Genomic DNA, 57,671 nt, shown 5'->3' on the forward strand with positions numbered 1-57,671 from the left:
CTTAAAGCCCATGATCTGCCAGCCAAAACGATTATTACTGCTGACCGCGGCTACGAAAGCTATGAGCTGCTTGCCTATATGCTTGAAAACAGCATTCACTTCGCCATTCGTATAAAGGATATATTCAGCAGCGGGATCTTATCTGCCATTGATCTGCCAGATGAAGAATTCGATCGAGATATCACTCGTATATTGACAAGAAGCCAGACGAAAGAGATCAAGCAAAACAAGCAGAAATACGTATTCCTGCCATCAAACGTAAATTTCAGTTATCTGGATTTTGATCATCCGTTCTACAATATGACTTTCCGTGTCGCCCGTTTCAAAATCACGGACGGTACTTATGAGTGCCTGGTTACGAATCTGCCCAAAGATGAATTTTCCATCACTGAGCTTAAGGAACTTTACCATATGCGCTGGGAGATTGAAGGTGCATTCCGCCACTTGAAATACGATACAAACATGGTTTACTTCAATTCAATCAAGCAGAAAAACGCAAGACAGGAAATCTATGCCGCTCTCATCATGTACAACTACACCCAGCTTCTGATCAATGCTGTGCCGGTAGAAAAGGATGGCAGAAAATGGACGTATCAGATTGCTTTTAAGCCTGCCGTTACGAATGCGCGATTATTCCTGAAGAAGCTTATTACGACAAAAGCATTCATAGACAGAATAAAAAACTTCCTGAGTCCCGTACGACCAGGAAGAAAGTTCAAGCGCAATATAAAGTCACAACCAGCAAGACTGTCACTCTATAGAGCTGCCTAAGCAACTTCATTATACGAGGTCAGCCTTTGGATTCAATGATAAAGTGACAGATTGCTCAAAAGATGTTTTCGTCATGCCTTCTTTTCGAGAACCTCTGGATTGTCCTCTAAGAGCTGAGCAAAAAAGAAGCTGAGTCCTGAAGAATAACATTATTATTCTTCATCCAGCTTCTTAACTTAACGGGTCAAAATCTCAATATCACTTTCATGAGCTTATCTTAATGACATTGAGGTCAAGCCTGTACTTTCTCTCTTACAAAATGGAAATGCGTATCATCAGATCTGACATCATCAAAGTGATAGTGCATATGGTCATACTGCTTCACCTGATCCACATCATGGATCTGCTTTTCCGCCAGCCATGCGGTCATGTCCCCTCTTGCCATCTTGGCATAGACGCCTTTGATGGCATAGCGGCCATTCTCTTTCTCTTCAAAGAAGACATTCACAAACCTGTCATTCTTTGTGAAGTATGGTTCAATGGCTTTGCTGTATTCTTTTGAGGCAAGATTCAGGATCACTCTGTCATCATCCAGGCAGTTCTGATACAGACTGTCTTTCCAGAATGCATAGAGGTCTTTTGACTGGCCGACTGCCAGCGGTGATTTCATCTCCAGCCGGTATGGCACAACGCCATCCATCGGTTTCAAAATGCCATAATACCCGGAGAGGATGCGCACATGGTCCTGTACCCAGGCAAACTGTTCATCCGTGAAGGCAGATGGTCCAAGGTACTGGTAGGCAATGCCGGCAAAACTCAGGATCGCAGGTGTTGGCTCCCGGTCTTTGGGGCCTTCCAGATATGCTCTTTGATACTTCTGGACCGCCTTGTCAGAGCACAGCCAGACTTCTGCCAGCTGGGCAGGTGTCTGTTGATGCAGCGCTGCATCAATCTCTTTCGACTTGTCAAGAAAGATGGGTGCAGACAATGGTGCCATGCCGTCATCCTTGACCATACGCATAGCTGGTGAAAGAATGACGATCAAGCAAGTGCCTCCAGCATCTGTGATGGATTCTCAGCAGGCTTGACATTGCCCATGGCTTTGATGATCATGCCGTTTTCATCAATGAGATATGTGCTGCGCACAATGCCCATATATGTACGGCCGTAGTTCTTCTTTTCCTTCCAGACATCATAGGCTTCAATGACGGTATGATCCGGATCAGAAAGCAGTGTGAACGGCAGATGATACTTCTCTGCAAAGTTCTTGTGTGATTTCACGCTGTCCTTACTGATGCCAAGCACAATGGCACCCTTTTCTGTGATCTGCGGAAAGAGATCGCCAAAACTGCAGGCTTCTTTTGTGCAGCCAGGTGTGTTGTCCTTGGGATAGAAGTACAGAATGATTTTTTTACCAGCATATTCATGCAGGGAATGCGTTTCTCCATTTTGATCCATGAGTGTGAAGTCCGGTGCTTTTGTGCCAATTGCAAGCATAGTTATTCTCCTTATGTTGCCATCATGATAGCAGAGTCAAACAGCTGCTGAAAGCCGGATGCCCGATGCTATTCCAGATACATTTCCATACGTTTGCTTGGCTGCCAGCCTTCATGCACGAAGAACGAAGCACATGCCTGGCTGATGGCAGGAACATACAGCAGGCATGGCTTATCTGCTTCCCTGGCAAGCTGCTTTACCTGGTTGACAAGCAGATGACCGACACCGTTTCTGCGCTGGTCTTTCATGACATACAGATCATGCAGCACAATGGCATCCACTGTATTCTCACAGATGGCAATGCCAATCAGACGGCCATGGTCACTGACCGCATACACGTTTTCTCCTGCAGAAAGGATATGGTAAAGATCTTCTTCGGCTGCCTGCAGATCAGAAGGCAGACGCAGTACTTCATGACGGTAATCATCATAGACAACCAGTGCATTCTGCAGGTTCTTTTCCTGCAGGGCTACAACATGAAACGGGACAGAAGGCACCGGCTCTTCTTCCTCTTCTTCCACAGGCTGCAAAAAATCCTCCTGCAGGAAATCAGAGACATCATCAGCTTCTTCATCTTCATCACTGTCACGATCCAGACGGTACACAATGCCATGGACTTCACACCAGTCAATGGCAAGATCTCTGTGGCAGGCATCCTGAAAATCATACCAGTCATTCAGGATATGAAACTTTGTGCAGGCTGCCTTGAAGCGTCGGAATGCCCCCTGGCCGGTAATAGCGTTGTACAGCCAGTCTTTCTCGTCCTCATCATCCAGTCCGGCAATAAACCGTTTCATATTGAGATAGTCATTGCGGTCATATTTGTCCGGCAGACGGATGAAGCGTTCCATTTCCCGCTCATCCGGACTATCCCACATAATCTGTCCATTGGCAGGATCATACCAGGCAGAATCCTCATCCTGCATCTGTTCAATCGCATCAATCACATCATTTAATCTGACTTCCATTACGATTCACTTCCTTTTTACTTCGTATGTGCTTCCATGTATTTTCCATCCGGCACAATCTCAATCCAATAGCCATCTGGATCTTCCAGGAAATAGATGCCCATAGCTTCATTCTCAAAGCAGATCCAGTTATGGCTCTTGTGATATGCATGGGCTTTTTCAAAGTCTGATGCGGTCATTGCCAGATGGAATTCCTGTTCACCAAGATCATATTTCTGGGGATGGTTCTTCATCCAGGTCAGCTCCAGGCGGAACCCGGTATGGCCATCACCGAGAAAAACGATCGTAAAGTCTTCATTTTCCGTTCTTGAGATTTCCTGCAGTCCTAAGGCATCATGATAAAACTGCAGGCTTTTCTCAAGATTAGAGACATTGAAATTAAAGTGGTTAAATGTAAACATTGCGTACTCCTTTCATGACGGGATCTGTTTCGATCCGCTGCATGACTTCCTGTTTTGATGCATTCCAGTGCATTGGATAAATCCGATCTGCGCTGCAGTATTCCAGAAAATCACGGATGCCAAAGCCTGGCTCCTTGATGCGCAGATCATACGGAATCATCGCGCACACAAAGTGCTTTCCTTTGATGCGGGACAATTCTTTGTGATAGAAATCCGCATTTCTCTGATCCTCGGCGTCGCCATCCCACCACCAGTTGTTCAAGTCACCGGCATGATGGATACTACCTTGTTTTGTATCAATCACAAAGGCGCAGCCCAGATCATTAGAGGCTAAAGATGTGATGTGCATACCATCAAGTTCGATGCTTTGATGGGCGGCGATATGAATCACATCTTCACGCTGTGTTTGTTTCTCCTGTATTTCATCTGAAAGAATAAACTTTTTCGCAGGCAGAGAAAAGATTCTGGGATTGTAGTGATCACTGTGGCTGTGGCTGACAAAGACGTACAGCGGTTTGCCAGAATCAAGAGATGGCAGTGTGCCCATGGCCCAGTCAAACAGCAGATTACAGTCCTGCGTTTCGATGAGGAATGCACTGTGTGCAATTGGTGTTATGATCATCCATATCACTTCTTTTCTGTGATCAGGATCGCATCCAGTGGTTTGCCTTTAGCAAGCTCATCCACCAGTTTATCCAGCTGGCGGATATGCCGGTACAGAGGATCCTGAATTTCTTCTACTTTGATGCCGCAGATGCGCCCATGAATGCTTTCCGCATTTTTGTTATAGCACGGTGCCTGCAGAAAGAAAGTTTGGTAATCGGGATCATGATCCAGCATTGTGTGCAGACCTGTTTCATCATAGCCAAGCAGCCAGCAGATCACAGCATCCACTTCTGCTTTCGTTCTGCCTTTGCGCAGCGCCTTGTTAACAAGCGCAGGATAGATCTTTGACAGCTTCATTGTATACAGCTTTTCCTGTGGACTCATCTTGCTTTCTCCTTTTGAAAATAGGAACGGTAATGATCCAGCGGCAATACGGCACCTGCAGTTTCACAGACTTCTTTTGCAGTCAGATTGGCAATGCATACAGCTTCTTTCAGATCCATCCCCATGCAAAGAGCTGTCATCCATGCAGAGCAATGAGCATCCCCTGCTCCAATTGTATCCACAACAGCAGCCTTGTTTGTGCCTGCATGCACTGCCTGTCCTGTCTGATCGATATAGTACGTTCCTTTTTCACCCATAGTAACAATCACTGCCTGATGGCTCATCTGCCATACATGTATGGCTGCTTCGGCAACAGATAACCCTTGACACCCAGGAAAGGAAACGATCTCATGTTCATTGCAGTGAACCATCGCATGCATGGCAAGCAGTGCCTCCGTTCTTTCCTGGGCAATCGAGGCAATGCGCGGTCCTGGCGCATAGATGACATTCCAGATATCAGCTTTCTTCAGCCAGTGGATGATCCTGTCTCCGTCCTTTTCTTCCAACTGCAGGCCGGAAACATAGACATAATCGTAGTGTTTCTGTTTGATGGCAGAGGGATCAAAGCCGTATTCCACTCCATGCAGTGACAGAAAGGTGCGCTCACCGCTTTGTTCCACAAGACAGTAGGTGCAGCCGTTTTCCCCTTCTGCTTTATAGGGACCGTGCATGCCAAGATCCTTCAGTTTGTTTTTGACAAAACTGCTGTAGATGCCGCTTGTGCCAACCGGAGAAAGTAAGGTGACATCGATGCCGTTGGCAAAGGCACACATGGCAGCATTATAGCCGCAGCCGCCCATGGCAATGTCCTGTGCCTGCAGGTTGATGTCCTCACCGGTAATGGGCAGATGGTCCAGCCGCAGCATGACATCTGCGCAGGCAGCACCAATGACAAGCAGATTTTTCATATGTGTCATCCTTTCGGTTTACTGTCTATATTGTAGCAGAAAACAAAAACAGCCTCTGCATTGCAGAAGCTGTCATGTTGGAACGTGTGATTACTCACCCTTTTCCAGAGCAAGTGTTCTGGTTGTCAGATCGCAGACATCAGAAGGTCCGTAGTACTGAATCGCACCCGGATACAGGTAGTCTGTCTCAACAGCCCACTTTGCTCTGTGAGCAGCGAAGTACTGGAACGGCTTGCCATCCAGATCCACAAGAGCCTTGCGGATAACCGGCTTGTCTTCGCCGTTTCTTCTCTCCATGTTCATCATCTTGGTGATCGGCATACCACCGGCAACCCACTGATCAGCCGGCTTGGAGAGGTTGGAAATCTTGGACAGATATCCTGTGTATCCATACTGAATCAGCATGCAGGCATTGTAGCCCAGGCTGTAGCAGTAGTCAGCGTCAAAATTGGACGGGAATGCGCATCTGCCTTCATAGCCGAAGAAATGATGCTGCGCAGAGAACTTGCCATTGTATTCACCCTTGGCACGTCTTTCTTCCAGCTTCTTGGCAACCATCTGGGAGAACAGCTTCTCAGACTCAATCAGGGAAACCTGTACATTGCCGTGCGGATCTCTTTCCAGGAAGAGCTGCTGCTGGATGTTTTCCGGCAGAATGTCGAAGACATTCCAGGAAGCTTCTGTCAGGCCCTTCTTGATATAAGCCTTCTTGTCTTCCCAGGTCGGCAGTGCATTGAACTCAGCTGTCTTTTCACCAGCCAGGAGTTCATTGATCTCAGAGATCAGGGTGCCGAATTCCGGAACGAATTCGACGATGCCTTCCGGTACAATGACAACACCGAAGTTGCCTTCTGTCTTGGATCTTGCCACAACAGAATCAGCAATCTGGTCAGCAATCTGGGACAGGGACATCTTCTTGGCAGCGACTTCCTCACCGATCAGGCAGATGTTCGGCTGTGTTTCCAGAGCGCACTCCAGAGCAACATGGGAAGCAGAACGGCCCATTACCTTGATGAAGTGCCAGTACTTCTTGGCAGAGTTGGCATCTCTTTCGATGTTGCCGATCAGCTCAGAATATGTCTTGGTAGCTGTATCGAAACCGAAAGAGCACTCGATGTCATCGTTCTTCAGGTCGCCATCGATGGTCTTCGGGCAGCCGATGACCTGTACGCCGCTCTTGTGTGCTGCAAAGTATTCAGCCAGTACAGCTGCGTTTGTGTTGGAATCATCACCGCCGATGATGACAACAGCTGTCAGGCCATGGCGCTTTGCCGTAGCCTCTGCTGCTGCGAACTGCTCCGGTGTTTCAATCTTTGTACGGCCGGATCCGATGATATCAAATCCGCCGGTGTTTCTGTAAGCATTGATGAAAGCATCATCAAACTCAACAAACTTATCGTCTGTCAGTCCGGAAGGACCGCCCTTGAAGCCAAGCAGGACATTGTCCTTATTGGCAGCCTTCAGGGCATCATACAAACCGCAGATGACATTGTGTCCGCCAGGTGCCTGGCCGCCGGACAGAATGACACCGACAACCTGCTTCTTTGCCGGGGCAGTATTCTGTCCCTTGACAAACGTAATCTCTCTCTTGCCATAGGTCAGTGGGAAAAGAGACTTGATCTTTTCCTGATCGGCAACACTCTGTGTCTCCTCACCTTCCTGAACACTGATATTGGCAATACCGCCTCTCAGCATTCCAGGCAGCTTCGGCTGATACTGAAGTCTTTCTTTCTGAAGTGGTGAAATTTCCATATTTACTTTTTCAGCTCCTTTACCGTTTCAATTATAGCCAGTAACCGGCATGGCCTCCACCTTTTTTGTATCAGAAAGATGGAAGGAACCGTATGACAGGAAAGAAAAAGCAGATCACAGAAGCTATCTGTAATCTGCAGCATATGCGTATTGAAAACGCTAATCAGTTTTCATTCTGTGCATCCAGCACACATCCGCCATTAGCTGCAATCACGTTTTGATATTAGCAAAAGGATTCTTTCAGGTATCTCTTCATGGGTGGATGGGCTGCTTTTTCATCATCCTCATTGCGATCGACATAGATAAAGCCATACAGCTTGGAAAAAACCTTCCCGGGGTTGATACATGATCAATGCCAAAGGCAGCCTGACTACATTAAAAGGCGTATTGCAAAAGGCAGAAAGACCCATCTGATCCAACCGCAGCTACATAAAAAGCCCTTTGTTTCCAAAGAGCTTTTTGTAAAGAAGTCTTCGCTATGCTTCCTCATAGCCAAAGGCCATCAGATCCTGCAGCGGGATATGCCTGCGGATCCACGTGGAGACATTGACATCCCCGGCATAGACCTGATCAATCATCGAGCCGTTAAGAGTAAGTGCTGGCCGATCATCATAGCGTATCGTCAGTGTCCAGTTCCCTGTGTCGCGGGCACAAAGATCTGATGAATGTCTGCTGTATTCTGCAAGGTAAGCAAACAAAGTGCTGACACGATCTTCGGCAATCTTTGCATACTCCCTTTTTAACAGGATATGGCCGGATGACAGGGAAAAGCCGAATCTGCTCAGCCAGACTCTGCCGGAAGAGGAAACTGTCAGGTGCTGCTCGATTTCCTGATTTTCCTGTGGCATGAGGAATGTGCTTTCCTCTGACTTGATCTGAATACTTTTGATCATCGTTTCTGGTCACCTGGCTTCGCTGACTCTTGCCAGCCACAAAGCGGCACTGGCATCGGATGGCATCCGCCAGTCGCCTCTTGGACTTAATGTCACTGAACCAACCTTTGGTCCATCCGGCAGGCAGCTGCGCTTGAACTGCTGCTGGAAGAAGCGCTTATAGAAGCGCTGGGCTGCGGTTTGAATCGCCGAAAGATCCAGTTCAGGATACGCACACATGGCAAAGGCAATCAACTTCTGGGGATCCATGCCATAGCGCAGTGTATAGAACAGGAAGAAATCATTCAGATCATATTTGCCGATCTTTTCTTCTGTCTTCTGGGCAATCTTTCCGTTATCACTTGGTGTTAATTCCGGTGTGATCGGCGTATCACAGATACTGTAAAGCACATCAGCCAGTTCCTTGTTTCCGCACGTATCTGCATAGCTTCTGCAGATATACTGCACCAGTGTCTTAGGCACCGAAGTATTGACAGCATACATGGACATGTGATCGCCATTGTACGTGCACCATCCTAAGGCAAGCTCAGACAGATCACCGGTGCCTACCACAAGTCCGTTTTCCATGTTGGCCGCATCCATCAGAATATAGGTGCGCATGCGTGCCTGGGCATTTTCATAGGCCGTATCGCCATTACCCTGATATTGCAGAGAATGGCCAATATCCTTGAGATGGCTTTCGACACCAGCATTGATGGCAACTTCCCTGCTTTCATCTGCCAGCAGCTTCATCAGTGCTCTGGCATTGTTGTAAGTATGTGAGGTCGTATTGCCATGATTGGGCAGTGTGTAGGCAATAATATGAATCTCGGGGCACTTCTTCTTTGCCTCATGGCAGACAAGCAGTGCCAGCGTGGAATCCAGGCCGCCGGAAATACCGATGACAAGATTGTGAATGCCGGTATTTCTGACTCTTGTGGCAAGACCGGCTGCCTGAATGGCAAGAATCGATCTGCTTCTTTCGCCACGCTCCTTTGCATCTGAAGGTACAAAGGGACTGCGGCTGATGCCGTAGTGCTCCTTGTGCAATGCCTGGGCAAGTGCTGAAGAACTGATCTCTGCTTTCGCTGCCAACGGCTGTAAGGCAATCCTGACATGCCGGTATCCATCCTGCGCAAAGCCAAATGTATTCTGATGCCTTCTGTTATAGGCAGTTTCATCCAGATCAATCACCGCTGTATTGATATTAGGCCTGGCCTGATCAAACTGTTCAGAGAGCAGTCTGCCATTTTCCACAATCAGACAATGACCGGAAAACACCAGATCCGTGCTGGATTCATCATTGCCGCTGGAGGCATAGGCATAGGCGCAATAGCAGGCAGCACTCTGCTGTGCGATCATCTGTCTGCGGTAATCCGCCTTCCCAATGATTTCATCCGATGCGGAAAGATTCAAAATGATATTGGCACCAGCCAGTACGGCGTGCGTGGATGGCTTGTCTGCCACCCAGAGATCCTCACAGATCTCCATGCCGATGATGGCACCGGTATCATCATCTTCCCCCAGCACATCCCAGCCAAAAGGAATCTCCTGTCCATCGATCGTGATCATTGCATTCCGGATGTCTCTGCCAGAGGCAAACCAGCGGGATTCATAGAATTCGCTGTAGGTAGGAATATTGATCTTGGGGATGACGGCCTTGATTTCTCCATCCGCGCAAAGAGCAGCGCAGTTATACAGACAATTCCCAAAGGAGATGGGCAGTCCGACTGCAGCGGCACTGTGATCTCTGGTGCTTTTTGCAATCTGGCACAATCCTTCTTTTGCCTGGTGCAGAAGTGCATCAGAGCCAAACAGGTCCGCGCATGTGTACCCGGTAATGCAAAGCTCCGGGAACACGAGCAGACTGCAGTCAGATGCCTGGATCATTGCACAGATTTCCTCGGTATTGGCTTTGACATTGCCAACGCTGAGTTTCGGCACACATGTGCCAATTTTGATCATGTGATTCTGTATCATAAATAGTTCCTCAATCCATGCAATTCTTCCGGCAGGATTCTGGTCAATTCATCTGCCTCATCATAGTGGCTGCCCGGTTCCTGCAGAATCAGAAACAGCTGGCGGGCTTTGGTGCTGGAAATATCCTTATACGCAGTATCCACCGTCACCACCTGAATGCCATCAGCCAGGGAAGAAAGATACGGATCGTTTTGAATCAGATTTCTGGCATCATCATGACTGCGTGACATGCACACAATGCCAAACTGATGCACAATCTCCGGTACATGTTTCCAGCCGGTCTGCAGTTCTTTCAGCTTGTCAGAGCCCATTAACAGATGGGCATGGTATCCCCGCTGGTCAAGTGAACAAAGCGTATCGTAAGTGCGGGGCTGATGGTCACAGGAAAGCTCCTCATCATCCACCATCATCCATGATCTGTTCTTTGCAATGGCCTGCAGCATATCCAGCCGCTGTTTGTTGGAAAAGGAAAAGCTTTTCTTCTGGACCGTGCGGACATAGCTGTCCTGGCTTGGCACAAAGATCACTTTTTCCAGATGGCACTTGTCCATTGCCTCCCTGGCAAGGTTGATGTGGGCGATGGTTGGCGGGTTAAAGGCGCCAAAGAATGCCAGCACTTCCATCAAAGTTCACCGCCGTGCAGCTTCTCATACATGTCAGATCTTACCTTGGCAACTTTCAGGGTCAGATCGACATAATGCTTATGCGGCATCTCAGGACGCAGCTCGGATTCCCAGACTCTGTTTTCCAACTGCTCACGGATATAGTTCTTCTTCTGGGCAATGGTCGGCAGATCAATCGCCAGTTCACCATTGATGATATGCGGTACCAGAATTCTCTCGACATGGCATGGCGTAATAATCTTATGACGGTCAAGCTCATCCGGATCGAGGTTGATGACTTCCAGCGGCTTGCCTGCTTCAATCACCTCATCGTCCATGGAGATGATATCGCACTGGCCCTTGCCCTCTTCATCAAACACACGCCAAGCCATCAGCTTACCCGGGATAATGGCTTTGGAGGCAGAATCAGAGCACTTCATCTTAGGTGTATAGGTGCCATCTGCATTCTTGACAGCTACCAGCTTGTAGACACCGCCAAAGACCGGATCGGTGGAAGATGTAATCAGATTTTCACCGACGCCATAGGAATCAAAGTGGGCATCTTCATACAGCTCCATATCGCTCATCTTCTTCTCATCCAGGGCATTGGAAGCAACCAGCTTGATGTATGGTTTGCCAGCCTTGTCCAGGGCCTTGCGCAGCTTCTTGTAGCCGCGGGCCAGGTCACCGGAGTCAATACGGGCACTCTTGACGCGCTTGTTAGGGTCATTTGGATATTTGCGGATCATTTCATCATCAATCTTAATCAGGTTCGGCAGGCCGGATTCAAAGATGGAATATGTATCCAGCAGCAGTGAAACATTCTCCGGGTATGTTTCGGCATATGCCTTGAATGCCTCATACTCAGATGGATAGAACTCGATGAAGGAATGGGCAATGGTACCTACAGCTTTGACATCCGGTCCATACTTCATCTCCGCCAGGCAGTTGGCTGTACCGACACAGCCGCCCAGAATGGCAGCATAGGCACCATCATTGCCGGCACTTTCACCCTGGGCACGTCTGGTACCGAATTCCATGACATTGCGGGGTCTGTGCAGGTTGAGACCCGTGATTCTGGTTGCCTTGGTGGCAATCAGAGAGTGGAAGTTCATTGTCTGCAGCAGGTATGTTTCAATCAGGATGGCACCGGCCATGTCGCACTCGATGCGGACCATCGGCACCTGCGGATAGGCAACCGTGCCTTCCCGCAGCATATATACGCTGCCCTTCCAGCGGTATGTGCGCAGGTATTCACAGAATTCCTCGCTCATACCCTTGGTGCGCAGCCATGTGATATCTTTTTCGGTAAAGTGATAGTTCAGCAGGAACTTAACAAGCTTATCCTGGCCGCAGCTGATCGAATAGCCAAGGTTATCCGGATTCTCCCGGAAGAACATGTCAAAGACCATGACAGTGTCCTTGAAGCCATGCAGGTACAGGCAGTTTGCCATCGTAAATTCATAAAAGTCAGTTACCATTGCCGGATTGTCATAATCTTCATCCGGTACATACGGTTCAACATGAATGCTCATTTCTCTTCTCCCTCATTGATCATCTGAATCTGACAGGATGCCATCGCATCCAGTGCACTTCTCTTCTTTTCAGGTGTTACCCCTGCAGTTGCATCAACCAGCACATACACATCTTTCTGATACAGTGCTGTCTTGATCAGCATCGCATTGCTCAATACGCAGATATCTGTACACAGTCCGCACAGCGTTACATCTTCCGGCTGCTCTTTGGATAACAGCTCCATCAGTGTCAGGCTGCCAAAGGTCGGCTTTTCAATCACCTTTGCATGGCGATTGTCCAGTGCTTCCTTTACTTCTTTGACAAGCTGCCAGCCATCGGTTTCCTTGATGCAGTGGGCAACCGGCAGATACTTTCCTTCCTGGCTGTGCAGGTAGTTTTCATCATGGGTATCCAGCGTCGCAATCACGGTATCATACTTTGGATCGTTGATCGCTTTGACAACGGAAGGCACAATCTGCTGGGTCTCTTTGGTGCCAAGTGATCCATCCACGAAATCCTTCTGCATGTCGATCACAACAAGTACATGCTTCATAAGTTCTCCTTCAGGTAGGTGTACATGGGATTGAATGTATACAGCTCACACATTCTTCCATTCACCTTCTTTTTGCGGCCGGTGTCATTCAGCATCTTCCGGATATCCCGCCGGAAATTGCCGGTATCGGTCTTTTTGCCAATCATGGCTTCATAGGTTGTCTGCATTTCACGCAATGTGCATTCCTGCGGCAATAGATTAAACATGATGCCAGTCGAGGCAGCTCTGTGCTGCACCTGGTCCATTGCCATATTAATGACTTTGATATGGTCAAAGGCAAGTGCGCTGTTGGACTGTCCCAGCTTCCGGGAACGTGTTTCCACATAGTTGTGCATCGCCTTGTCCTTGATCTCATAGCGCATCACAATCTGACGGTCTTCCTGGGACAATGTCAGAATACTGGTGCGGCCGCCATCAGACAGATCCTGGATAGTCTTACTGATATCAAACCAGGCCATCTGTTCACTGTCATCCTCAGGACTGTTTTTTCTGAGATTTTCCTGCGGCGTCAAAGACAGATAGGCCGTTGTCATAATGCGCTGATCATGGCCATGCCTGGATGCATTGCCCAGTGTATACAGCTGGCGGAAATACGCATATCTGGAAATATGCGTCTGTGCCCGCAGCGCGCGCACCACAGCATCATCCATGTCTTCATCCATCGCGACTCTGCCTTCCGGCAGTGCCCAATCACCTTTGCAGGGGTCTTTCGTCCTTCTGACAAGCAGAATCTTCAGACTGCCCTGGGCAACGGTCATCAGGATCATTGCCACATTGATAGCAGGCACATAGTCAGATGCACATTGTGTCTGACCAAGTTTTTCCACAATACCTCCTTGTAGTCATTTTGACTATTCCATCGTATCCATTGCACATACGGTTGTCAATGTTTGCATACGTAAAAAACAAGTAAGCATCACTGCTTACTTGCGCTTCATACGGGTATATTTTCTGGCCAGATTGACCTGCAGGAACTTTTTGACCTGCTCTTTATTAGCAGGATCATAGTCAATTTCAATCGTACTGTACTTATCGGGCTTCTTTGGATTCGTGGATTCGATCGTATAATAGACTTCATAGCGCTTCTTGGTATCTTCATAGTCCCAGGCCCGCACCAGCTGCCATGGAATGAGCTTGCCATTGTGCACCAGGCCATTTTCGCCCATGCCATCACGGACAACCATATAGCCTGAGCATGCCAGCACCATGGCGAAGACACGCAGATAATCAAGTATTGTATTATTGGTTGAAAACAGAGATACCAGTGCGAGAATCTCGATCATACCAAAGCCGATCCGGATGCCATTCCACATTTTGTCCTGAACAATCACCTGTTTCCGGATCCTGGAATAGCGGACCAGCATGGCAATGCCAAGACCGCCGAAACCGACAATGAAAATAATGTTTAATACGTTTCCCATAAAAGACTCCTTTGATACGTGGAACATTATACCATTTCATGCTTGTCTTACGCACTGTCCCATACTAAAATCTCATCCATGAATCAAATACGTCTTGTCGCACTGGATCTTGACGGTACCCTGCTGTCTTTATCCGGTCATATATCCAAGCAAGGAAAAGAAGTACTGGGCAGGCTTCATGATCAGGGGACTGCCATCATGATCTGCTCAGGACGGCCATTATATTCGATACAGCGCATCATGGAAGGCATCCCGTTTGACTATGCCGGCTGTCTCAATGGTCAGATCACCTGCACATCAGACGGCACCATCCTGCAGCATCTGCCTGATCTTGATCATCAGGAAACATCCCATCTGTTTGTCTTGATGAAGCACTATCCGATGGTATGTTCTTTCTCAAAGGGCATAGAATTCCTGCACACATGTCCAACCTGGTTTCTACCGTTTGGCAGGCTGTATCAGGGACTTTACTGGCTGTATCACAAGATCACGCACAAGCCGCACTATCCCCATCATCTGCAGCGGTTGAAAGACATTGCCCCGGACCATATCAACAAGCTCTGCTTTGCGTCTTTTCCATGGATTCTCAAAGCCTTTGCCAGACATCTGGATCCCAAAACCTATGCAATCTATTTTGTCAATGCGACCTGGCTGGAAATCCAGCCAAATGGTGTTTCCAAGGGAGCGGCCATTACAGCAGTGCAGAAATACATGCACATATCCAGAGAAGCGATTGTGGCAATCGGTGATGGTGAAAATGATATTCCAATGCTGCAGGAAGCCGGGATTGGAGTTGCTATGGGCAATGCCATGCCAAAAGTAAAACAGCAGGCGGATCAGCTTGCCCCCAGCTGCCATGAAGATGGCGCGGTGGTATGGCTGAAGGAAAACCTGCTGTAAGAATCAGATGTCAAGATCCAGCGTGATCCGGAACGTATAGTCCGGGAATGCATTCTCGACATCTTTTTTCATGTGTTCGTACAATGCCTGCCGGTCAGGTACATTCCAGTTGAGAATCATATCGAAGCTGCAGTACTTCTTCTGCTCATCGACATAGAAGCCATGCATCTGCATGAAGCCTTCATGATCAGAAAGAATCTGCTGCACCTGCTGTCTCATCTTGGCAGCCGCATCATCCTTGGTATTGCATGAATAGATGCCGACGCCTACCAGCAATACACCAAATTTCTGATACACGGCATCGGTAATCTTTCTGGTCAGGCTGTCAATCTGTTCCGCATTCATCGTATCCGGAATGGAAATGTGAATGGATCCCACAAAGTGGGATGGACCATAGTTATGCAGAATCAGATCATGCGCGCCATGAATGGCCGGATCCAGTGTTCTGACATACTGCTTGATGGCATGTGCCATGTTCTTGTCGATGCTCATGCCAAGGATGTCATCCAGTGTTCCCTGCAGCATCTCCAGACCGCTCTTGATGATCAAGATGGCAATGGCGGCACCAACCCATGCTTCAATGGCGATATGGGTAGTGACATACAGCAGTGCACTGATCAAAACAGACAGAGACACAAGGGCATCAAAGGATGCATCGGATCCCGAAGCAACAAGCGCTGCGCTGTCCGCCTTTTTCCCCTGCGCACTGACATAACGGCCCAGCAGGAATTTGACAATGACGGCAGCACCGATGATGATCAGTGAGACTAGTGAATAATCCACGGCATCTGGGTGAATGATCTTCTTGATGGATTCTATCAGTGAGGTAATGCCGGCATACAGTACCAGGGCAGATACAATGAGTGCAGAAAGATATTCAACACGTCCATATCCCATGGGGTGCTTCGCATCTGGTTTTTTGGCGGCCAGCCGGATGCCGATGATGGTGATAATGGAACTCAGGGCATCCGAAAGGTTATTGATGGCATCCAGGATGACAGCGATGGATCCTGACACAAAGCCAACGGCCATCTTGAAGCCAACCAGGAACAGATTGGCAATGATGCCGGTCAATGAAGTATGGATGATGACTTTTTCTCTTGTTTTTTCATCTGACATAAACGATTCCCCTTTCCGTTTTCATCTGCCCATTCTAGCGCATTCCTGGTTTCAAGCAAACAAAAAGGACTGCATGCATTCATGCAATCCCTTCATTTTGTCAATGAACCGAAACCAGATACTTGCTGTCGTCTGCATCGACCTTGATGGTCTTGCCGGCAATATCCGGATTGGCCAGGACGACCTTTGCGACTTCCGTCTCAATTTCACGCTGGATATGACGGCGCATCGGACGGGCACCAAACTGTGGATCGACACCACAGGCAACGATTCTGTCCTTTGCCTTGTCGGTTACTTCCAGGTGAATGTCCTTCTGGGCAAGACGATTGGCGAGAATGCCAAGGAACTTGTCGGCAATCTGCTTCTGCACGTCCTTGCCGAGGGCATTGAAGACAATGATCTCATCAATACGGTTGATCAGTTCCGGCTTAAAGAACTTGTGAACCGCATTGAGATAATGTTCCTTGCGTGCCTCTGGATCTGATTCAAATGCATACTCAGCACCAAGGTTGGAAGTCATGATGATGATCGTGTTCTTGAAGTCCACAACCACACCCTTGGAATCGGTCAGTCTGCCTTCATCCAGAATCTGCAGCAGGATGTTGAACACATCCGGATGTGCCTTTTCAATCTCATCCAGCAATACAATGCTGTAAGGATTGCGGCGCACTGCCTCGGTCAGCTGGCCGCCTTCATCATAGCCGACATATCCCGGAGGCGCACCGATTAATCTGGATACACTGAATTTCTCCATGTATTCGGACATATCGATGCGGACAATCTTGCTTTCATCATCAAACAACTGCTCGGCAAGTGCCTTGGCAACCTCTGTCTTACCAACGCCGGTAGGACCAAGGAACAGGAAGGAACCAAGCGGTCTGTTTTCATCCTGAATGCCTGCCTTGGAACGCATGATGGCATCTGATACAAGGGTCAGAGCTTCATCCTGACCCATGACTCTTTTACGCAGAGCATCCGGCAGATGCAGGATCTTCTCGCGCTCGGTAGACTGCAGCCGGGAAACATCGATGTGTGTCCAGCGGGAAACGATCTTGGCAATCATATTCTGATCGACAACCTGCTGCAGCATCTTGGAACCATCGTTCTTCTCGGCATCCGCAATCTTCTTCTGCAGAGAAGGAATTGTACCATACTGCAGCTTGGCAGCTGTATCATAGTCAGCATTGTTCTGTGCCTGCTCAAGATCCAGCTTTGCTCTTTCCAACTGCTCCTTGGCATCCTTGACGGCATCCATCTGCTTCTTCTCAGACTTCCACTGGCTTGTGCCGGCTTCCATCTTCTCATTCAGATCGGCAAGTTCCTTGTCAATCTGGGCAAGACGCTCCTTTGCCTTCGGATCGGTTTCATTCTTCAAAGAAGTCTGTTCGATCTGCAGAGTCATGATCTTGCGGTGCAGCTCATCCAGTTCCACCGGCATGGAATCCATCTCCGTACGGATGCAGGCACATGCCTCATCCACCAGGTCAATGGCCTTATCCGGCAGGAAACGATCCGTGATGTAGCGGTCAGAAAGCTTGGCCGCTGCAACCAGAGCCTCATCCTTGATCTGTACGCCGTGATAAGACTCAAAGCGGTCCTTCAGACCACGCAGAATCGCGATGGTATCCTCAACGGTAGGCTCGGATACCTGAATCTTCTGGAATCTTCTTTCCAGTGCCTTATCCTTTTCGATGTACTTGCGGTACTCATCATAGGTTGTGGCACCAATGCACTTCAGCTCTCCTCTTGCCAGCATCGGCTTTAACAGGTTAGCCGCATCCATGGAGCCTTCGGTCTTGCCGGCACCAACAAGGTTATGAATCTCATCGATAAACAGGATGATGTTGCCGTTAGCCTTCTGCACAGCCTTGAGAACGCCCTTGAGACGCTCCTCGAATTCACCTCTGTACTTAGCACCGGCAATCAGGGCACCCATGTCCAGTTCAATCAGCTGCTTGTTGCGTAATCCCAGCGGGACATCGCCGCGCATGATCCGCCATGCAAGACCTTCTACAATAGCAGTCTTACCAACACCAGGCTCACCGATCAGAATCGGGTTGTTCTTGGTTTTGCGGGAAAGTATTTCAATGACCCGGCGGATTTCATCATCTCTGCCAATGACAGGATCAATCTTGCCGTCACGGACATCCTGGACCAGATCATGGCCGTATTTCTTCAAAGCATCCAGCTGTGCTTCATTTGATTTGTCATCCATCTTGACGCCTCCTCTGCGATCCTCTTCGGCTTTCTCGATCTGTGAGACCGTGAAGCCGAACTGCCGCATCAGCTGTTTGGCAATCGGGGCACTGGACTGGAAGATACCAATCAGCAGTGCTGCCTCGCTCATGTAAGTATCACCCTGCTTCTTCATCCAGGCATTGGCTTTGGCATCCGCTTCTGCCAGATACCTGCTCAAAGAGGGCTGTGTTCCTTCCGCACTTGGAAGGTGTGAGATTTCATCATTGACTCTTTCCAGCATCTTAGTCTTGTCAACGCCAAGACGCTCAAAGATGCCATCCAGACCATTGTCTGACAGCATCGCTGCCAGGACATGCTCACAGCACAGTTCACTGTTATTCTTCTGCTGAGCCAGTGTAACCGCATTGGAAATAATAGTCTGCAACTGTTCTGTCATCTGATCGATATTCATATGCACTCACCTCCCTGCTAAATATTGAAGAGATGTTATAGATCAGGAGAAGTTTTTCTTGAACCGCTGCCACATGGTTTCACCCTGGCCGCTGTCCTGAATGTCTTTCAGTTCCTGATAGAGTTCTTTTTCGCGCTTTGTCAGCGTGCGGTCAATCTGTACTTTGACAGTGCAGATCTGATCGCCATTGCGTCCGGTGCGCAGATCCGGCACACCTTCCCCACGCAGTCTCAGCTGGGCGCCATTCTGCGTGCCGGCCGGAATCTTCATGGTCACTTCACCACGGATGGTCGGTACATCCAGTGTGCAGCCCAGTGTGGCATCAACGGCACTGACCGGAATGTCCAGATAGATGGTCTTGCCATCACGGACAAACTTGTCATGCGGCAGTACATTGATCTCGATGTACAGGTCGCCATTCGGGCCGCCGTTGGTACCGCGCTCGCCCTTGCCGGCAATGCGCAGCTGCTGGCCGCTGTTGATGCCTGCAGGAATCTTGACATCAACAGATACACGCTTGTGAAGATAGCCGGCACCCTTGCACTTCGGGCAGTAGCGGCGGATCTTCTTGCCGGTGCCATGGCATTCCGGGCATTCGGATTCTGTCTGCATGATGCCCAGCATCGTTCTCTGCTGGGTAATCACACGGCCCGAGCCATGGCAGCGGGGACAGGTATCGATGTCGCTGGGACTGGCAGCGCCAGTGCCGCCGCAGGCATCACACTTTTCATCCACGGAAATATTGATCGTCTCGGTCTTGCCAAAGCATGCGTCCATGAACGAAATGTTCATGCGCATGAACTTGTCTTCACCCTTGCGCGGTCCCTGGGAGGCACGTCTTGAGGATGAGAAGCCAGAGCCCATGCCGCCGCCAAAGAAGCTGGAGAAGATATCGTTGAGGTCATCAAAGGAGCCGCTGCTGAAACCGCCCATGTTGCCAAAACCACCGCCTGCTGCGGCCTGCGGGTCTACACCTGCAAAGCCGAACTGGTCATACTTGGCACGCTTGTCGGCATCGCCGAGCACCTCATATGCTTCATTGACTTCCTTGAACTTCTCTGCGGCATCCGGTGCCTTGTTCAGATCCGGATGATATTTCTTGGCGAGCTTACGATACGCGCTCTTGATCTCGTCTGCACTTGCATTCCTGGAGACGCCAAGTACATCGTAATAATCTCTCTTCTCAGCCATTAAACCAGCCTCCTTATATTCCTTTCATGCAACAGGATGCGGAGCGTATGCTGCCCCGCATCCTGTTTGCGTGTTTATCTTTTAGCTTACTTCTTTTCCTTGAAATCGGCATCCACAACATCATCATTGTTGTGATTGTCATTGTTGCTGCCGGCATTGCCGCTGGTCTGCTGGCCAGCCTGTGCATTACCCTGCTGCTGATACATAGCCTGGGCCATGTCGTTGGCTGCCTTTTCCAGAGCATCCAGCTTCGTCTTCAGGGTATCCATATCGTTCTTATCGATGGCTGCCTGCAGTTCATCTCTCAGCTTCTTAACTTCAGCCTTCTGTGCTTCCGTCACATTCGGATTGTTAGCCTTGAGGGTCTCATCAATCTGGCTGATGTAAGCTTCAGCCTTGTTCTTGGTTTCGATGTCAGCCTTACGCTTGTCATCTTCAGCCTTATGAGCCTCAGCATCCTTGACCATTCTGTCGATCTCTTCATCAGACAGACCGGAAGAGTTCTGGATGGTGATGGACTGCTTCTTGCCAGTAGCCTTATCTACAGCAGAGACATTGACGATACCGTTGACATCGATATCGAAGGTAACTTCAATCTGCGGCACGCCTCTTCTTGCCGGTGCGATACCGGACAACTGGAAGTTGCCCAGTGTCTTGTTATCAGCTGCCATCGGACGCTCACCCTGCAGCACGTGGATATCTACAGCCGGCTGGTTATCAGCAGCGGTAGAGAAGATCTGGCTCTTGGATGTCGGGATGGTTGTGTTGCGCGGAATCAGTACGGTCATCACGCCGCCGAGTGTTTCAATACCAAGTGACAGCGGTGTGACATCCAGCAGCAATACATCCTTTGTATCACCGGAAATGACAGAACCCTGAATGGCAGCACCAATGGCGACGCACTCATCCGGGTTAACGGACTTGTTAGGCTCTTTGCCAAGCTCTCTCTTGACAGCAGCCTGGACAGCCGGGATTCTTGTGGAACCACCAACCAGCAGAACCTCATCGAGGTCGCCTGCGGACAGCTTTGCATCAGACAGTGCCTGACGAACCGGTCCCATGGTTCTTTCAACCAGGTCTCTGGTCATATCATCAAACTGTGCACGTGTCAGCGTCGCTTCCAGATGCAGCGGGCCTTCCGGACCGGCACTGATAAACGGCAGGGAAATCTGTGTCTGGACCATGCCGGACAGATCCTTCTTAGCCTTTTCAGCAGCTTCCTTCAGTCTCTGCAGAGCCATCTTGTCGGCCTTGAGGTCGATGTTGTGCTCCTTCTTGAAGTTGTCAGCCAGCCAGTCAATGATCTTGTTATCGAAGTCATCGCCTCCCAGATGAGTATCACCAGCTGTGGCAAGTACTTCGTATGTGCCATCGGCAATATCCAGGATGGAAACATCGAAGGTGCCGCCGCCAAGGTCATACACAAGGACTTTCTTTTCTTTGGATGTATCTTTGCCTAGTCCGAATGCCAGAGCAGATGCAGTCGGCTCATTGATAATACGCTTGACATCAAGGCCTGCGATCTTGCCGGCATCCTTGGTTGCCTGACGCTGAGCATCATTGAAGTATGCAGGTACGGTGATGACAGCTTCTGTCACCTTCTCACCCAGGTAACCTTCCGCATAATCCTTCAGATAGCTCAGGATCATTGCGGAGATTTCCTGCGGTGTGTACTTCTTGCCTTCCAGCTCAACGGTCTCATTTGTGCCCATCTTTCTCTTGATGGAGTAAACCGTGTTCTTGTTGGTGATCATCTGTCTCTTGGCAGCATCACCAACAATGATTTCACCATTCTTGAATGCGACCACGGACGGTGTTGTTCTATTGCCTTCCGGGTTTGTAATAACTTTCGGCTCTTTGCCTTCCATGACAGCTACACAGCTGTTCGTTGTACCCAAATCAATACCAATGATCTTGCTCATATTTCTCCTCCTAATGATCAGTTACTCACTGACCTTCACCATCGCTGCTCTCAGCAGCCGATCCTTCAGTTTGTATCCCTTTTGTAACACTTCGACAACCATGCCAGGTTCAACGCCATCGACATGTTCACTCATGATCGCCTGGTGCCAGTTGGCATCAAACGGTTGATTCAGACACGCAATCTCACTGACTCCCTCAGCCGCAAGTGCCGCGGCAAGTTTGTCATGGATCATCTGCACACCCTTGCGGTATGCTTCATCTTTGGTTTCCTGCGCCAGGGCACGCTCACAGTCATCCAGCACCGGTAATACCTGCAATGCAAAATCCTGAATCTTGTACTTGCTGAGCTGTTCAAATTCCTTGTTCAGCCGCTTGCGGGTATTTTCCGTATCTGCATATGCTTTTGCATACGCATTCTTGAGCTGGGCAACCTGTGTCTCAAGCTCGGCATTCTTTTTCTTCAGCTCTTCAATCTCCTTGTTCTTGTGATCAAAGATTGATTTGCTTTCCGCCTTTTTCTCTTCCTTCTTACCGGTTTCCGGTTTATTCTCGTTCTTCTCTTTTTCAGGCTTCTTTACTTCTTCCTGAGAAGAATGCTTTTCGTTCTTTACTTCTTCACTCATTTTTGATGACTGCTGCCTCCTTCATCTGAATCGTCATACATCTTTTCTATCAGCTTGGCCGCATACTGAATCATGGCCACAACCTTGTCATAATTCATCCGGCTCGGTCCTACGACCACCAGTCTGCCATGCTCACCGTCATGTACCTTGAATGGACTGGAGACCACGGCAACATCATCGATCCATGTCAGATGAGCGCCCTGCTGGGTAGTAACAGCAACGGCGTTTTTCTCATGGGGAAGCTGCCGCCAGGCATCTGAGGAAGAATCCTCAAGAAGCCCCATCAGCTTCTTCAGCTTGTCGATATCTTCGAACTCCGGCTGATACAGGATCCGGTCTTTGCCGCTGAAGTAGACGTTGTCACTGGCGAACTTCACAAATGCCTTGACGAATGCTGCGAACAGAATATCGTGCTTCTGGACATTGGAATTCAGCTCCGGTCTGACTTCCTTCATCCGCTCAGGAAGCTCATCGATCGGCACCCCGTGCAGTTCCCTGTTCAGGATGTCGGTGCAGCTTTCCATATCGGAGAATGGAATGTCATCGTCGAAGTGGAAATTCTTTGTCTCGGTATGACCTGTGTTGGTAATGAATACTCCGACGCAGTTGCGCGGATCCACCTGGAACAGCTTGATATGTTCAAGCTGCTGTTGTGAGGAATCCGGGCCAATGGCACCGGCGGTCATATTGGTCATCTCGGACAGGATCCGGCATGACTGATGTACTGCTTCTTCGATGTTCATATTGGAGACATCGAAGGCACTGCTGATGGCAACTTCCATCTTCTTGTCCATCTGGGCTTCGTTGAGCAGATTCTCACAGTAGAACTTGTAGCCAAGCGTACTGGGGATTCTTCCGGAAGAAGTATGGGTCTTTTCCAGATACCCCATCTCTTCCAGAGCCTGCATATCATTGCGAATCGTCGCTGATGAATACGAGAGATGATACTTCTGCTGCAGCGCCTTGGAACCAACTGGCTCAGCCGTCTTGATATATTCATCTACAATCGCTTTGAATATTTCAATTCTTCTTGGCGTCAGCACCTTGCATCCCTCCTTTAGCACTCTTTCCTGTTGCCTGCTAGTATGGTACATCCACCTGTTAGCACTGTCAAGGATAAAGTGCTAATTCTTTCCAGTTTTTCATTTTTCTTCCTTGTATATGAAAAGCAGGACCGGAATCCCTTCATTCCTATCCTGCCTGTTCACTGCGTTCTTCTGGATGACTGTGTTCAAACCGGTAATATGTGATCTTCATGATCCCATATACTTTTTCTTTCTGATACTGCAGCGGTCCAAATGCCTGCGTATAGTTTTCTTCTTTCTTTGCCTCGATGACCACCCTGGCGCCATTCTTCAGCATCCCATGTTCAACAAGGTACGTCATGACTTCCTCATTGTGCTGTTTTTCATAGGGTGGATCCAGATAGACAAGGTCAAACTGCACGCCCTCTTTTGCCAGCAGGGAAAGTGCCTTGCGGTCATTCATGGCAAGAAGTCTTGTCTGTTTCTGACAGCCAAGCAAGGCAATGTTCTTTCTGATGATTTCTGCTGCCGCATGGCTCTGGTCCACCAGGACTGCCTGGTTCATGCCTCTGGAAACTGCCTCCAGACCGATGGCACCGCTGCCTGCGTATAAATCAAGCATTGTGCCGCCGTCAAACATGCCGCCAAGCGCTGAAAAAACAGCTTCCTTGACTTTATCAAGGGTGGGCCGGGTCGCCTGTCCTTTTAATGTCTCCAGGCGGCGGCTGGCATAGGTGCCGGCAATGATTCTCATTGCAGATCACCTCTGCGGTAGGATGCGATGACTGATTGAGAAAGGCCGATGGAAAGCATGAAGGACATTGCGGAGGAGCCGCCGGCAGACACCAGCGGCAGCGGAATGCCTGTCAAAGGAATCAAACCGGAAACACCGCCGACATTCAGGAATATATGCAGCATGAAATACATAGCCGTGCCCACTAAGACAATGCGGCCGGCTTCGGACTTCATCTGTTTGGCATACCAGAGCAGACGGTAAATGATGATGGCATAGATTGCCATCAGAATAACAAAGCCGGCAAAGCCAAGCTCCTCAACAATAATACCGAGGATATAGTCATTATTGGCTTCCGGAAAGTTCATGTATTTGCGCACAGACCGGCCAAGCCCCCTGCCAAACAGGCCGCCGCCTGACATGGCAACCAGTGACTGAATGAGCTGATAGCCGCTGCCATAGACATCCGCAAACGGATTGATGGCAGACAGGAACCGATTTTTCTGATAGGTCTTAAACGGCAGTGCTTCCACCAGATGTTCTCCCTGGGGAGAAAGGACAAAAACAGCCAGAACAATAAGACCATAGAAGAGCCAGCGCAGAATATTCTGTGCTTTTTTCAGCTTTGGATTGCGGGGAATCAGGAAGCAGATGCAGAAGATCATGAACTGCACGGACATGGTGCCGAAGTCTTTCTGAATCATGAGGATAATGAAGCTCATGATGAAGCAGATGATCACCGGCCGTTTGACCAGTTCCCAGAATTTTTCATTCCGGGTACGCCGGTCACCCAGATGTCCTGCGACAACAAGGAAAGTTGCGATCTTGGCAAATTCGGATGGCTGAATGGTGATGCCGACGCCCGGAATACGGATCCAGGCATAGGAGCCGTTGGCACCTGTAAAAGCACGGGTAGACATCAGCAGAATATACAGCGTGATGATGCATACGGAAAAACCGTTGCCATGGAGCTGGGAAAGGCGGAAATTCCGTGAGGCAAATGCCATCAGAAAGTACCCCATCATCACAAAGATGAGCTGCTTGGCAATGGTGAGCATCAATGTCTTGGGTGCTCCAACGGTTTCACCCATTGTGGCACTGCCGATCATCACAACGCCGAAAAAGGCCAGCAGCATTAATGTGACATGGATGACGGGGTCATGCCCTTTTGCCATCCGGAATGGATTGCTCAGCCGCTTTGTCTTGTGGATATCCTGTGTCTGTACTGTCATGGATACGATTTTAGCATATTTTGTCCCTTTCGAAAAAAAAGCCAGATGGTTAAGCGGTTTCAGCACTGCTTTCAGCTTTACAAGAAGGCTTTGGTTCACTATCATAACAACCGAGGTAAACAAGATGCTTATTAATAATGATACGATCATCAAGGATGATAATCCTTTGATCCGCCAGAAGAGTGAGCCTGTAGAGCTGCCTCTTTCTGACGAGAACAAAGCGATTCTGCGCGACATGCTCAAGTATGTCGAAGATTCTACCAATGAAGAACTGGCTGAGAAGGAAAACCTGCGGCCGGCGGTTGGCATTTCCGCGATTCAGATCGGTATTCCCCGCCAGTTGACAGCGGTGGTTGTGCCGGATGTTGACAAAGATGGCAATGAGATCCAGTGGAAATTCATGCTGGCCAATCCAAAGATTGTTTCTTCCAGTGTGCAGCAGGCCTTCCTGCGCTCAGGTGAAGGCTGCCTTTCCGTTGAGAAAGAACATGATGGTTTTGTCTACCGCAGTGCCAGATGCACCATTGAGGCATATGACCTGTACAGTGAGAAGAATATCCGCATCCGGGTCAGAGGCTATCTTGCCATCGTTCTCCAGCATGAAATTGATCATTTCAGCGGTATTCTCTTCTATGACAAGATCGACAAGAAGAATCCGTTCCATCGCATTGAAGATGCCATTGCGATCTGACAATTCTGCAGTTTTATCAATATCAATCGTGCTATAATGCAGACAGAGAGTTATTTGTCTGCCATCATACAGAAACAGAGGAAATCATACATGAAAGAAACGAAAACGGCGAAAAGACCTTCGCATCCGGTTCGTTACTCCCAGATCTCTGAAGAGACAGCCAAGTCTATCAATCATCAGACTGATACGCTTGTGTATGCTCTGGGCGGTCTTGGCGAAATCGGCAAGAACATGTACTGCTTCGAACACAATGACGAGATTATCATTGTCGACTGCGGCATTCTGTTCCCCGAAGACGACCTGCTGGGAGTAGACTATGTCATTCCGGACTATTCCTACCTTGTCAAAAACCGTGAAAAGATCAAGGCTCTGATTATTACCCATGGCCATGAAGACCATATCGGCGGCATCCCTTTCTTCCTGCAGTCCGTGCATCTCAGAGAGATCTATGCTGCTCCGTTTGCCAAGGCTTTGATTGAAAAGAAGCTGGAAGAACATCATCAGCTGCGCAGTGTTACCATCCGTGACATCAATCCGGATACGCGCATTGATACCAAGTACTTCCACATCGGCTTCTTCAATGTTGTCCACTCTATTCCGGACAGTTATGGTGTCCTGATCAATACGCCAAACGGCCGCATTGTCGAGACCGGTGACTTCAAGTTTGACCTGACGCCGATTGGTGTCAATTCTGACTATCAGAAGATGGCATATATCGGCCAGATCGGTGTGACACTGCTGATGAGTGATTCCACCAACTCCGGTGTACCGGGCTTCTCCATTTCCGAAAAGAAGGTTGCCCAGGCGATCAATGAACAGATGCGCAAGACACCGGGCAGACTGCTGGTATCCACTTTTGCCTCCAACGTGCTGCGTCTGAACCAGATTCTGGAAGCAGCCGTCAGCTGCGGACGCAAGGTTGCGGTATTTGGCCGCTCCATGGAAAACGTTTGTGAGATCGGCAAGAAGCTTGGCACGATTAAAATTCCGGATTCTGCCTTCATTACCGGCAACGAGCTCAATACCCTGCCGGCTAACAAGATCTGTATTGTATGCACAGGTTCCCAGGGTGAGCCGATGGCTGCTCTGTCGCGTATTGCCAATGGCACTCACCGCTTCATCAAGATTATTCCGGGTGATACAGTGCTGTTCTCCAGCAATCCGATTCCGGGCAATGGCACCAGTGTCTCGGCAGTTGTCAATCAGCTGACCAGAGTCGGTGCCAATGTCGTCGTGAATTCCCCGCTGACATCGTTCCATACAACTGGTCATGCGCCGCAGGAAGAGCAGAAGCTGATGCTCAATCTGATCAAGCCGAAGTACTTCATGCCGATGCATGGTGAATACAAGATGCTTGTTCAGCATTCCCGCACTGCCCAGGAGACGGGTGTCCCCAAGGATCATTGTCTGATCTGTGCAAACGGCGATATTGTGGTATTGCGCAATGAGGAATGCTTCATCGCCAATGAACGTGTGCAGACCGATGCCATCTATGTGGATGGCAATGACGCATCCGGCCTTTCCACTTCTGTAATCAAGGACAGAAGGATTCTGGCAGAGAATGGTCTTGTTGCTGTCATTGTGGCGATTGACAGCCGCTATAACAAGATCCTGTGCCGTCCATCGATTGTCTCCAGAGGCTTTGTGTATATCAAGGATTCACAGCCTCTGCTCAAGGAAGCAGAGGTCATTGTATACAATGCTTTGACCAAGAAGATGCAGCAGCGCACCACCTTCCAGGAATTAAAGAACTGCATCCGCTCTTCTTTGGAGCCGTATCTGTTCCAGAAGACACACCGCAATCCGATTGTCATTCCGGTCATTCTGAATCAGAAGGCTGCGATTGCGGAAATCAAAGAGAAGACAGCCGGCAGAAGGAATGTGAAACGCACAGGCGGCAGAACAGCCAGAAGTGCACAGCATTCTGAAAAGAAGGAAAACGAAAAGACAGCTGAGACCAGAAAGTGAGAAATCACTTTCAAGACGCTCAGCCGTCTTTTTTATAGTGTGTCGGGCATGGCACACATCTAGCCTGCAATAGAGGCAGGCCGCGGGTATTTGTCGCCAAGCGAAGTGAACTACCAGCCGAGGGTGAATAACCCAGAGCGAAAGCAGTAGCTAGCATATTTCTGAGCTTACGTACAGAAACCTGATTGAGGCCATAAGGCGGATAAGGCTGCTATGCAAGCTGAAGTCCAAAAGACAAACGTAAAGCCGACCGGTAAATCAGGAAGCTATGGAAATTACAGATGTGTGTCTTACCCCGAGAGATCCTGCGGACAGATGAACCTAAACACAGGGAAACCGAGACGCTTTTAAACAGCTATCGTTATCATCTGGTCGGATAAAGGTCTATCGCAGGAAGTCAGCTGAGGTCATAGTAGTGATGAAGCTTCTGTAACGGAAGTGGAGCGAAGGACCTAATGTTTGTATAGTGTGCCCCACTATACGCAATGTTCGGATAGTCCGAAAGGGAGGATAAGCCTACAGCAGAGGATCGTAACCTCTGACGGCAAAGGGCCCCGGGATGATTCTGAATAATCTACAGATAGAAAGGAATGGCACAGCGGTATGGAATTAATTGAAGTGATTCTGAGTGACGAAAACTTGGAAGAAGCGATCAGAAGGGTTAAGAGAAACCGTGGCGCGGCCGGCGTGGACGGCATGAAAACCAGTGAGCTGGATGAGTATTTCTCTAAACATAAAGAAATAATCAAACAGCAGATCCGGAACATGCAGTACAGACCGAAACCAGTCCGCAGGGTCTATATACCCAAGCCCAATGGCAAGCAAAGGCCATTAGGTATTCCGTCAGTCGCAGACCGGGTGGTACAGCAGGCAGCAGCCCAGGTACTCAGCGGCATCTACGACAGCACATTCAGTGACCATAGTTATGGATTCAGGCCAAACAGAAGCGCACATGATGCGATGAAGGATGTCCTGAATAATCTGAACAGCGGATACGACTGGGTGATTGATCTCGACATCGAAAAGTATTTCGATACGGTGAATCATGACAAATTAATCTCCATTTTGAGAGAAAAGGTAAACGACAAGAGAACGTTACACCTGATCCGGTCCTTTCTGAAGGCTGGCGTCATGGTGAACGGACTCGTATCACCAACTGAACTAGGCGTTCCGCAAGGCGGACCCCTCAGTCCGATACTTAGCCTTATTTATCTCGATAAATTTGACAAAGAACTGGAGAGCAGAGGACTGCATTTTGTGCGGTACGCAGATGACTGCGACATCTTCGTGAAGAGCGAAATGGCGGCAGACAGAGTGATGAAGTCGGTAGCCTCATGGCTGGAACGAAAGCTGTTTCTGAAGGTCAGTCCAACCAAGACAAAGGTGGTCAGGCCAACACACAGCGAGTTCCTAGGCTTTACGTACTGGAAGGCAAAAGACGGATGGCACTGCAAACCGAGTGATGACAGAAAGAAACGGCTGATGGCGAAAACCAAGGCTGTCCTGCAACGCAAGGAAGCAATATCCAGACCTCTGGCCGTCACATTCACAAAACTGAATCAGATCGTCAGAGGATGGATCAATTATTTCATCATCGGAGATATGAAGGCTTTCCTCGATGAATATGGACAGTGGATGCGGCACAAAGTCAGAGTCATCATCATCAAGCAATGGAAGAAACCGAAGCGTATAGACACAAATCTCCAAAGGCTTAACGCTATGTTCCATTGTAATTTCACCGATGAAGATACATACAAGGTAGCCAACTCACGCCTAGGATGGTATCGGAGGAGTGGAATGGATGTGGTAAATTACGCTCTCAGCCCGAAAGTACTGGCCCTGCCAAGTAGGAAAACAGGTCGACCAGGACTGGTCAACCCGTTGGAATACTACCTCAATAATCGTAAGTAAATACAAACGTAGCGCCGTATACGGAAAACCGTACGTACGGTGCAACGGGAGGGTCGAGCCGCTAACGCGGCTCACTCTACCCTATTTACTGCTGCGGTTTCAGGATCAATACGCCTTCTGGTACATGATCCTCATCAAACGTGATCGTGCTTTTTTCCCTGTCTTCTGCTTCCGTGAAAACAGCCTTGACTGCATCGACATCTGCTGTGACCGGATAACCGGTATTGCCGCGGCGGAAATGCATCAGAATGGTCAGCTTTGGCTTGATCTGTTCGATCACCTTCCGTGCCTGCTGTGCATCAATCGTAAAGTAACCGCCGCACGGGATCATCAGCACATCACATCCCTGCAGAAATGTCTGCTCTTTGTCAGTTAACAGACGGCCAAGGTCACCAAGATGTTCAATGGTGCAGCTGCCGGCATGAAGTTTGATGGCTTCACACATACCTCTTTTCGCACCTTCTGCATCATCATGGGGGACCATGATGCCTTCATAGGATATCTGTTTCTCACATGGCACAATCTTCACCAGATCAGCCGCATTGTGGTCACTGTGCTGGTGAGAGCAGTGTACCTGCCCTGCTGTGACAGAGGGCAATGCTAAGCCTGGTACAGAATCATCTGCATACGGATCAAGTACGATGGTGTCCTGCTGGTAGGAAACCTTGAAGCAGGAATGGCCAAGATACTGAATCGAAATCTTACTCATGACTTCTGCCTCCTTTTCCTTTAGTTTAGCAAAATCTTCCCATATGAAAAGAGAGCCGAAGCTCTCTCTTGTTATTCATGGCGCAGTGCTTCAATCGGATCCAGGTTGGCAGCCTTGTAGCTTGGCAGCATGCCAAACAGGATGCCGATTGCCATGGAGAATAATACGGCAAAGATTGATGCCGGTATACTGATGGCAACTGGAATACTCATAAACTTGCCGATGAGAAAGGCAAGCAGAATACCGGTGATGACACCAAGAATACCGCCGATGGAAGTCAATACAACCGCTTCCGTCAGGAACTGGGTCATGATTGCTTTTTTGCGGGCTCCCAGTGCTTTCTTCAAGCCGATTTCACTTGTGCGTTCCGTAACGGAAACAAGCATGATATTCATGACGCCAATGCCGCCAACAAGCAGTGAGATGGCAGCAATCCAGATCAGCATGCGGTTGGTTGCACTGGAGAGCTGCTGGATCTGTTTTGCCTGTTCCAGCAAATCCTTGGCTGCATATTGAATCGACGTATCTGAGGACATGACGCTGGCATTGAGAATGTCCGCGGCTGCTTTGCCTGCTTTGGTCATCTGTTTGACATTGTCCACCCGCAACATGACACTTTCCGGTTCATCATACTGATACAGCACCGGCCACTGTGCGGATGGCACATAGACCCTGGCACTCGTACTGTCATTCTGGCTGTAGGTATAATAATCCGCTGCCGAATTGATGACCGGTTCATATGTCTGCTTGGATGTGACGATTCCGACAACCGTAAATGGGGTACTCTGGATTTCAATCGTCTCACCAATCGCATTCTGCCCTTTGAACAGGCTCTTGTAAGCCTGGCTGTCAAGCAGAGCCACGCGTGCTTTGTTCTTGTTGTCAGCGGCGGTTATACCGCGGCCCTGGCTGACCGTCAGATCCGCCGTGCCAAGATAGCTTTCATCGATGCCCATGACATAGCCGCTCTGGATGCCATTATCATTGTGATAAATGCCTGTGTAGTCCTGACGGGAATGAAACAGTGACACCTGGCTGACATGGTCAATCGCCGCAAGCTGCTGCTTTGTATCCTCACTGACCGGATAAAAGCCGGAAGGAATTCCCTGGGAGAAATCATATTCCCAGTCTGACTGCTGCACCTGAACAGTGATGGCATTGGTACCAGAACCGACCAGATTTTTCTGAATCTGGTCATTTGTCCCCTTGATCGTGGATACAATGGCAATAATGGCGGCAATACCGATGATGATGCCAAGCATGGTCAGGAAGGAACGCATCTTATGCGATAAGATGCCGCGCAGAGAAAGACGAATATTTTCAATCATTGCCATACCTCCGAAGCATCACCATGTTTGGTCAGGCTGCCCTGTTTTGCACTGGATCCATATGGGAAGGCAATCCAGTCATCTTCACCCAGACCATCGGTAATTTCCATCATGTCATACATGGTATCGCCAACGGTCACTGTCTGTTTGACCAGACGGCCGTTATCTTCTTTCATGACGTAATAGACGCCATTGTCATCACGGATAAACATGGCTTCCAGCCACATTGCCTGTGCGTTTCCAGCATCATTCAAAGCAACAGAAACACCGCTGCCGGCATCATTTGGCATCTGCTCATCCACCTGAATATAGAAGTTATAGTAGGAAACATTGGGATTGCCCATGCCGGAATAGGAATTGCTGTCAGTTGGATCTATATCGATCGAGGCAACAGCACCCATATAGACGGAGCCGGTATTCCAGTCAGTCACTGTCACAGTATCGCCGATTTTTACCTTGTCCAGCTGCAATTCAGAAAGTGCGGACTGAATATACGTACCGCTGCTGGTGGACAGAGTCAGAAAGGCTGTGCCATCCTGCGGCGGATCAGCCGGATCACTGACTTTTGTCACAATGCCATCACGCTTGGCATACACAACACCATCATCCAGACTCTCCTGGGCAGTCTTGAGATCCAACTGTGCACGTCTTACATTCAGATCTGCATCTTTGACTGCTTTTACCTGAGAGCGGATTGCCTTGGCAAGCTCACTGGCCGTATAACCATCCTGTACAGCTTCCGCATCTGTTTCTGAAGAAACGGTTTCCTCTTCCTGTACCGGTTCAGCAGACTGTGTTTCCACCATCTGATGCGTCAGTACATACCACTGGTCTGTATCACTGCATTCTGGTAAAAGATCCGTGCGTACCAGCCATTGTGACAAAGGCTGCTTACCCTTCTCTACCGTGTTGTCTTCCCAGATTTCAAAAGACAGATAGACAGCAGGATCTTTGGTGCGGTATTGATTGAACAAAGAACCAGCAATGGTGCCGTCTTTCTGCACGATGAAACGGATCGGATTGTCTGCCGCTAGGCCTTCTGGCACAGCGGATGCAGATGGAGACGGTGAAGCCGATGTAACTGAAGATGGTGAAGCAGACGGAACGGAAGAAGCGGATGAAGATGGTGATGGTTCTGGAGACGTTGAAGCCGAAGCTGTTGGAGAAGGTTCAGAGACAGGATGATATATGCACTTATCATCGTCGGTGATAATATTCCAGGCATCGTGATCCTGCTGTGGTTCAGGCAGCGGTGTCGGCGTCGGCACTGGCGCTAGAGTTGGTTCAGGCGTCGGCGTGACAACCGGTTCCACAATCGGCTGCGTGTTTTTCAAAACATTGAGTTTCTGCTGTTCCCCTGCCAGTGTGTTCTGTGCCTGCTGTACAGCAAGCTTTTTCATTTCGACAGAAAGCTGCAGTGAAGTCAGATCATAGGCAAGCAGTTTATCACCGGCATGGACCTGCTGTCCCTGTGATACATAGACTTCTGCGATCTGGGCAGTGCCGTCGTTATAGACTGACTGATTGTCTGCTTCATAGATGATGCCATACAGACTGCTGTCATTGCTGAGACCTGTGCTGGCGATATCACCTGCGCGGACCACCGTGGTTTTTGTATTGTTTCGGCGATAAAGCAGCAGTCCGCCAATAGACCCGGTAATGGCGGCTGCAATACAGACAGTGATGATCATTCCTTTTTTCTTCATCTTGCCGCCTCCAATGGGCCAAGGCGCCCGTCTACCAGGGATAGAATGCGGTGGGCATGGGCAGCGACCTTGGCATCGTGGGTAATCATGATGATGGTGACACCCTGCTGGTTAAGCTGTCCAAACAGCTGCATCACCTGCTCGCCGCTTGCCTGATCCAGGGCACCGGTAGGTTCATCTGCCAATAGAATCCGGGGATGGTTGATCATTGCTCTGGCAATGGCAACCCGCTGTTTCTGACCGCCGGACAGCTGACCTGGTGTAAAGGAAGCACGGGAACCAAGACCTACGCTTTCCAGCTGTACCATTGCCCGCTTTGTGCGTTCCACCTTGGGAACATTGGCATAGATCAATGGCAGTGCCACATTTTCCAGTGCTGTTTCTCTGGGCAGAAGATTAAATGTCTGAAAGACAAAACCGATCTTATTGAGACGGATATCGGACAGTTCATTATCATTCAGCGTACTGATATCTTCCCCATCCAGGATATATCTGCCGCTGGTCATACGGTCAAGGCATCCGATCAGGTTCATCAATGTGGACTTGCCGGAACCGGAAGGACCCATGATGGCGAGATACTCACCCTCTTCCACATCCAGGCAGATATCCTTCAGAACCGGTACGATGACAGGTTCCTGTCCATAGTTTTTATAGACATGTGAAAGAGACAGGATCATGACATGCCTCCTGTCATTGTAACATAGGCAGTCTTCTGACCTTCCTGCAGCGTATCATCCGGATAGGCAATACCATCTTCCTGCTTCAGTCCTGATACGATTTCCACCGTGCCGTCGCTGTCATCCGTCTGACCGATTTCTACTTTCTGCTTAACAAGCCTGCCATTATGATCTGCCCAGACATAGGATGTGCCATCCTCATCGGCAACAATGAATGCCTGATTGATCCAGATCCCGTCCCTGGCAACCGCAGCAGAGCCGGCAGGTTCAATATAGACATGCTGGCCGAGCATCAGGCCGGTGCCATTGTCCAAAGAGGCATAGAACGTATAGCGGGATGCCTGATTGTCACCGGAAGAGCTGTATCCATACATGATTGTGCTGCTGTCAGAAGAGGCCGGTTCACTGTCCACACTGGTGATGGTTCCCTGCCAGATTTCATTTTCATCCACACGGGATCTGACAATGACACTGAGTCCTTCATAGAGTATACCGATGGACTGTTCATCCACTGTACCCTTGATGCGCAGGTCGCCGGTCTTGGCGATTGTCATCAGCGGCTTTGTGGATCCATCAGAATTGGTCGAACTGGTATCATTGATCGCTTTGACAACACCATCAATCGTCGATTTCACAACAGACTGATCGATTTCCTGCTGGGTATGCTTGATTTCATTCTGTTTTGTCTGAATATCCAGCTGATCCTGACGGATCTGCATCTGCTTGGCCTGAATCTGCGTTGTGTACTGGAACTTGTCATTCTGCGCAGCACTCTGCATCTGGCTGTTGAGGTCAGCAATTTCCTCATTCAGCGCGCTGATATCATTGCTCAGACTTTCAATGGACAGATTGTCATTGTCAATTGTGTTCTGCAGATCATCTGTCTGGTAGGAAAACAGCTGATCATCCTTCTTGACGCTCTGTCCTTCACTGACAAAGATCTGGTCGATCTTGCGGGAAGAATCGGCCTTGATATCCACGCTCTCCTGGGCCTGGGCAACACCGGAGAAGCGCTGGCCGGGGTTGAGCGATGATGTCATGCCGGTCAGATCGGATACCTTCTGCACATAGACCACATTGCCGCCGTCACTGGAGGATCCCGAAGAAAAACCACGCACCAGTACAGCGATGACCGCTGCGGCCGCAACCGCTGCCACTGCAAAAATGATGCCCCTTTTCTTTTTTCCCATCTTTTTCATATAAAACTCTCCCTAGGGTATTTCTAACAACATGATAGCATTTACAGACATCAGAAATTATTAAGAATCATAAGGGTAAGAAAAAAGATCAGTCATGCATCCTGATCTTTGCAAAGTCTGTCATATGTTTCTTTGTCCAGCTTGCCAAGCTCGTACAGCCGCTGATCAATCATATGCAGGACTGTCCGGCGGTCATCATTATTATTGACAAAGTCATAGCGGTCTCCATCAATGATCATCTTGCTGGAGGCATTGTACTGCCTGTACCATGGCTCATAGTGGGCATTGAGATCCTTATAGTAATTCAGCAGGCCGGGATCTGCCGAAAGCTGTTCATATGGACGGCCGCGCCTGGCAATGCGAGCCAGCATTGTATCAAGCGATACGCGGATATAGATCAAAAGATCCGGTGCTTTCTTGGCAGCTGCATAAGGCAGCTCCTCCATCATATTGTCCAGCAGGTCATCATAGACTTCGACCTCCTGCTTTGTCACATTGCCCTTTTCTGCATTCATATGGAAGAACAGTGCGTCTTCATAGATCGAACGGTCCAGTACATTGTTGTCCTGGCGCATCGCTTCCTTGATCAGCCGGAAACGCTTGTTCAGAAAGTAAATCTGCAGAAGAAATGCATACTTCTTTGGATCGGCATAGTACAGCGGCAGGATCGGATTGTCTTCTACCGGTTCATAAAACGCTTTGGTGCCAAGATGGCGGGAAAGAATTTCGGTCAGATTGGATTTACCAGCACCAATCGTACCAGACATGATAATCATCATTGTTACTCCTTTAGTGCCTGTCTATTGAACCACATTATCAAACAGGTTGCACATAAAGGTAATCAAAAGATCTGAAAAAATATTTATTGACCGGTTGGTCAATTGTGATATCATCAGAAACTGACCGATCAGTCAATATTTTGGAGGTGAAAAAATGAAAAGAGAAATCAAGACGGCACTGACAAAGCAGAAAATTCTGGAAAGTGCCTTTCATATCTTTGCAAAAGATGGCTATAAGACAGCTTCGATGCAGGATATTGCCAGTGATGCAGGAACCTCCAAAGGGATCATCTACCACTATTTCAAAGATAAAGATGATCTGTATCTGACCTGTGCATCAATTGTGTTTGATGAGCTGGCCGAAGAACTTGGCAGAACAGCAGGTGGCAGTATTGATGCCTATTTTGCAGCCCGCTCTGCCTGGTTTGGAAAGAATCCTGACAAAGCAGCAATGTTCTGTGAGGCGCTGCTGTTTTATCCGATACAACTGCAGGAGCAGATGGAAGCCTGCCGGAAAAAGTATGATGAAGTCAATGCGGCTGTATTAAGAGCCGTGCTGGCTGATCAGACGGTGCGCAGCGGGTATCAGGAAGCTGATGTACAGCGGATCTTCCGTGCATTCCAGAATTTTCTGAATGCGGAATATCGGAATTCTCTGATCAAGCATGACGAAAAAGCCATTCTGCAGCATGATGCGGACTGCCGCAAGGCACTGCAGATCTTCCTGTATGGCATTATTGAAGAAAAGAGGTAAATAACATGATAGTGAATATCCTGCGATGGATTCTGACACTGATTCTGGCAGTGTTTGCCGGTAAGGCAATGCAGAAACTGAAGATGCCGGCCATTCTGGGCTGGCTGATTGCAGGCATGGCACTTGGTCCCCATGCACTGAATCTATTGCCGCAGAAGCTGTTAGATACAGCGCTGTATCAGACGGTCATCATCTGGATGCAGTGCTCGTTTGGTCTGATGCTTGGTACCGAGCTTGTTTGGCGGCGTGTGAAAAAGTATGGCAGAGCACTGATGATCACAACACTGACCCAGTCGCTTGGCACTTTCCTGTTTGTTTCCGCAATGTTTGCCATTCTGTTTGTCTTCATGCACATTCCGATCTATCTTGCCTTTGCATTTGGCGGCATTGCCCTGGCAACAGCCCCTGCTCCAGCTCTTGCCATCGTGCAGGAATTTCATACCAAAGGACCGGTGACCAGCACGCTGCTGCCAATGGCAGTACTCGATGATATCGTTGGCATTGCCGTCTTTTTCACAGTAGATTCCTGCATTGCCAGAGCCGTATCCGGCGGTGCTCTGCCGCTGTATATGATCCCGGTCATGATCTTCCTGCCGATTCTAATCGGTATCTGCACTGGTCTTGCGACAGGGAAAATCCTGAAACAACCCCATGACAAAAAGTCCACACTCGCGATTCTGCTGATTGGTGTCACAGCCACCGCAGCAATCGGCCTGCTGTTCAACAAGCTTGTCTTTACGACAATCACACTGAACTATATGTTAATGGGCGTATCATTCTCTGCCACCTTCTCCAACATGGCAGATGATGAAACGCTGGATCATATCACAGCATGGTATAACAACATTCTGTCTGTGAGTCTGGTCACTGCCATTGTCGATCTTGGTGCACCGCTGGATTACCATCTGATCATTGGTGCCGGTGTCACAACATTCCTGTATATCGCTTCCCGTGCGTTTGGCAAGTACTTTGGTGCCCGTATCGGTGCCACCGCAACCCACATGCCAAAGACCGTACAGAAGTATCTTGGCCTGACATTACTGCCGCATTCTGGTGTTTCCCTTGTGTTTACCGGCATCATCTGTGCCACCCTGCAGGCATCCCGTCCGGATCTTGCATCGCTTGTGAAAGGAACAATTGCGGCTGCTGCTGTCATCAATGAAATCATTGCTGTATTTGCGGCAAGAAAAGGATTTCAGCTTGCCGGCGAAATGCATAAAGCATAAGCTTGCGTTACAAAAAGGGCATCTGCTCAGTATTGAGCAGATGTCCTTTGTTTTGGTATATTTGAAGACTTACTTGACTTCGACAATCTTCATCATGTTTGCGGAACCTTCGCCTGTCGGATAGCCGGCGGAGATAATGATCAGCTGGCCCGGCTTGACACCGTAGTCCTTGGCGAACAGAGATGCCAGATCATCATCGTTGGTGAGCTGGTTCTGTACATCAGAGAACAGCGGAACAACACCCCAGTAGCTCAGCAGCTTTCTCTGGGTATCCTTCGTGAAGGTAACTGCCAGGATCGGAACACACGGTCTGAACTTGGAGATTCTTCTTGCTGTTGTGCCGCCCTGTGTGAAGACAACGATGGCACCAATGTTATCCAGTGTCAGTGTTGCATCAGAAATGGCAATGGAAACAGCATCCTGCACAGTCTTGTTGGATGTTGTCTTGAGCCAGTCAAGTCTGCTGCGGTAGTCGATGATCTTCTCAGCTTCCTCAGCAATCTCACTCATGGTCTCGCAGGCTTCAACCGGATAATCACCGGCGGCAGACTCAGCCGACAGCATGACACCATCAGAACCATCCAGCACAGCATTGCAGACATCGGATGCCTCAGCACGTGTGCATCTCGGGTTATGTGTCATGGAATCCAGCATATGAGTAGCTGTGATAGCCGGCTTGCCAATGATGTTAGCCTCACGGATGATGTGCTTCTGGTAAACAGGAACCATCATGGTCGGGATCTCAACACCCAGGTCGCCACGGGCAACCATGACGCCATCTGCAGCTTCCAGGATGGAATCGACATTGTCATAGCCTTCCTGGTTCTCGATCTTGGCAATGATGTTGATGTGCGGCTTGCCCATCTCAATGCAGATCTTACGGATTGCATTGACATCGCTTGCTCTTCTGACAAAGGAAGCGAAGATAAAATCAACATTCATTTCACAGCCGAACTTGATATCATCGATATCTTTTTCGGACAGGAACGGCATGGAGAGCTTGACACCTGGCACATTGCAGCCCTTATGGGAGCTGATCGGACCAGCAACCTCAACTCTGCACTTCATCTCAGAGCCATCGTTCTCAAGAACGGTCAGTCTCATCTTGCCATCGTTGACAAGGATATAATTGCCAGCCTTCAGATCATCGAACAGTTCCGGGCACTGGATCCAGAAACGCTCATGTGTACCTTCACATTCAGCCTTGGTCAGATAAACAATCTCACCGATCTGATAGTTCTCGGTATCATTCTTGAAGTTGCCAAGTCTGATTTCCGGTCCCTTTGTATCCAGAGCAACTGCCAGTGTAATGCCAGTTGTATCAGATACATGTCTGACTGCTTCAATTCTTGCCTTATGTTCTTCATGTGTGCCATGAGAGAAGTTCATGCGGGCAATGTTCATACCTGCATAGGCAAGTTTTGTCAGTACTTCAACACTTTCCGAAGCAGGGCCAATGGTGCAGACAACTCTTGTCTTCTTGAAGATGTGCTTGTCGTTAGCCATAAAATTCAATTTCCTCTTTTCCTTAAACCAGACGGTCAAACAAACGGTACAGGGCTTTGCGGCTCTGAGACGGACGGTTCAGTGCTTCGTCGATCGGCATTGATGTAATCTGATTATCAATGATACCGACACAATGTCCGCCGATGCCTTCCATCAGCAGATCCACTGCCTTTTCACCCATACGGCTTGCCAGCATACGATCGGTCGGAGTTGGCGAACCGCCGCGCTGGATATGACCGAGAACCGTTGCTCTTCCAGAGAAATCTGTTGTTGCACTGACCTTCTTGGCAAGTGCATCCACATCACAGATCTTTTCCGAAATGATCACAATGGCATGGTTTTTCTTGACAGCCTCGCCAAGATATCTGAGCTTTTCGATGACCTCAAGCTCATCATATCCTGTTTCCGGTGTAATCACCATCTCTGCACCGCAGCTGATTGCCGTATACAGAGCAAGATCGCCGCAATGGTTTCCCATGACTTCCACGATCGAGCAGCGGTGGTGAGAACTGGACGTATCACGCAGCTTATCGACATTCTCTACACATGTATGCAGAGCAGTATCAAAGCCGATTGTGAAATCCGTACCCGGAATGTCATTGTCAATCGTACCCGGAAGGCCGATGCAGTTGATTCCCTTCTTTGTCATGGCAAGAGCACCCCGGTAGGAGCCATCGCCGCCAATAACAACAAGTGCATCAATGCCAGCCCTCTTCAGGTTCTTAATGCATGTGTCCTGAACCGCTTCTTCCTTGAATTCAGGAAGACGGGCAGACCCAAGAACAGTGCCGCCGCGGTCCATGATGTCGGACACGCTGGTACGTCCAAGATCCTCAAATGTTTCTTCGAGAAGTCCCCGGTAGCCATTGTGAACACCTACGACCTCAACACCATTATTCAGTGCAATTCTGGTAACGGCACGGATCGCCGCATTCATGCCCGGTGCGTCGCCGCCCGAGGTCAATACACCAATCTTCCTGACCATTGTTTAGCCTCCGATTTCGCCTTTAATTCTAGCATCGTAAACGGTTCCGTCAACCATTTGACGGCGATCTTTTCCCTCAAGCGCTTTCACAGAACACATTGCCTGAATGCGCTCAATAATGCGGTTTGCCTTCATCGCTTCTTCCTTCCCGCGGCTGGAAATTGCAAAGTGTGCACGCAGAGAAGCAATGTCTTCATTGGAGGTAAACCAGGTCGGTAAATGCGCTTCATATCTGGCATTGAGAACCGGCAGTAAGATCTGGTCCCGGTTCCATTGGGTCACTGCTTCGGCGCCGATATCATCAATGACCAGAAACGGCACAAACTTGAGACGTTCCAGCTCAATCCGGTACTCTCCTGAGTCAATGCCGGTGACCATTCTCTGCACGCAGTCCGGCCAGTACACAAAGGCACATTTCTGCTTTCTTCGGGCCACATCATTGCAGGCTGCTGCCGCAAGATAGGTCTTGCCGGTTCCCATATGTCCATACAGATACACGCCTGTCTGACCGCGGAACGCTTCCATGCATGCGGCCAGCACACTGACATAGGCGCCATCCTCACCGTCTGCCGCAATCGAAGCAAAGCCAACAGTGCGCAGCTGCTTTGGCATATCATTGATCAGAAAGTACTGCAGATGTTCTTCCTGTTTAAGCTTTTCCTTCATAAACCGGCATGGGGATACCACCTTCTGCAGGATGCCATCGTACATCAGATCATCATAGTACCCTGTTTTCTTCTGCCTGCAGTGATCGAGTCCCTTGCAGTTATGGCATGCGGCAATGCCCTGACACCAGTCATGAATCCGCCATGGATACTGCTGGATGAGACTGGCCGGCACACCTTTGTGCTGGATCAGATATGCCACATCCGGATCTTTTTGCAGCTGTGCGCAAAGCTCTCTGGTCTTTTCTTTCTGCGCATCACTCAGTGATATATCAAAATTCATTTTCTGGAATCCATCACGCATCGTGTTTCTTCATCTCCTGCTGCATTGCTTTGACTTTCTGTACGAGCTGCTCGCTGGCCGGCTTGCTTTCCGGCAGCGGTTTATTCATGTATGCCGGCAGTTCCACCTTCTGATAGCTGCGGCTGCTGTGCAGATTCTTCTTCGCTTCCAGAAGTGCCTGTTCCTTCGTTTCAATGCCATCACGTGCCCACTGCGCAGCAACAGAGCTGACAAAGCGGGCAGACAGCCGGTTGTCCGAGATCTTGAGGACATAGGCAATCAGGACATTGATCACCTCATTGGAAAAGTGCATCTGGGTAGAAAGATTCTCCAGAATCTTCTTCTCTGCAAGCGGTACTTCACGGCCATTCATCAGCGACTGCAGGAACGATACCGGCGGCAGGCTGTAAGGGTCGTGTGTATTCTTTGTCTGCACCTTTTCCTTTTCGCACATCAGTTTCAGCTTATCTGCATTGAAAAAGGCTGGATCTGGAACGGTACAATTGGCGATCAGCTGCCGCATGCGGTCTGCGGAAATGCCATAGACAGTGCCGAGTCTGCCGATCAGTGCCATATTTTCCTGGGTGCGCAGCACGATTGGAAAAACAGCGGCACTGGTTGTGGCAAGGAAACGCTCATAATCAAAATCGATCGTTTCATTGCCCGAAGAAAACTGATAGCGCGGCCGCACCGTTGTCCAGGCGGATTCCGGCATTGTTCTTTCCACTGGTGTTGTCCGGATCTGTCTGGTGACATCCTTGTATCCCTGCAGAGAGAGACCGACATTGCCAAGACGGGCAACAATCTCATCCGTATCTTTGGCACCGACTTCATTGCGGAACCGGGAAAGATAGATCTGATTGGAAAGAAAATCCATAGTAGGAAGCGGTGTATTGAGATGATAAATCCAGGCATCATGGCCGCTGCCCTGGCGCATATAGGCGCGCAGCAGATTGTATTCTTCTAACCGCAGTCTTGCCCGTTCCAGTGTATCCAGGGAGATATTGTTCATGATCCGGCACAGGTGCTTATGCGTAGCCTGGGCACGCTGGTGTCTTGCCTCGGCATGCAGGGTCAGATACAGCAGCAGGCCGTCTCCGCCGATCAGCGGCTGATACAGATTGGCAAGCGAAACAATACTGTCTTCGGAAATGCTGTTGACGCATTCCACCCGGAACGTATCTTCATTTCTAAGCATGATGTCTCTCCTTTGCGCGCAGCTGCTTCATCAGATTGTTTACTGCATGGTTCAGATCATCTGTCGTACCGTTGTTTTCAATGACAATATCTGCCTTCTGCTTCTGAATCTGTGGATCGATCTGGCTTGCATAGCGGGCCAGCGCCTCTTCTTTGGAATAGCCGCGGTCATGCATCATCCGCATGATGGCTGTATCTTTGTCACAGGTGATCAGGACGATGCAGTCAAAATGATCTTCAATACCTGCCTCAAACAGAAGCGGGACTTCAGCAAACAGAAGCCTGCCGTTCTGGCTGGAAAAGAAATGCTCCATGCCGGCAATGACATAGGGATGGACGATGGCATTGAGCCGTTTTCGTTTTGTTTCATCATGAAAGACAGCAGCAGCAAGCTTCTTGTGGTCAATGTCGCCATTGGGCATGCATACATCACCAAATTCACTGGCAATCACTTTTGCACATGGGTGGCTGCCATACAGGCAGATGGCAGCATACTGATCCGCGTTGAATACGGGCATGCCGCGCTGGCGCAGCATCTTGCTGAAAGTTGTCTTGCCTGAAGCAATGGTTCCGGTAATCCCGATTCTCATGTGTCGTCCTCCTGTTCTTTTTATTTCTGGCAGTGCGGGCAGTAGTAGCTGCTGCGGCCGCCGATATATTTGACTTTGATTGGTCCGTGGCAGCGCGGACAGATCTTCTGCATATGCACCGTGCAGTCTGTCTGGAAACGGCCGGTCACGCCAAGGGAAGAAGTATAACTGCGGATCGTGGTGCCTCCTGCCGCAATGGCTGCCTTCATGATCCGTCTGGTGTTATCAACGATGTTCTGGTCGTCTTTTCTGGTAATGCGGCTGCAGCTTCTGCCTGGACGCAGATGACATGCAGCAAGGATTTCATCCGCATAAATATTGCCAATGCCGGCCACAAAACTCTGGTCAAGCAATAATGACTTCAATGGTTCCTTTCTGCCTTTGCGGTACTGATGTACATAATCCGCATTGAACGATGGATCAAATGGTTCCGGGCCAAGGCCATGGAAGGATGAAAAGTCATAGTCCAGCGGCAGGATACACATGCGGCCGAATTTGCGGGTGTCGTGATAGCGCAGTGATCTGCCGCTGGCCATCTGAAAGATGACATGCATGTGCCGGTTGACAGGATCTGATGGTGACATGAGATAGAACTTGCCTTCCATGCGCAGATGGACAACAAGAGTCACATGGTCCATGCGGAAGATCAGATACTTGCCGCGCCGCTGAAAGATGCGGAAATGTTCATGCCGCAAAGCATTGGCAAATGATCCTGGATCACCATCGACCGTCTTTGCATAGCGCACCTGTACATCCAGAATCTCATCATCTTTGATCTGATGTTCCAGTGTGCGCACAACCGTTTCAACTTCTGGCAGTTCCGGCATTATTTAGCCTCATACCAGTCTTTGCCAACGGCACATTCTGCTGTCAGCGGCACTTTCAGGCTCATGGCATTGACCATGCCGTCGTTGATCAGTGCCTTCATCATGTCAATTTCATCCTGAGGCACTTCAAAGATCAGTTCATCATGCACCTGCAGAATCATGCGGGATTTTACCTTCTTCTCTTTCATTGCCTTGTCAATGCGGATCATGGCCAGCTTGATCAGATCCGCCGCACTGCCCTGAATCGGTGCATTCATTGCTGCCCGCTTGCCAAATTCCCGGATCATCCGGTTCTTGTCATGAATCTCCGGAATCTCTCTTCTTCTGCCAAGCAGTGTTGTCACATAGCCGTTTTTCTCACAGTCTTTGACAACCTGATCCATATAGGTACGGATGCGGGGATACTTCCTGTAGTATGTTTCAATGAAATCACGTGCCTGGGCCACACTGGTGCCAAGCTGCTCACTCAGACCAAAGTCAGAAATACCGTAGACAATGCCGAAATTCACCGTCTTTGCCTGGCGGCGCATCTGCGGCGTCACTTCTTCCTTGGAAACGCCAAACACATCCATGGCCGTCTTGGTATGAATATCAATGCCGTCACGAAAAGCCTGAATCATGCTTGTCTCATCGGCCATATGAGCCAGCATCCGCAGCTCAATCTGGTGATAGTCGCACGAGATCAATACACAGCCTGGGTCGGCCGGGAATGCCTTGCGCACCTCTTTGCCCTGTTCATCGCGCACAGATATGTTCTGCAGGTTAGGCTCGGATGAGGACAGACGGCCAGTGGTTGTAGCTGCCTGGTTGTAAATCGTATGGATGCGTCCATCTTTGCAGATGTACTTCTTAAGGCCTTCCGCATACGTGCTTAAGATTTTGGCAAGTTTGCGGTAGGCAAGAATATCGTCAATGATCGGATCGGCACCGCGCAGCTTCTCCAGCCGGTCAGCCGATGTGGAACGTTTCGTTCCGCCATACAGTCCCAGATCATCATACAGCACCGATGCCAGCTGTTTGGGAGAGTTGATATTGAACTGTTTATTGGCACGGGTATAGATTCTCTTCTGCAGTTCATCAATCTGGGCCTGCGTCTTGTCAGAAATGGCATCCAGCACCTTTTCATCGCAGCGAATGCCATCACGTTCCATTTCACACAGAATTTCTGTCAGAGGCATTTCCACATCACGGTAGAGATGCGTCATGTTGCAGGAAGTGATGACAGGTTCTGCCTGTTCCACAATTTTGAGGATATTGGCAGCATTCTCCCCGGCAAAGCGGGCTTCTTTCTCTTCATCCACAGAAACAGGCCTGCCTGGTTTGCCAAAGACATCTTCATAGCTGTCCGTGGTATGCAGATCATACTTCTCTGTAATCTTCTCATTGCTTGTCAGTGTGGAATCCGCCAGAGAGGCTATGATCATGGCATCATCCCTGAAATGAATCTCGATATGGATATTGTGCATGACATGCATGAGACGCTTGACATCATAGCCAGCCGCTTCATATGCCGCCAGATGCTTCAGCAGCTGTGCATCATGAGGAAGATCCTTTGCATTGATATAATACAGGCCTGCCTGGCTGGCAATGCCAAGTCCATAGAGGGATGCCCCCATGAACTGCTGATGGTCATCACAGCCAAATACCGCATAGCGGCCTGTATATACGTTTTCCGGGATCACAGATACACGCTGTACCTGAATCGTTTCTTCTGCTTTTTGTTCCTGATTACCAAGCAGTCTGCTTTGATAGCGGGATGCCAGCATCTTCATGCCAAGTGTTTCAAGGAAATGGACAAGGGATGCATAGTCCGGCATAAAGGTACAGTCTTCCAGCTTGATATCCAGATCGACATCGCGGCGGATGGTTGCCAGCTTTTTGGACAGTGCGGCAAGTTCATGGTTTGCCTGGATCTTTTTGCCAAGGGCGCCTTTGATCTCCTGATCATGGGCAAGCACATTTTCCAGTGTGTCATACTGGTTCAGCAGCTTGACGGCAGTCTTTTCACCAACACCGGGAATACCCGGGATGTTGTCACTGTGATCACCCATCAGTCCCTTGAGATCAATAATCTGCAATGGCCGGATGCCAAGTTCAGTCTGCATGGATTCCGGCGTCATGATATCCATATCTGTCATGCCCTTTTTCATCAGCAGCACCGACGTTGTATCATCGACAAGCTGCAGCAGATCGTGGTCACTTGTGAAGATAATGGTCTGACAGTCAGGATATTTCTTTGACATGGTGCCAATCAGATCATCGGCTTCTATATCAGGCATCTCCACCCATTTTATGTGGGCTGCGTCCAGAAAGTCACGGACCATCTGAAACTGTGGAACAAGATCATCCGGTGCCGGCTTGCGTCCTCCCTTGTAATCGGCATACAGATCATGCCGGAACGTATGCTTGCCGGCATCAAAAGCAACCAGAACGGCATCTGGCTTCTGCTCATCCAGAGCTTTCTGCAGCATCTGGCAGAAACCAAACACAGCATTGGTCGGCACGCCCTGTGCCGTCGTCATTTTCTTGCCATAGGCAGTGGCGTAGTAAGCCCGAAACAGCATGGAATTGCCATCCACCAGCATTAACTTTTTCATCTTTTCGCTACCTCTTCTACTTTCATCCTGCCTGATCTTTCTGTTCCACGATGCTCTGCAGCACAGCCAGGTTCTCGTACATGATGGAAAGGTAGTCCTTGCCATCTTCTTCCTGCTGTGGCGTCAGGCTGCTCAGATTGGAAAGATCAATGCGGGTCAGTCCGCAGTCATTCATAACTCTGTTAAACAGACCCTTCATATCATCCGGCATACTGTCTTCATAAACAATATACTGTACACCATCCGTCTTAATGCGTTGTTCCATCACAGCCAGCTCCTCTTCATCCGGCAGTACACCATAGCGGCTTAACACAAGCGGGTATACCTGAAAGCCATATGTTTTCTGCCAGTTGCCAAAGCTTGGCGTCACTGTCACAAACCGCAGCGTGATGGACTGGTCCGCCGCCTGGGTGGCCAGAGCCTGATACTGTGCATCCAGATCAACCAGATCTGCTTCCAGCTTTTTGAAGTTTGTTTCGTACAGGTCTGTATTCTCCGGATAGGTCTTCTCCAGCCAGCTCAGGATATCTTTTGCCATCGAGAGCATCAGTACCGGATCATTCCACAAAGAAACATCTTTTTCATACATATCTGTCTGATCAAACAAAGCAGAATCATACCAGGCAGATTCCTGATAATCTGAGGCACTGCTGCTGTCATCAGGCGTATAGCGCGCAAAGTCATAAACCGCATTGTGGGCAGACAGATCCAGCACCAGCGTACCGCTGGACGCGATCTCATTCTGGTACACGGAAAGATATGGCTCCAGGTCGCCAATATGCATAAAGACAGCACTCTTGGCAAGGATATCCTGATAATTGCTCTGGATCTGTGCTCTCTGGGCAGTCTGCCCATCCTGCAGGGATACAGTGGTAACGGTATTCTGGGCAAGTGCGCTCACAAGCCAGCCAATGGGGTAAATACTGTAGGCAATCTGGGTGCGCACAGAAACACAGCCTGGCAGACAGCCAAGCAGGCAGACACAAAGCACGCAGGCAAGCAGAATCCGGGTGCAGTGCCCCAGACCATGTTTTCTGCTGCGGGATATCTGCTGTATTCTGTTTTTCCTGCCGGCCTTGTTTCTGATCAATGTGCACCTTCCTCTGTCATATCATTTTACCATCAGGCACAAGTCTCATCCATGGCATCTTTCAGCAGACCTTCTGCCGCAAAGGAATAATACCCGTTTGCGGTCACAATGATGTGATCAATGACCGCAACTCCCATCATTCTGCCGGTTTCACACATCAGTTTGGTCAATGACAGGTCTGCGCCGCTTGGAACAAGTGAGCCGCTGGGATGGTTATGCACCATCATGAAGGCAGAACTATTGGCCAACAGTGCTTCCTTGAAAACTTCCCGGGGATACACGCGGGCATCATTCAGTGAGCCGGTGAACAAGACACGGTAACTGATCAGGTGCAGACCGGCGTCCAGGTACACAACCAGAAAGTTTTCCTGCATGGATGAGCCGATTTCTTTCTGCAGCCAGTGAAACAGCCGTTCCGGTGTATCCAGGATGCTGCCCTGCGAAACACGCTCCAAAGCGACTCTTCGTGACAGTTCCATGGCTGCCACGATTTCCAGCGCCTTGACTTTGCCAATGCCTGAGATTCTGGTCAGCTCAGGTACGCTCATTGCAGAAACACCGGCAACGCTGCCTGCTTTCTTTAAAAGATCACCAGCCGTGTCGACAGCACTTCTGCCTTTGGTGCCGGTACGAATTAAGATGGCCAGCAGCTCAGGTGTGCTTAAAGCACGCATGCCAAACTGCAGGCCTTTCTCCCGCGGTTTCTCAGCCGCAGGAAGATCTTTGATCATTGCCATAACGATACCTCCACCTGTATATAGGCATCCAATATGGCAGATTCCCTGAAAAATATGATGAAATTGGTATCTGCACAAAGCAGTACACATTCATTTGTCTTTACTTACTGTCATTTCCCTGCGCAGATAATGATCCACAATATATTGATCCGCAGGCAGCCAGGCAACACTGTCCAGCTCGCCTGGGGACAGCCATCGTGCTGCTTCATGTTCCAGCAGTTCAAGAGATCCATGCTGTACACTGACAGAAAACACCTGCATGGAAAGATGAAACTGTGGATAATCATATTCCACACTGCCGATAAAATTTCCAACGATAATGTCAGTATTCAGTTCTTCCTTGATTTCCCGCACAAGTGCCTGTCGGGCACTCTCCCCTGCTTCAATCTTTCCGCCAGGAAACTCCCAGCCGTCTTTGAATTCCCCATAGCCGCGCTGCGTTGCAAAGATCTTGTCATCTTTGCAAATCACGGCAGCCGCCACATGGATCTGCTTCAATTCTTTTTTCATAACTACAATCATACGTCCTTTCTGCCGAAAAAAAAGAGATGCACTTCCTGTGCATCTCAAAGCATGCCAATGACAAATCCTACTGCGATCAGAAGGATGGCACATTTCCACATGGACCAGTTTTTCCTGGTTAGCAGCCAGTATGTCACCAGAGCTGCACACAGACCAATCAGGCCTGGTACTACCTGGCTGGCAAGAACCAACGGCTGCAGGAATGCATTGGAAGCACGCATACCATGTACACCAACCTGGCCGGTGAGCAATGAGCCAAAGCCAATGATGGCACCTGTCATAAACAGACCGGAGATGCGGGCTGCCTTACTCCATGAATCCTTTTTAGCAATCAGTTTCTCTGCGGATGCAGTGCCGCCTTTGTAGCCGACGTTGATCAATACAAAGCGCAGAATCACATGCAGGAGGAAGGAAACAGCTGCCACAATTACAACACCCCAGGCATTGCCGCTGCTGACCATACTGTAAACAGCACCAAGCATAATGGGCAGCCAGAGTCCATAGACAAGAGCACGCTCCAGTCCGCTTGCGGCAAGTGCCAGCGTCGTGCGCAAAGAGCGGATCACAGATGGATCTGCCTTCTGTGCTTCCAGTGAGAGAACCACGCCCATCACATAAGACGAAAAGAGATAGGATGGATCATTGAATTCCAGATTGTGGCCAAGCGATATGGCAAGATCCTGCGGATTGGAATGAGTCTTTTTCAGGCCTGGTTCCATTGCCCATGTCCAGCCTGTGGAAGCAGCCGTTTCTGCATTTTCACCGGCGTGGGTAAAGAATGAACGGAACGCAATTTTCCGCAGTGTTTTCTTATCCAGCGGAAATGCTTCCTTTGTATCCGTATACGGCGTTGTTCCTACCACCATTTTTCAGCCTTTCCTTTCTTTTCTACAGTACTGTTCTTTACCGGAGCAGCAGTTTCCTTATTCTGCTGGGTAAAATGCCAAAGCACAAAGGCACCAATGCCAAGAGCCAGCAGACCGCAGGCAAACAGTCCATAGGAACCAGATTTGGATGCCAGTGCAGCAACGGCAAAGCCGGAAAGCAGTGCAGCTGGATATTCCTGATAGTAAAGATTGCGCATGACAACCGCAATACCAAGGAACTGCAGCATGGCAGCAGCTGTGGCAATGCCATGGAACAGCCATGGCAGATCATTCATCCAGCCATCAATCACATTGACGGCATCTGCCCCAAGACCATACGCATAATAACCAGCAATTGCGGCAAGCACGCCGCGGATCAACATTGGTCCAAACACAGCAATGGTGCTTGCTTTTCCCTTTTCTGCTGCTTTTCTGGCAGCTGGCAGAAACAGTGTGCCAATCAGCCGGCACAAGCCGTCCATGGCACAGGCAAAGCCAAATGCCAGAATCCCGGCACTGAGATCACCTGCCTGCACGCCTCCGCGCACAGCGGCAATCACAGCGATGGCACAATAGATGCCTGCACCAGTGTCATCACGCTGTGCGGTGCTGTAAAACAGCTGACAGGCAGCACCAATCGTAACCCCTGTCTGTACATTGTGTAGCAGGGCACCGATCAACGTACATACGACCAGCGGCATATGCAGGATCTTTGTACCAACAACACCATCAATGGCAAGTACAAAGAGAGCCAATGCCATTCCAATCTGCATAATTTTTTCTCCTTTACAACTTCTGCTGTCAATGAACACAGCAGCCTGAGCAGCATAAAGCTGTTCGTCTTTTTTATTATATCAGGAAGTATATGCCGGGGCCAAATCGAAACAATATGCCAGCTTATGAACAAACGGAAAACCGCAAAAGTGCTACAGTGGAAACAGGAGGTGTTTGTAATGAAAATCAAGAGTACGCGTATCTGGATTGCCGGCGATTTCATGCCGGGTGTCATTGAAATCTCAGGAAAATCGATCGTCAGTGTGCTGCCCTATGAGACACAGGCAGACATTGATTATGGTGATCTCCGCATAGTGCCAGGATTCATTGACATTCACTGTCATGGCGCTTATGGCTTTGATACCAACTATGCCAATGAAGAAGGCCTGAAGAAATGGACAAAGAACATTGTGCATGAAGGCGTAACCGGTTTTCTTGCCACAACCATTACTGAGATGAAGCCTGTGCTGACAAAGGCTGTAGAAAATGCGGCAAAGGTACATGATGAAAACAGTTATGAAGGAGCCAGGATTCTAGGTATTCACTTTGAGGGACCATATCTCGATATGGCAAAGAAAGGTGCACAGCCGGCAGCGGCCATTGTTCCCCCTTCTGTGGAAGAGTTCAAGGAATATCAGAAGGCAGCCCACAATCTGATCAAAGTGATCACCCTTGCCCCGGAACATGACAAGGACTTCGCCTTAACACGGTATGCCAGCACGCATGGTACGGTTGTGTCCATGGGACATACATCTGCTACATATGAGCAGGCGATGATGGCAGTGGCCAATGGTGCCTCTTCCATCACCCATACCTACAATGCAATGTCCCCATTCAACCACAGACAGAATGGTATGGTTGGTGCAGCTCTGAGACTGCACGACCTGTACAGTGAAGTCATCTGTGACTGCAACCACTCCACACCGGAAGCACTGAACATCTTCTTCCGTGAAAAAGACAGCACAAAGGCAATCATGATCTCTGATGCATTGATGTGCAAGGGATACCCAGTCGGCACAAAGTTTGAATTCGGCGGCCAGGGAATCGTCATCTATCCGGATGGATCCGCCCACCTGATCAAAGAAGGCAACCTGGCCGGATCAACCATGAAAACCAATGAAGGCCTGCGCAACCTGGTAGAAAGAGCACTCGTACCATTCGACAAAGCTCTCAACAGCTGTACATGCAATCCAGCAGCACTGCTGCATATGGACGACCATCTTGGCTATATCAAAGTTGGCTATGATGCGTCCATTACCATTCTCAATGATGATTACAGTGTTGCTTCCTGCTTTGTTGAAGGCATCAAACAATTCTGAAATAACAGCCTGCACATGCAGGCTTTTTTCATGCACGCACAAAAAAAGCAGGATTTCTCCTGCAAATGGTTATCTTCTATTACAGCTTGACAACGTTCTCAGCCTGCGGGCCTCTGTCAGTATCCTTGACATCGAAGCTTACAGCCTGACCTTCGTCAAGAGTCTTGAAGCCTTCACCCTGAATGGCAGAGTAATGAACGAAAATATCCTTTCCGTCATCACCTGTAATGAAACCATAGCCCTTCTCAGCATTGAACCACTTTACTTTTCCTGTAGCCATCTAACTCTATCTCCTTACCTACGCAAAATATTATACCACGTTTTCATCCTGTCAAAACACACTTGTAAATCTTTACATAACTTTTTGTGAAAAAATAAAACAGTCCTGCAAACAGAACTGTTTCACACAACAAAAGGAAGAGCTTTTAGTTGCTTTGATAGATATTAACAGTTGCACTTGATCCGTCTAGACTTGTTGAATATCCAGCAAACCCCTTATTGTTATTAGAAGAATTAATGTAATTTTCAGTTACTTTGCATCCATTCTGCCGCACTTTAACAAGATAATCGTTAATGTCAGATGCTTCCTCTCCAACATACAGCATGCCTAATGCATTACCAGCATTATTCGACAAGCAGACTCCGGAAGACTGTGACGGCGTCTCTGTTGTCGCACTTCCAGATGTGTTGCTATTCGTATTATCCGTTCCAGATGATTCGCTGCTTTGCTGGGTATTACCGGAATTGGAGTAACTTTGATCACGTGTACCGCCATTGGCATTTGTATCTGTGGTCTGTCTTTGTACTTCCTCATCTGTCTTTTCGGTCTGGGAACTATCCACGTGTTTGGCAATTGTTACCGTTACTGTATCACCTTTTTTCAGCTTATCGCCGGCTTTAACCGAAATCTCCATGATATCGCCATCATTGAGTATCTGACTTTCCTGTTCTGTAAATGTGATAGAAATGCCGTTTTCATCGCCCCATTTCTGAATCTCATCTTTGTTCATAGAAGAGAAGTCAGGCGCCACAACCTCGGTTGTTGCAAGAGTTACGGTAATGGCATCAGAACGTTTCGCTTTTGTGCCCGCAGCAGGATCCATACTGACAAACATATCATCTTCCAAATCCTGATCACTGACATATGTATAGGTATAGGAAACGTTGGAAAAATAATTATCAGCAAACCAGGCTTCAATTTCGTCCTTTTTCTTGCCGGCAAAATCAGGAAGTTCAACTTCCTTATCAGGATCAGGCCCTTGTGAAAGCGTAAAGGTGATTGTGCTCTTGGAAGACACCTTTCGTGCTGACTGACTGATTACACAATCGCCCAGTACATCATCACTATATTCCTCTTTAAACTTTACCTGGTCTTTCAGATCATTTTTCTTAGCCCACATTTCAACAATACGCTGTGCCTTGCCGGTAAAATCAGGCACATCAATGGAATCAGACGCATTGACTGCGTAATACGCATAGGCACTTGTACCAGCACCCGCTGTCAGCACAGCCGCCAGAGCTATTTTCATGCCCAGTTTTAATTTTAATGACATATCTTGTTTTCCTCACTCAATGGTCAGAATATATCTTGACCTTGCTTTTTCTGTCTTAAGCGAATAGATGCGCCCGCCAGATTTTGAACTCAATTTGTCAGTCCAATTTCGATATAATTCAAAGATATCTTTGTATTCATCTGTTTTAATTTCCAAATACAAACGATATGTACCTGAAGAAAGATGAGACAAATCGATATCAGCATCAAAACTGCACATAGAAGTCTCGTATTGATAATTCTTCAACCACGACTTGAAATCATAAACACTATCTTTTGCATCAATCGCACAAGAATACACTTTACCGTCTTCATCCTCAAGATAAAGCGTATAGGAAGGATGTGTATCTGCTGACATACTTGCATTCCGCAAGAAGGAATAACCATTTGTGATCGTCAAATGTCCATTGTCAATTGATATGGTGTCAGCTCCAAATACGGGTGTCATCAGACTTGGCTTCTTCACATCAGACATATTGATATTCTGCTTCTCACAAGAAACCTCAACTCTGTAACTGTTAAGAGGAGAAGTATAGAAAGTAACCGTATTTCCATCTTCACGGGTAATCGAGTATCCTTCTTTCAGATCGTTATAAAACAATGAATTCATGGCGTCATGTGAGCCGTTAACAGTTTCTAATTCAAGAATATAATTCCCAGGCTTGATATCATCGAGGTCAATTTCTGTCTGATATCCAACAGCCTCGTAGCCCACAAACAATTCTTTCATGATACCCTGATAATCCGTTGTCTGTGTAGAAAGGTTTGTTACCTCTTCTGTTTCAGCATTCACCAGTTTCATCTGTTGCTTGACAGAATGATTGTAAGCTGCTGCACCATCAAAATAGCCAAGGCCAGTCATCGTCACAACATGTGATGACTCATTATAGGACACTGCTCCAACGCCAGAACGATATTTATAAGAAGCATTGCTCATATCCCCAACTTCATTTTCAGGAGTTTCGGATGGCTCCGGTGTCGTTTCTGGTGAAGGTGTTGTCTCAGGTGCCTGATCCGGTGTTGTCTCCGGCTTTTCTTCTGGTACGGTATTGTTGCCAGACGGTGTACCGTTGGTAAGAATCGTGAGCCAGTCTTTGGAAATGTAGGCTACATTGCTGGCAAAGTCATAGGTCCATTTGTTGGATACGGAGGCACGGGTGAGTCTGCCATTGGATAAATGATCAGAGGTCTGTGTCTTGTACATGCCATTTTCTTCACCAAGGACAGGCACAAGGTATGCCCTGGGGAAATAGCCTCCGGCAGATCCGCCGGCATTTTTAATGTCATACCACTTTGTGCTGGTATAGGCATTTTTTGTAAAGTATACACTGGCATCAGAGTTCACAACACCGAGGGTAACAGAATACAGGTCCTTGAAGCCGGCTGCTTTGTCGATCTGATAGGCAAAGGATGCAATGTTGATACCCCAGTACTGATCAGAGGCATAACAGACATTGAAACCGTTGCCTTTATTGCCGATGGCCATACCAAAATGGCGGCCATCGTCCACATCAAGATACCCATTCAGATTTACGCCCATCTGCTGCTCTACTACCGCATATATGCTGCTATAGGAAGCTGCCAGATTCGGATTGGAGTCCACTGCATTCCAACCGAAAAGATTGCGCCTTGTTTTTGCATAATAACTTGTTCCGTAGCCGGACTCCTGAATAGCCATGGCATAGACAAGCAGAGCATTGACACCATATTTGTTCTGGGCATCGATAAAAGCCTGGGCATTGCCGTTCATGACCGAATTGCCGGCATAGCCGCTCTGATTCAAAAAGTTCTGCAGATCGGCAGCGGTCAGATTGGACTTTGTACGCAGCGGCAGAAACTGATAGTAGTTGTAATATGTACCAGCATACTGCGTCATTGCCTGATCTGTATAGAAATCATAACCGTTGGCACTGTAATATGTTGCACCATCGCTCATCCAGTCCGCCCCCGGCAGAATAACGCCCCGGCGGTCAGGTACGGCATAGGTCTGCCAGCTGGCTTTGACCGAATTAGACCATCCCCAGTAGGAATAGAACTTCATTTCCTTGCTGCCATCCGTTGAAACCGTATAATGGTCCATTTCCGGATACAGCGTATAGACAGGATCTTCCGGATTATTACCGCCAAGCTGAATGGCAAGGTGGTTGGTGTAGTACTTGATCGGCACAAGATCGCATTCTGCCATCTTGACGTAGCCGTCAAATCCATTCATGGTCATCGATACTGCGCCACCGCCGCTGGCAGTGTCATACCAGGCAGTATCATGGTACTGCGCCTGGGCATACTGACGGGAATACGTATTAGAGCCAGAAAAATCCTGATTCATATAGTAATAGGAAAGCTCTCTGCCATTATTACGATATGGATTCGTAATGACCATACCGGAAACCATTGCAATGATTTTACTTGGAGATTTGCTGGATGCGTTGCGGATGACCGCATCCTGCCCAAGCGAATTCATTGCATTTTTGGCAGAATTAAAATCACTGTAACATCCTTTGTGATCGAAGCCGCCATTGTCATTGACGACGTCCACATCAAAGACACAGCCCTGGTGTATGGAATAGTCATTGCTGTTGTCTGCATTTGCTTTGATAAGGACTTTGCTGCCAAGAGGCAGAGTACTGCCGGCAAGAGCCAGCACAAGAATAAATTGTCTGATTATTTTCATGTGATTCCTTCCCTCTTCTTGCTTCAGGCAGAGATGCCACCGCAGGAAATTTGTGATGCTTAAAACAGGAATGTGTTTCTGTGGAAATATACAGGTTCAGAAATCACGTGTGTACTTGCTTTGGATTCGTCAGCGTATCATGGCTTTTGCAGAGAGAATATGACCAGGCACCAATGTTATGCCTTCTCATTTCATGCTGTCAGAAGCCATCGTGCATTTGATCATCATGGGAGCACGGCTTTCCCCTGTCTGCAGCTTATACACCAATGTCGGCGGACTGACGACTCCGCTTATGTGCAATCCTGCAGGCGCACACTGTTCCAGCAGATGGCATGATGTGATCTGCATTCTGCGGTCAACTTACTTGTTCAGGGTAAAGTACGTACCGCATCTGCAGCATCATCCCTTCTGGATGAAACAGATGTGATCTGGCCGTTGTTCCAATGTTGAACCAGATGCCAGAGAAGTTTACGTCGAATCTGCATGTGCAGCTGAGATGACAGCTGTTATCTTTCATAATACGAAAAAAGCAGAAGATTTGTCTTCCCGGATATTATAAATGAAAAAACATGGCTTTGTGCACCATGTTTTCAAATACTCAAGATTATTTTATGCAAACAGGCTGGCAATATCCTTCCATGTGACAAATACCATCAGCACAATCAGCAGTGCCCAGCAGCCAAGCATCAGACCTGTCTTGACTTTCTCGTTGAGCTTGTGGCGGCAGATGGCTTCGCCAAGCGTGATCACAACCTGTCCGCCATCCAGTACCGGCAATGGCAGCAGATTGAAGATGCCGACATTCAGGCTCAGCTCTGCAATCAGCAGCATGTAGCTGCCAAAGCCCATGGATGCGGCCTGTCCGGTTGCCTTATAAATGCCAACCGGTCCAGATAACTGCTTCAGGCCAGAACCATGGAAGATGGTTCCAATTGCCTGGAACATCAGTCTTGTCATTGTCACCATGTAATAGCCG

The 57,671-nt window shown here is 48.8% G+C and carries 53 protein-coding genes (2 of these 53 running past the window's edge); 8 read left to right on the forward strand and 45 right to left on the reverse strand.

What is annotated here, in order from left to right:
- Window positions 1-771 carry the 3' portion of an IS4 family transposase gene (locus DHU66_RS10080; RefSeq protein WP_108773886.1) on the forward strand. The gene continues 534 nt to the left of window position 1, outside the view, so 771 of the gene's 1,305 nt are visible here — the last part of the coding sequence; the start codon falls outside the window, past its left edge; the stop codon is at window positions 769-771.
- 232 nt (window positions 772-1,003) lie between these two features.
- Here DHU66_RS10080 and yaaA read toward each other — a convergent pair whose 3' ends face one another.
- From yaaA to DHU66_RS10155, 15 genes are all read right to left on the reverse strand, one after another.
- Window positions 1,004-1,756 (reverse strand): peroxide stress protein YaaA, encoded by a 753-nt coding sequence (gene yaaA, locus DHU66_RS10085; RefSeq protein ID WP_135358359.1) that lies wholly within the window; start codon window positions 1,754-1,756, stop codon window positions 1,004-1,006.
- Entirely contained in the window at window positions 1,753-2,208 is a 456-nt protein-coding gene (gene bcp / locus DHU66_RS10090; RefSeq protein WP_108775832.1) for a thioredoxin-dependent thiol peroxidase, read from the reverse strand. Before bcp ends, yaaA begins: the two co-directional genes overlap by 4 nt.
- 68 nt (window positions 2,209-2,276) lie before the next feature.
- A complete protein-coding gene (locus DHU66_RS10095) occupies window positions 2,277-3,176 on the reverse strand; it encodes a GNAT family N-acetyltransferase (protein WP_108775833.1) in 900 nt (299 codons plus the stop codon).
- Between the two features lie 17 nt (window positions 3,177-3,193).
- Window positions 3,194-3,577: a VOC family protein gene (locus DHU66_RS10100; RefSeq protein WP_108775834.1), complete on the reverse strand. Its 384-nt coding sequence runs from the start codon at window positions 3,575-3,577 to the stop codon at window positions 3,194-3,196.
- Window positions 3,564-4,199: an MBL fold metallo-hydrolase gene (locus tag DHU66_RS10105; RefSeq protein WP_108775835.1), complete on the reverse strand. Its 636-nt coding sequence runs from the start codon at window positions 4,197-4,199 to the stop codon at window positions 3,564-3,566. Before DHU66_RS10105 ends, DHU66_RS10100 begins: the two co-directional genes overlap by 14 nt.
- Window positions 4,200-4,204: 5 nt before the next feature.
- Window positions 4,205-4,567 (reverse strand): DUF2200 domain-containing protein, encoded by a 363-nt coding sequence (locus tag DHU66_RS10110; RefSeq protein ID WP_108775836.1) that lies wholly within the window; start codon window positions 4,565-4,567, stop codon window positions 4,205-4,207.
- A complete protein-coding gene (locus DHU66_RS10115) occupies window positions 4,564-5,475 on the reverse strand; it encodes a PfkB family carbohydrate kinase (RefSeq protein ID WP_167836363.1) in 912 nt (303 codons plus the stop codon). Before DHU66_RS10115 ends, DHU66_RS10110 begins: the two co-directional genes overlap by 4 nt.
- 90 nt (window positions 5,476-5,565) lie before the next feature.
- Entirely contained in the window at window positions 5,566-7,227 is a 1,662-nt protein-coding gene (locus DHU66_RS10120; RefSeq protein ID WP_108775838.1) for a diphosphate--fructose-6-phosphate 1-phosphotransferase, read from the reverse strand.
- A gap of 476 nt (window positions 7,228-7,703) precedes the next feature.
- On the reverse strand, window positions 7,704-8,120 hold the full coding sequence (locus tag DHU66_RS10125; protein WP_108775839.1) for a hypothetical protein: 417 nt from the start codon (window positions 8,118-8,120) through the stop codon (window positions 7,704-7,706).
- Window positions 8,121-8,129: 9 nt separating this feature from the next.
- Window positions 8,130-10,079 (reverse strand): NAD(+) synthase, encoded by a 1,950-nt coding sequence (locus tag DHU66_RS10130; protein WP_245309513.1) that lies wholly within the window; start codon window positions 10,077-10,079, stop codon window positions 8,130-8,132.
- Window positions 10,076-10,702 carry a nicotinate (nicotinamide) nucleotide adenylyltransferase gene (gene nadD, locus DHU66_RS10135; protein ID WP_108775840.1) on the reverse strand — a complete coding sequence of 209 codons (627 nt, stop codon included), beginning with the start codon at window positions 10,700-10,702 and terminating at the stop codon, window positions 10,076-10,078. Before nadD ends, DHU66_RS10130 begins: the two co-directional genes overlap by 4 nt.
- Entirely contained in the window at window positions 10,702-12,216 is a 1,515-nt protein-coding gene (locus DHU66_RS10140) for a nicotinate phosphoribosyltransferase (protein ID WP_108775841.1), read from the reverse strand. Before DHU66_RS10140 ends, nadD begins: the two co-directional genes overlap by 1 nt.
- Window positions 12,213-12,749 (reverse strand): cysteine hydrolase family protein, encoded by a 537-nt coding sequence (locus DHU66_RS10145; RefSeq protein ID WP_108775842.1) that lies wholly within the window; start codon window positions 12,747-12,749, stop codon window positions 12,213-12,215. Before DHU66_RS10145 ends, DHU66_RS10140 begins: the two co-directional genes overlap by 4 nt.
- Window positions 12,746-13,576: an NUDIX hydrolase gene (locus tag DHU66_RS10150; protein ID WP_108775843.1), complete on the reverse strand. Its 831-nt coding sequence runs from the start codon at window positions 13,574-13,576 to the stop codon at window positions 12,746-12,748. Before DHU66_RS10150 ends, DHU66_RS10145 begins: the two co-directional genes overlap by 4 nt.
- A 96-nt stretch (window positions 13,577-13,672) precedes the next feature.
- Complete coding sequence (locus tag DHU66_RS10155) at window positions 13,673-14,170, reverse strand: DUF5673 domain-containing protein (RefSeq protein WP_108775844.1); 498 nt, start codon at window positions 14,168-14,170, stop codon at window positions 13,673-13,675.
- A 78-nt stretch (window positions 14,171-14,248) separates the two neighbouring features.
- Here DHU66_RS10155 and DHU66_RS10160 point away from each other — a divergent pair, with 78 nt between their 5' ends.
- On the forward strand, window positions 14,249-15,070 hold the full coding sequence (locus DHU66_RS10160; RefSeq protein ID WP_108775845.1) for an HAD family hydrolase: 822 nt from the start codon (window positions 14,249-14,251) through the stop codon (window positions 15,068-15,070).
- A 3-nt stretch (window positions 15,071-15,073) separates the two neighbouring features.
- On the opposite strand, the gene DHU66_RS10165 is transcribed toward DHU66_RS10160, so the two are convergent.
- From DHU66_RS10165 to DHU66_RS10200, 8 genes are all read right to left on the reverse strand, one after another.
- Window positions 15,074-16,189, reverse strand: a complete 1,116-nt coding sequence (locus DHU66_RS10165) for a cation diffusion facilitator family transporter (protein ID WP_108775846.1) — start codon at window positions 16,187-16,189, stop codon at window positions 15,074-15,076.
- A 100-nt stretch (window positions 16,190-16,289) separates the two neighbouring features.
- Window positions 16,290-18,839: an ATP-dependent Clp protease ATP-binding subunit gene (locus DHU66_RS10170; protein ID WP_108775847.1), complete on the reverse strand. Its 2,550-nt coding sequence runs from the start codon at window positions 18,837-18,839 to the stop codon at window positions 16,290-16,292.
- Between the two features lie 42 nt (window positions 18,840-18,881).
- Complete coding sequence (gene dnaJ / locus DHU66_RS10175; protein WP_108775848.1) at window positions 18,882-20,030, reverse strand: molecular chaperone DnaJ; 1,149 nt, start codon at window positions 20,028-20,030, stop codon at window positions 18,882-18,884.
- Between the two features lie 86 nt (window positions 20,031-20,116).
- The gene (gene dnaK / locus DHU66_RS10180; protein WP_108775849.1) at window positions 20,117-21,952 is read right to left on the reverse strand and encodes a molecular chaperone DnaK; all 1,836 of its coding nucleotides are present in this window, start codon (window positions 21,950-21,952) and stop codon (window positions 20,117-20,119) included.
- Window positions 21,953-21,973: 21 nt separating this feature from the next.
- Window positions 21,974-22,576, reverse strand: coding sequence for a nucleotide exchange factor GrpE (grpE, locus tag DHU66_RS10185; protein WP_108775850.1), 603 nt, complete (start codon window positions 22,574-22,576; stop codon window positions 21,974-21,976).
- Window positions 22,573-23,619: a heat-inducible transcriptional repressor HrcA gene (gene hrcA, locus DHU66_RS10190; protein ID WP_108775851.1), complete on the reverse strand. Its 1,047-nt coding sequence runs from the start codon at window positions 23,617-23,619 to the stop codon at window positions 22,573-22,575. The genes grpE and hrcA overlap by 4 nt, the downstream gene beginning before the upstream one ends.
- Window positions 23,620-23,767: 148 nt before the next feature.
- Window positions 23,768-24,355, reverse strand: coding sequence for a 16S rRNA (guanine(966)-N(2))-methyltransferase RsmD (gene rsmD, locus DHU66_RS10195; protein WP_108775852.1), 588 nt, complete (start codon window positions 24,353-24,355; stop codon window positions 23,768-23,770).
- Window positions 24,352-25,566 (reverse strand): FtsW/RodA/SpoVE family cell cycle protein, encoded by a 1,215-nt coding sequence (locus DHU66_RS10200; protein ID WP_167836364.1) that lies wholly within the window; start codon window positions 25,564-25,566, stop codon window positions 24,352-24,354. Before DHU66_RS10200 ends, rsmD begins: the two co-directional genes overlap by 4 nt.
- Window positions 25,567-25,690: 124 nt before the next feature.
- Here DHU66_RS10200 and def point away from each other — a divergent pair, with 124 nt between their 5' ends.
- The 3 genes from def to ltrA all read left to right on the forward strand — a co-directional run bounded on the left by def (window position 25,691) and on the right by ltrA (window position 30,136).
- Window positions 25,691-26,257, forward strand: coding sequence for a peptide deformylase (gene def, locus DHU66_RS10205; RefSeq protein ID WP_108775925.1), 567 nt, complete (start codon window positions 25,691-25,693; stop codon window positions 26,255-26,257).
- A 90-nt stretch (window positions 26,258-26,347) separates the two neighbouring features.
- Window positions 26,348-28,225, forward strand: a complete 1,878-nt coding sequence (gene rnjA / locus DHU66_RS10210) for a ribonuclease J1 (protein WP_108775854.1) — start codon at window positions 26,348-26,350, stop codon at window positions 28,223-28,225.
- 603 nt (window positions 28,226-28,828) lie between these two features.
- Window positions 28,829-30,136: a group II intron reverse transcriptase/maturase gene (gene ltrA / locus DHU66_RS10215; RefSeq protein WP_108774013.1), complete on the forward strand. Its 1,308-nt coding sequence runs from the start codon at window positions 28,829-28,831 to the stop codon at window positions 30,134-30,136.
- Window positions 30,137-30,221: 85 nt separating this feature from the next.
- Here ltrA and DHU66_RS10220 read toward each other — a convergent pair whose 3' ends face one another.
- The 6 genes from DHU66_RS10220 to DHU66_RS10245 all read right to left on the reverse strand — a co-directional run bounded on the left by DHU66_RS10220 (window position 30,222) and on the right by DHU66_RS10245 (window position 36,534).
- Window positions 30,222-30,845 (reverse strand): MBL fold metallo-hydrolase, encoded by a 624-nt coding sequence (locus DHU66_RS10220; protein ID WP_108775855.1) that lies wholly within the window; start codon window positions 30,843-30,845, stop codon window positions 30,222-30,224.
- A 71-nt stretch (window positions 30,846-30,916) separates the two neighbouring features.
- Window positions 30,917-32,173, reverse strand: a complete 1,257-nt coding sequence (locus DHU66_RS10225) for an ABC transporter permease (protein ID WP_108775856.1) — start codon at window positions 32,171-32,173, stop codon at window positions 30,917-30,919.
- Window positions 32,170-33,879 (reverse strand): biotin/lipoyl-binding protein, encoded by a 1,710-nt coding sequence (locus DHU66_RS10230; protein WP_108775857.1) that lies wholly within the window; start codon window positions 33,877-33,879, stop codon window positions 32,170-32,172. Before DHU66_RS10230 ends, DHU66_RS10225 begins: the two co-directional genes overlap by 4 nt.
- On the reverse strand, window positions 33,876-34,556 hold the full coding sequence (locus tag DHU66_RS10235) for an ABC transporter ATP-binding protein (RefSeq protein ID WP_108775858.1): 681 nt from the start codon (window positions 34,554-34,556) through the stop codon (window positions 33,876-33,878). The genes DHU66_RS10230 and DHU66_RS10235 overlap by 4 nt, the downstream gene beginning before the upstream one ends.
- Window positions 34,553-35,755 carry an efflux RND transporter periplasmic adaptor subunit gene (locus DHU66_RS10240; RefSeq protein ID WP_108775859.1) on the reverse strand — a complete coding sequence of 401 codons (1,203 nt, stop codon included), beginning with the start codon at window positions 35,753-35,755 and terminating at the stop codon, window positions 34,553-34,555. Before DHU66_RS10240 ends, DHU66_RS10235 begins: the two co-directional genes overlap by 4 nt.
- A 92-nt stretch (window positions 35,756-35,847) precedes the next feature.
- Window positions 35,848-36,534: a deoxynucleoside kinase gene (locus DHU66_RS10245; RefSeq protein WP_245309515.1), complete on the reverse strand. Its 687-nt coding sequence runs from the start codon at window positions 36,532-36,534 to the stop codon at window positions 35,848-35,850.
- Window positions 36,535-36,688: 154 nt separating this feature from the next.
- Between DHU66_RS10245 and DHU66_RS10250 the strand changes: the two genes are divergently transcribed.
- Window positions 36,689-37,288, forward strand: a complete 600-nt coding sequence (locus DHU66_RS10250; RefSeq protein ID WP_108775861.1) for a TetR/AcrR family transcriptional regulator — start codon at window positions 36,689-36,691, stop codon at window positions 37,286-37,288.
- Between the two features lie 5 nt (window positions 37,289-37,293).
- On the forward strand, window positions 37,294-38,514 hold the full coding sequence (locus DHU66_RS10255) for a cation:proton antiporter (RefSeq protein WP_108775862.1): 1,221 nt from the start codon (window positions 37,294-37,296) through the stop codon (window positions 38,512-38,514).
- Between the two features lie 69 nt (window positions 38,515-38,583).
- Here DHU66_RS10255 and pyk read toward each other — a convergent pair whose 3' ends face one another.
- From pyk to DHU66_RS10315, 12 genes are all read right to left on the reverse strand, one after another.
- The gene (gene pyk, locus DHU66_RS10260) at window positions 38,584-40,020 is read right to left on the reverse strand and encodes a pyruvate kinase (RefSeq protein ID WP_108775863.1); all 1,437 of its coding nucleotides are present in this window, start codon (window positions 40,018-40,020) and stop codon (window positions 38,584-38,586) included.
- A 22-nt stretch (window positions 40,021-40,042) separates the two neighbouring features.
- Window positions 40,043-41,005: a 6-phosphofructokinase gene (gene pfkA, locus DHU66_RS10265; protein WP_108775864.1), complete on the reverse strand. Its 963-nt coding sequence runs from the start codon at window positions 41,003-41,005 to the stop codon at window positions 40,043-40,045.
- 3 nt (window positions 41,006-41,008) lie between these two features.
- Window positions 41,009-41,974 (reverse strand): ATP-binding protein, encoded by a 966-nt coding sequence (locus DHU66_RS10270; RefSeq protein ID WP_108775865.1) that lies wholly within the window; start codon window positions 41,972-41,974, stop codon window positions 41,009-41,011.
- The gene (locus DHU66_RS10275) at window positions 41,967-43,151 is read right to left on the reverse strand and encodes a DnaD domain protein (RefSeq protein ID WP_108775866.1); all 1,185 of its coding nucleotides are present in this window, start codon (window positions 43,149-43,151) and stop codon (window positions 41,967-41,969) included. The genes DHU66_RS10270 and DHU66_RS10275 overlap by 8 nt, the downstream gene beginning before the upstream one ends.
- Window positions 43,144-43,740 carry a dephospho-CoA kinase gene (coaE, locus tag DHU66_RS10280; RefSeq protein ID WP_108775867.1) on the reverse strand — a complete coding sequence of 199 codons (597 nt, stop codon included), beginning with the start codon at window positions 43,738-43,740 and terminating at the stop codon, window positions 43,144-43,146. The genes DHU66_RS10275 and coaE overlap by 8 nt, the downstream gene beginning before the upstream one ends.
- A 20-nt stretch (window positions 43,741-43,760) precedes the next feature.
- Window positions 43,761-44,567 carry a bifunctional DNA-formamidopyrimidine glycosylase/DNA-(apurinic or apyrimidinic site) lyase gene (gene mutM, locus DHU66_RS10285; protein ID WP_108775868.1) on the reverse strand — a complete coding sequence of 269 codons (807 nt, stop codon included), beginning with the start codon at window positions 44,565-44,567 and terminating at the stop codon, window positions 43,761-43,763.
- Window positions 44,567-47,164 (reverse strand): DNA polymerase I, encoded by a 2,598-nt coding sequence (polA, locus tag DHU66_RS10290; protein ID WP_108775869.1) that lies wholly within the window; start codon window positions 47,162-47,164, stop codon window positions 44,567-44,569. The genes mutM and polA overlap by 1 nt, the downstream gene beginning before the upstream one ends.
- A gap of 22 nt (window positions 47,165-47,186) precedes the next feature.
- Window positions 47,187-48,254: a metal ABC transporter substrate-binding protein gene (locus DHU66_RS10295; protein ID WP_108775870.1), complete on the reverse strand. Its 1,068-nt coding sequence runs from the start codon at window positions 48,252-48,254 to the stop codon at window positions 47,187-47,189.
- A gap of 32 nt (window positions 48,255-48,286) precedes the next feature.
- Window positions 48,287-48,991 carry a RadC family protein gene (gene radC, locus DHU66_RS10300; RefSeq protein WP_167836365.1) on the reverse strand — a complete coding sequence of 235 codons (705 nt, stop codon included), beginning with the start codon at window positions 48,989-48,991 and terminating at the stop codon, window positions 48,287-48,289.
- Window positions 48,992-49,081: 90 nt separating this feature from the next.
- Window positions 49,082-49,501, reverse strand: a complete 420-nt coding sequence (locus DHU66_RS10305) for a (deoxy)nucleoside triphosphate pyrophosphohydrolase (protein WP_209451806.1) — start codon at window positions 49,499-49,501, stop codon at window positions 49,082-49,084.
- A gap of 56 nt (window positions 49,502-49,557) precedes the next feature.
- Window positions 49,558-50,379 (reverse strand): PTS system mannose/fructose/sorbose family transporter subunit IID, encoded by an 822-nt coding sequence (locus DHU66_RS10310; protein ID WP_108775872.1) that lies wholly within the window; start codon window positions 50,377-50,379, stop codon window positions 49,558-49,560.
- Complete coding sequence (locus DHU66_RS10315; protein ID WP_108775873.1) at window positions 50,370-51,152, reverse strand: PTS sugar transporter subunit IIC; 783 nt, start codon at window positions 51,150-51,152, stop codon at window positions 50,370-50,372. The genes DHU66_RS10310 and DHU66_RS10315 overlap by 10 nt, the downstream gene beginning before the upstream one ends.
- Window positions 51,153-51,332: 180 nt before the next feature.
- Between DHU66_RS10315 and nagA the strand changes: the two genes are divergently transcribed.
- Window positions 51,333-52,472, forward strand: a complete 1,140-nt coding sequence (nagA, locus tag DHU66_RS10320; RefSeq protein ID WP_108775874.1) for an N-acetylglucosamine-6-phosphate deacetylase — start codon at window positions 51,333-51,335, stop codon at window positions 52,470-52,472.
- A gap of 79 nt (window positions 52,473-52,551) precedes the next feature.
- Here nagA and DHU66_RS10325 read toward each other — a convergent pair whose 3' ends face one another.
- The 4 genes from DHU66_RS10325 to rseP all read right to left on the reverse strand — a co-directional run.
- Window positions 52,552-52,752: a cold-shock protein gene (locus tag DHU66_RS10325; RefSeq protein WP_108775875.1), complete on the reverse strand. Its 201-nt coding sequence runs from the start codon at window positions 52,750-52,752 to the stop codon at window positions 52,552-52,554.
- A gap of 145 nt (window positions 52,753-52,897) precedes the next feature.
- Window positions 52,898-54,025, reverse strand: coding sequence for a PASTA domain-containing protein (locus DHU66_RS10330; RefSeq protein ID WP_108775876.1), 1,128 nt, complete (start codon window positions 54,023-54,025; stop codon window positions 52,898-52,900).
- A gap of 12 nt (window positions 54,026-54,037) precedes the next feature.
- On the reverse strand, window positions 54,038-56,695 hold the full coding sequence (locus tag DHU66_RS10335) for an N-acetylglucosaminidase (protein WP_108775877.1): 2,658 nt from the start codon (window positions 56,693-56,695) through the stop codon (window positions 54,038-54,040).
- A 609-nt stretch (window positions 56,696-57,304) separates the two neighbouring features.
- Window positions 57,305-57,671: the end of an RIP metalloprotease RseP gene (gene rseP, locus DHU66_RS10345; protein WP_245309517.1), read on the reverse strand. 695 nt of this gene lie beyond the right edge of the window; only the last 367 of its 1,062 coding nucleotides appear in the window; its start codon lies off the right edge, out of view; it ends in the stop codon at window positions 57,305-57,307.

Origin of the sequence: Lactimicrobium massiliense (assembly GCF_900343155.1) — a bacterium.
In the GTDB taxonomy this organism is placed as follows: Bacteria; Bacillota_I; Bacilli_A; order Erysipelotrichales; family Erysipelotrichaceae; genus Bulleidia; species Bulleidia massiliensis.

What these genes read in the sequence shown, in the direction of transcription:
- DHU66_RS10200 (WP_167836364.1), bottom strand. Translation starts at nt 25,566, where the DNA reads ATGACAGTACAGACACAGGATATCCACAAGACAAAGCGGCTGAGCAAT.
- DHU66_RS10095 (WP_108775833.1), bottom strand. Translation starts at nt 3,176, where the DNA reads ATGGAAGTCAGATTAAATGATGTGATTGATGCGATTGAACAGATGCAG.
- DHU66_RS10140 (WP_108775841.1), bottom strand. Translation starts at nt 12,216, where the DNA reads ATGAGCATTCATGTTGAACCGTATGTACCGGATGAAGATTATGACAAT.
- DHU66_RS10220 (WP_108775855.1), bottom strand. Translation starts at nt 30,845, where the DNA reads ATGAGTAAGATTTCGATTCAGTATCTTGGCCATTCCTGCTTCAAGGTT.
- DHU66_RS10155 (WP_108775844.1), bottom strand. Translation starts at nt 14,170, where the DNA reads ATGGGAAACGTATTAAACATTATTTTCATTGTCGGTTTCGGCGGTCTT.
- rsmD (WP_108775852.1), bottom strand. Translation starts at nt 24,355, where the DNA reads ATGAGAATCATTGCCGGCACCTATGCCAGCCGCCGCCTGGAGACATTA.
- DHU66_RS10160 (WP_108775845.1), top strand. Translation starts at nt 14,249, where the DNA reads ATGAATCAAATACGTCTTGTCGCACTGGATCTTGACGGTACCCTGCTG.
- DHU66_RS10115 (WP_167836363.1), bottom strand. Translation starts at nt 5,475, where the DNA reads ATGAAAAATCTGCTTGTCATTGGTGCTGCCTGCGCAGATGTCATGCTG.
- DHU66_RS10170 (WP_108775847.1), bottom strand. Translation starts at nt 18,839, where the DNA reads ATGAATATCGATCAGATGACAGAACAGTTGCAGACTATTATTTCCAAT.
- coaE (WP_108775867.1), bottom strand. Translation starts at nt 43,740, where the DNA reads ATGAGAATCGGGATTACCGGAACCATTGCTTCAGGCAAGACAACTTTC.
- DHU66_RS10330 (WP_108775876.1), bottom strand. Translation starts at nt 54,025, where the DNA reads ATGTCATTAAAATTAAAACTGGGCATGAAAATAGCTCTGGCGGCTGTG.
- def (WP_108775925.1), top strand. Translation starts at nt 25,691, where the DNA reads ATGCTTATTAATAATGATACGATCATCAAGGATGATAATCCTTTGATC.
- grpE (WP_108775850.1), bottom strand. Translation starts at nt 22,576, where the DNA reads ATGAGTGAAGAAGTAAAGAACGAAAAGCATTCTTCTCAGGAAGAAGTA.
- DHU66_RS10245 (WP_245309515.1), bottom strand. Translation starts at nt 36,534, where the DNA reads ATGATGATTATCATGTCTGGTACGATTGGTGCTGGTAAATCCAATCTG.
- DHU66_RS10165 (WP_108775846.1), bottom strand. Translation starts at nt 16,189, where the DNA reads ATGTCAGATGAAAAAACAAGAGAAAAAGTCATCATCCATACTTCATTG.
- bcp (WP_108775832.1), bottom strand. Translation starts at nt 2,208, where the DNA reads ATGCTTGCAATTGGCACAAAAGCACCGGACTTCACACTCATGGATCAA.
- DHU66_RS10325 (WP_108775875.1), bottom strand. Translation starts at nt 52,752, where the DNA reads ATGGCTACAGGAAAAGTAAAGTGGTTCAATGCTGAGAAGGGCTATGGT.
- DHU66_RS10270 (WP_108775865.1), bottom strand. Translation starts at nt 41,974, where the DNA reads ATGCGTGATGGATTCCAGAAAATGAATTTTGATATATCACTGAGTGAT.
- DHU66_RS10125 (WP_108775839.1), bottom strand. Translation starts at nt 8,120, where the DNA reads ATGATCAAAAGTATTCAGATCAAGTCAGAGGAAAGCACATTCCTCATG.
- DHU66_RS10240 (WP_108775859.1), bottom strand. Translation starts at nt 35,755, where the DNA reads ATGAAAAAGATGGGAAAAAAGAAAAGGGGCATCATTTTTGCAGTGGCA.
- polA (WP_108775869.1), bottom strand. Translation starts at nt 47,164, where the DNA reads ATGAAAAAGTTAATGCTGGTGGATGGCAATTCCATGCTGTTTCGGGCT.
- DHU66_RS10305 (WP_209451806.1), bottom strand. Translation starts at nt 49,501, where the DNA reads ATGAAAAAAGAATTGAAGCAGATCCATGTGGCGGCTGCCGTGATTTGC.
- radC (WP_167836365.1), bottom strand. Translation starts at nt 48,991, where the DNA reads ATGGCAATGATCAAAGATCTTCCTGCGGCTGAGAAACCGCGGGAGAAA.
- DHU66_RS10105 (WP_108775835.1), bottom strand. Translation starts at nt 4,199, where the DNA reads ATGATCATAACACCAATTGCACACAGTGCATTCCTCATCGAAACGCAG.
- DHU66_RS10120 (WP_108775838.1), bottom strand. Translation starts at nt 7,227, where the DNA reads ATGGAAATTTCACCACTTCAGAAAGAAAGACTTCAGTATCAGCCGAAG.
- DHU66_RS10335 (WP_108775877.1), bottom strand. Translation starts at nt 56,695, where the DNA reads ATGAAAATAATCAGACAATTTATTCTTGTGCTGGCTCTTGCCGGCAGT.
- DHU66_RS10250 (WP_108775861.1), top strand. Translation starts at nt 36,689, where the DNA reads ATGAAAAGAGAAATCAAGACGGCACTGACAAAGCAGAAAATTCTGGAA.
- DHU66_RS10310 (WP_108775872.1), bottom strand. Translation starts at nt 50,379, where the DNA reads ATGGTGGTAGGAACAACGCCGTATACGGATACAAAGGAAGCATTTCCG.
- pfkA (WP_108775864.1), bottom strand. Translation starts at nt 41,005, where the DNA reads ATGGTCAGGAAGATTGGTGTATTGACCTCGGGCGGCGACGCACCGGGC.
- DHU66_RS10225 (WP_108775856.1), bottom strand. Translation starts at nt 32,173, where the DNA reads ATGATTGAAAATATTCGTCTTTCTCTGCGCGGCATCTTATCGCATAAG.
- DHU66_RS10315 (WP_108775873.1), bottom strand. Translation starts at nt 51,152, where the DNA reads ATGCAGATTGGAATGGCATTGGCTCTCTTTGTACTTGCCATTGATGGT.
- nadD (WP_108775840.1), bottom strand. Translation starts at nt 10,702, where the DNA reads ATGGAAGTGCTGGCATTCTTTGGCGCCTTTAACCCGCCAACCATCGCC.
- dnaK (WP_108775849.1), bottom strand. Translation starts at nt 21,952, where the DNA reads ATGAGCAAGATCATTGGTATTGATTTGGGTACAACGAACAGCTGTGTA.
- DHU66_RS10100 (WP_108775834.1), bottom strand. Translation starts at nt 3,577, where the DNA reads ATGTTTACATTTAACCACTTTAATTTCAATGTCTCTAATCTTGAGAAA.
- DHU66_RS10110 (WP_108775836.1), bottom strand. Translation starts at nt 4,567, where the DNA reads ATGAGTCCACAGGAAAAGCTGTATACAATGAAGCTGTCAAAGATCTAT.
- ltrA (WP_108774013.1), top strand. Translation starts at nt 28,829, where the DNA reads ATGGAATTAATTGAAGTGATTCTGAGTGACGAAAACTTGGAAGAAGCG.
- DHU66_RS10235 (WP_108775858.1), bottom strand. Translation starts at nt 34,556, where the DNA reads ATGATCCTGTCTCTTTCACATGTCTATAAAAACTATGGACAGGAACCT.
- pyk (WP_108775863.1), bottom strand. Translation starts at nt 40,020, where the DNA reads ATGGCTAACGACAAGCACATCTTCAAGAAGACAAGAGTTGTCTGCACC.
- DHU66_RS10230 (WP_108775857.1), bottom strand. Translation starts at nt 33,879, where the DNA reads ATGAAGAAAAAAGGAATGATCATCACTGTCTGTATTGCAGCCGCCATT.
- rnjA (WP_108775854.1), top strand. Translation starts at nt 26,348, where the DNA reads ATGAAAGAAACGAAAACGGCGAAAAGACCTTCGCATCCGGTTCGTTAC.
- dnaJ (WP_108775848.1), bottom strand. Translation starts at nt 20,030, where the DNA reads ATGGCTGAGAAGAGAGATTATTACGATGTACTTGGCGTCTCCAGGAAT.
- mutM (WP_108775868.1), bottom strand. Translation starts at nt 44,567, where the DNA reads ATGCCGGAACTGCCAGAAGTTGAAACGGTTGTGCGCACACTGGAACAT.
- DHU66_RS10130 (WP_245309513.1), bottom strand. Translation starts at nt 10,079, where the DNA reads ATGATACAGAATCACATGATCAAAATTGGCACATGTGTGCCGAAACTC.
- DHU66_RS10275 (WP_108775866.1), bottom strand. Translation starts at nt 43,151, where the DNA reads ATGCTTAGAAATGAAGATACGTTCCGGGTGGAATGCGTCAACAGCATT.
- DHU66_RS10255 (WP_108775862.1), top strand. Translation starts at nt 37,294, where the DNA reads ATGATAGTGAATATCCTGCGATGGATTCTGACACTGATTCTGGCAGTG.
- nagA (WP_108775874.1), top strand. Translation starts at nt 51,333, where the DNA reads ATGAAAATCAAGAGTACGCGTATCTGGATTGCCGGCGATTTCATGCCG.
- DHU66_RS10145 (WP_108775842.1), bottom strand. Translation starts at nt 12,749, where the DNA reads ATGAAGCATGTACTTGTTGTGATCGACATGCAGAAGGATTTCGTGGAT.